The organism is Flavobacterium saccharophilum (assembly GCF_900142735.1).
Taxonomy (GTDB): domain Bacteria; phylum Bacteroidota; class Bacteroidia; order Flavobacteriales; family Flavobacteriaceae; genus Flavobacterium; species Flavobacterium saccharophilum.
Map to the genome: position 1 here is coordinate 1 of NZ_FRBY01000002.1, position 57671 is coordinate 57671.

55 protein-coding genes (1 of these 55 running past the window's edge) are annotated in these 57671 nt (G+C 32.4%); 26 read left to right on the top strand and 29 right to left on the bottom strand.

Annotated elements, in window-relative coordinates:
- The 3 genes from BUA98_RS22485 to BUA98_RS05395 all read left to right on the top strand — a co-directional run.
- A partial coding sequence (locus BUA98_RS22485; protein ID WP_208857974.1) for a hypothetical protein occupies positions 1-219 on the top strand: 219 nt, incomplete at its 5' end.
- A 425-nt stretch (positions 220-644) separates the two neighbouring features.
- A complete protein-coding gene (locus tag BUA98_RS05390; protein ID WP_072970619.1) occupies positions 645-1097 on the top strand; it encodes a DinB family protein in 453 nt (150 codons plus the stop codon).
- 25 nt (positions 1098-1122) lie between these two features.
- Positions 1123-1557: a nuclear transport factor 2 family protein gene (locus BUA98_RS05395; protein ID WP_072970620.1), complete on the top strand. Its 435-nt coding sequence runs from the start codon at positions 1123-1125 to the stop codon at positions 1555-1557.
- Positions 1558-1564: 7 nt separating this feature from the next.
- On the opposite strand, the gene BUA98_RS05400 is transcribed toward BUA98_RS05395, so the two are convergent.
- Complete coding sequence (locus BUA98_RS05400; RefSeq protein ID WP_072970621.1) at positions 1565-2209, bottom strand: endonuclease III domain-containing protein; 645 nt, start codon at positions 2207-2209, stop codon at positions 1565-1567.
- A 47-nt stretch (positions 2210-2256) separates the two neighbouring features.
- Positions 2257-3123 (bottom strand): alpha/beta hydrolase, encoded by an 867-nt coding sequence (locus tag BUA98_RS05405; RefSeq protein ID WP_072970622.1) that lies wholly within the window; start codon positions 3121-3123, stop codon positions 2257-2259.
- A gap of 100 nt (positions 3124-3223) precedes the next feature.
- Here BUA98_RS05405 and BUA98_RS05410 point away from each other — a divergent pair, with 100 nt between their 5' ends.
- From BUA98_RS05410 to BUA98_RS05435, 6 genes are all read left to right on the top strand, one after another.
- Positions 3224-4651 carry a glycogen synthase gene (locus BUA98_RS05410; protein WP_072970623.1) on the top strand — a complete coding sequence of 476 codons (1428 nt, stop codon included), beginning with the start codon at positions 3224-3226 and terminating at the stop codon, positions 4649-4651.
- Complete coding sequence (locus BUA98_RS05415) at positions 4641-5921, top strand: glucose-1-phosphate adenylyltransferase (RefSeq protein ID WP_072971741.1); 1281 nt, start codon at positions 4641-4643, stop codon at positions 5919-5921. The genes BUA98_RS05410 and BUA98_RS05415 overlap by 11 nt, the downstream gene beginning before the upstream one ends.
- 37 nt (positions 5922-5958) lie before the next feature.
- Complete coding sequence (glgB, locus tag BUA98_RS05420) at positions 5959-7863, top strand: 1,4-alpha-glucan branching protein GlgB (RefSeq protein ID WP_072970624.1); 1905 nt, start codon at positions 5959-5961, stop codon at positions 7861-7863.
- A 201-nt stretch (positions 7864-8064) separates the two neighbouring features.
- A complete protein-coding gene (locus tag BUA98_RS05425; RefSeq protein ID WP_072970625.1) occupies positions 8065-10464 on the top strand; it encodes a glycoside hydrolase family 31 protein in 2400 nt (799 codons plus the stop codon).
- 89 nt (positions 10465-10553) lie between these two features.
- The gene (locus tag BUA98_RS05430; protein ID WP_072970626.1) at positions 10554-11366 is read left to right on the top strand and encodes a M48 family metallopeptidase; all 813 of its coding nucleotides are present in this window, start codon (positions 10554-10556) and stop codon (positions 11364-11366) included.
- Between the two features lie 165 nt (positions 11367-11531).
- Positions 11532-12857, top strand: a complete 1326-nt coding sequence (locus BUA98_RS05435; protein ID WP_072970627.1) for an MFS transporter — start codon at positions 11532-11534, stop codon at positions 12855-12857.
- Positions 12858-12885: 28 nt separating this feature from the next.
- Here BUA98_RS05435 and BUA98_RS05440 read toward each other — a convergent pair whose 3' ends face one another.
- The 6 genes from BUA98_RS05440 to BUA98_RS05465 form a co-directional block, all read right to left on the bottom strand.
- Positions 12886-14733 (bottom strand): serine hydrolase domain-containing protein, encoded by a 1848-nt coding sequence (locus BUA98_RS05440; protein ID WP_072970628.1) that lies wholly within the window; start codon positions 14731-14733, stop codon positions 12886-12888.
- 41 nt (positions 14734-14774) lie between these two features.
- Positions 14775-15902, bottom strand: a complete 1128-nt coding sequence (locus tag BUA98_RS05445) for a serine hydrolase domain-containing protein (RefSeq protein ID WP_072970629.1) — start codon at positions 15900-15902, stop codon at positions 14775-14777.
- A gap of 61 nt (positions 15903-15963) precedes the next feature.
- The gene (locus tag BUA98_RS05450) at positions 15964-16695 is read right to left on the bottom strand and encodes a head GIN domain-containing protein (protein WP_072970630.1); all 732 of its coding nucleotides are present in this window, start codon (positions 16693-16695) and stop codon (positions 15964-15966) included.
- A 17-nt stretch (positions 16696-16712) separates the two neighbouring features.
- Entirely contained in the window at positions 16713-17774 is a 1062-nt protein-coding gene (locus BUA98_RS05455) for a DUF4097 family beta strand repeat-containing protein (RefSeq protein WP_072970631.1), read from the bottom strand.
- Positions 17758-18297 (bottom strand): anti-sigma factor, encoded by a 540-nt coding sequence (locus BUA98_RS05460; protein WP_072970632.1) that lies wholly within the window; start codon positions 18295-18297, stop codon positions 17758-17760. Before BUA98_RS05460 ends, BUA98_RS05455 begins: the two co-directional genes overlap by 17 nt.
- Before the next feature lie 89 nt (positions 18298-18386).
- On the bottom strand, positions 18387-18941 hold the full coding sequence (locus BUA98_RS05465; RefSeq protein ID WP_072970633.1) for an RNA polymerase sigma factor: 555 nt from the start codon (positions 18939-18941) through the stop codon (positions 18387-18389).
- 273 nt (positions 18942-19214) lie between these two features.
- Between BUA98_RS05465 and lon the strand changes: the two genes are divergently transcribed.
- The 9 genes from lon (at position 19215) to rpsA (ending at position 29391) form a co-directional block, all read left to right on the top strand.
- Entirely contained in the window at positions 19215-21668 is a 2454-nt protein-coding gene (gene lon, locus BUA98_RS05470) for an endopeptidase La (protein WP_072970634.1), read from the top strand.
- 263 nt (positions 21669-21931) lie between these two features.
- Positions 21932-22951 (top strand): type IX secretion system protein PorQ, encoded by a 1020-nt coding sequence (porQ, locus tag BUA98_RS05475; protein WP_072970635.1) that lies wholly within the window; start codon positions 21932-21934, stop codon positions 22949-22951.
- 8 nt (positions 22952-22959) lie between these two features.
- Positions 22960-23559: a murein L,D-transpeptidase catalytic domain-containing protein gene (locus tag BUA98_RS05480; protein ID WP_072970636.1), complete on the top strand. Its 600-nt coding sequence runs from the start codon at positions 22960-22962 to the stop codon at positions 23557-23559.
- 51 nt (positions 23560-23610) lie between these two features.
- Positions 23611-24213, top strand: a complete 603-nt coding sequence (locus BUA98_RS05485; RefSeq protein ID WP_072970637.1) for a murein L,D-transpeptidase catalytic domain-containing protein — start codon at positions 23611-23613, stop codon at positions 24211-24213.
- A gap of 45 nt (positions 24214-24258) precedes the next feature.
- The gene (gene cmk / locus BUA98_RS05490; protein WP_072970638.1) at positions 24259-24951 is read left to right on the top strand and encodes a (d)CMP kinase; all 693 of its coding nucleotides are present in this window, start codon (positions 24259-24261) and stop codon (positions 24949-24951) included.
- Between the two features lie 68 nt (positions 24952-25019).
- The gene (locus BUA98_RS05495; protein WP_072970639.1) at positions 25020-26396 is read left to right on the top strand and encodes a nucleoside permease; all 1377 of its coding nucleotides are present in this window, start codon (positions 25020-25022) and stop codon (positions 26394-26396) included.
- A gap of 124 nt (positions 26397-26520) precedes the next feature.
- Positions 26521-26853: a type II toxin-antitoxin system RelE/ParE family toxin gene (locus tag BUA98_RS05500; protein WP_072970640.1), complete on the top strand. Its 333-nt coding sequence runs from the start codon at positions 26521-26523 to the stop codon at positions 26851-26853.
- 10 nt (positions 26854-26863) lie between these two features.
- Complete coding sequence (locus BUA98_RS05505; RefSeq protein WP_072970641.1) at positions 26864-27193, top strand: helix-turn-helix domain-containing protein; 330 nt, start codon at positions 26864-26866, stop codon at positions 27191-27193.
- Positions 27194-27609: 416 nt separating this feature from the next.
- Positions 27610-29391 (top strand): 30S ribosomal protein S1, encoded by a 1782-nt coding sequence (rpsA, locus tag BUA98_RS05510; RefSeq protein ID WP_072970642.1) that lies wholly within the window; start codon positions 27610-27612, stop codon positions 29389-29391.
- 121 nt (positions 29392-29512) lie between these two features.
- Here rpsA and BUA98_RS05515 read toward each other — a convergent pair whose 3' ends face one another.
- Positions 29513-30043 (bottom strand): ExbD/TolR family protein, encoded by a 531-nt coding sequence (locus BUA98_RS05515; protein WP_072970643.1) that lies wholly within the window; start codon positions 30041-30043, stop codon positions 29513-29515.
- A 13-nt stretch (positions 30044-30056) separates the two neighbouring features.
- A complete protein-coding gene (locus BUA98_RS05520; protein ID WP_072970644.1) occupies positions 30057-30581 on the bottom strand; it encodes an ExbD/TolR family protein in 525 nt (174 codons plus the stop codon).
- 211 nt (positions 30582-30792) lie between these two features.
- On the opposite strand from BUA98_RS05520, the gene BUA98_RS05525 reads away from it, so the two are divergent.
- Positions 30793-31347 (top strand): fasciclin domain-containing protein, encoded by a 555-nt coding sequence (locus BUA98_RS05525; protein WP_072970645.1) that lies wholly within the window; start codon positions 30793-30795, stop codon positions 31345-31347.
- An 88-nt stretch (positions 31348-31435) separates the two neighbouring features.
- Here BUA98_RS05525 and BUA98_RS05530 read toward each other — a convergent pair whose 3' ends face one another.
- The 8 genes from BUA98_RS05530 to BUA98_RS05565 all read right to left on the bottom strand — a co-directional run bounded on the left by BUA98_RS05530 (position 31436) and on the right by BUA98_RS05565 (position 39632).
- On the bottom strand, positions 31436-32281 hold the full coding sequence (locus tag BUA98_RS05530; RefSeq protein WP_072970646.1) for an EamA family transporter: 846 nt from the start codon (positions 32279-32281) through the stop codon (positions 31436-31438).
- Positions 32282-32394: 113 nt separating this feature from the next.
- Entirely contained in the window at positions 32395-32535 is a 141-nt protein-coding gene (locus BUA98_RS05535; RefSeq protein WP_056191105.1) for a hypothetical protein, read from the bottom strand.
- 83 nt (positions 32536-32618) lie between these two features.
- Positions 32619-34064, bottom strand: a complete 1446-nt coding sequence (locus BUA98_RS05540) for a serine hydrolase domain-containing protein (protein ID WP_072970647.1) — start codon at positions 34062-34064, stop codon at positions 32619-32621.
- A 30-nt stretch (positions 34065-34094) separates the two neighbouring features.
- Positions 34095-35843 (bottom strand): M56 family metallopeptidase, encoded by a 1749-nt coding sequence (locus BUA98_RS05545; protein WP_072970648.1) that lies wholly within the window; start codon positions 35841-35843, stop codon positions 34095-34097.
- Between the two features lie 5 nt (positions 35844-35848).
- A complete protein-coding gene (locus BUA98_RS05550; protein ID WP_072970649.1) occupies positions 35849-36217 on the bottom strand; it encodes a BlaI/MecI/CopY family transcriptional regulator in 369 nt (122 codons plus the stop codon).
- 33 nt (positions 36218-36250) lie between these two features.
- Positions 36251-37870 (bottom strand): M56 family metallopeptidase, encoded by a 1620-nt coding sequence (locus BUA98_RS05555; protein ID WP_072970650.1) that lies wholly within the window; start codon positions 37868-37870, stop codon positions 36251-36253.
- Between the two features lie 11 nt (positions 37871-37881).
- The gene (locus BUA98_RS05560) at positions 37882-38250 is read right to left on the bottom strand and encodes a BlaI/MecI/CopY family transcriptional regulator (protein WP_072970651.1); all 369 of its coding nucleotides are present in this window, start codon (positions 38248-38250) and stop codon (positions 37882-37884) included.
- 164 nt (positions 38251-38414) lie between these two features.
- Entirely contained in the window at positions 38415-39632 is a 1218-nt protein-coding gene (locus BUA98_RS05565; RefSeq protein ID WP_072970652.1) for an MDR family MFS transporter, read from the bottom strand.
- A gap of 99 nt (positions 39633-39731) precedes the next feature.
- Here BUA98_RS05565 and BUA98_RS05570 point away from each other — a divergent pair, with 99 nt between their 5' ends.
- From BUA98_RS05570 to BUA98_RS05600, 7 genes are all read left to right on the top strand, one after another.
- Positions 39732-40331 (top strand): DUF1684 domain-containing protein, encoded by a 600-nt coding sequence (locus BUA98_RS05570; protein ID WP_072970653.1) that lies wholly within the window; start codon positions 39732-39734, stop codon positions 40329-40331.
- Entirely contained in the window at positions 40331-40981 is a 651-nt protein-coding gene (locus BUA98_RS05575; RefSeq protein ID WP_072970654.1) for a TatD family hydrolase, read from the top strand. Before BUA98_RS05570 ends, BUA98_RS05575 begins: the two co-directional genes overlap by 1 nt.
- A 136-nt stretch (positions 40982-41117) precedes the next feature.
- A complete protein-coding gene (locus BUA98_RS05580; RefSeq protein WP_072970655.1) occupies positions 41118-41834 on the top strand; it encodes a tRNA threonylcarbamoyladenosine dehydratase in 717 nt (238 codons plus the stop codon).
- 182 nt (positions 41835-42016) lie between these two features.
- A complete protein-coding gene (locus tag BUA98_RS05585) occupies positions 42017-42679 on the top strand; it encodes an HAD family hydrolase (protein WP_072970656.1) in 663 nt (220 codons plus the stop codon).
- Between the two features lie 70 nt (positions 42680-42749).
- Positions 42750-43592 (top strand): DUF2911 domain-containing protein, encoded by an 843-nt coding sequence (locus tag BUA98_RS05590; RefSeq protein WP_072970657.1) that lies wholly within the window; start codon positions 42750-42752, stop codon positions 43590-43592.
- 173 nt (positions 43593-43765) lie between these two features.
- The gene (locus BUA98_RS05595; protein WP_072970658.1) at positions 43766-44290 is read left to right on the top strand and encodes a TetR/AcrR family transcriptional regulator; all 525 of its coding nucleotides are present in this window, start codon (positions 43766-43768) and stop codon (positions 44288-44290) included.
- A 2-nt stretch (positions 44291-44292) separates the two neighbouring features.
- Entirely contained in the window at positions 44293-44703 is a 411-nt protein-coding gene (locus BUA98_RS05600) for a nuclear transport factor 2 family protein (RefSeq protein WP_072970659.1), read from the top strand.
- A 3-nt stretch (positions 44704-44706) separates the two neighbouring features.
- Here BUA98_RS05600 and BUA98_RS05605 read toward each other — a convergent pair whose 3' ends face one another.
- The 11 genes from BUA98_RS05605 to BUA98_RS05655 all read right to left on the bottom strand — a co-directional run.
- Positions 44707-45336 (bottom strand): MCP four helix bundle domain-containing protein, encoded by a 630-nt coding sequence (locus tag BUA98_RS05605; protein ID WP_072970660.1) that lies wholly within the window; start codon positions 45334-45336, stop codon positions 44707-44709.
- Positions 45337-45413: 77 nt separating this feature from the next.
- Entirely contained in the window at positions 45414-46022 is a 609-nt protein-coding gene (locus BUA98_RS05610) for a hypothetical protein (RefSeq protein ID WP_072970661.1), read from the bottom strand.
- Positions 46023-46222: 200 nt separating this feature from the next.
- A complete protein-coding gene (locus BUA98_RS22615) occupies positions 46223-46552 on the bottom strand; it encodes a DUF805 domain-containing protein (protein WP_072970662.1) in 330 nt (109 codons plus the stop codon).
- Between the two features lie 11 nt (positions 46553-46563).
- Entirely contained in the window at positions 46564-48288 is a 1725-nt protein-coding gene (locus BUA98_RS05620) for a sodium:solute symporter family protein (protein WP_072970663.1), read from the bottom strand.
- 123 nt (positions 48289-48411) lie between these two features.
- Complete coding sequence (locus BUA98_RS05625) at positions 48412-50943, bottom strand: PIG-L family deacetylase (RefSeq protein ID WP_072970664.1); 2532 nt, start codon at positions 50941-50943, stop codon at positions 48412-48414.
- A 201-nt stretch (positions 50944-51144) separates the two neighbouring features.
- Positions 51145-52773, bottom strand: a complete 1629-nt coding sequence (locus BUA98_RS05630; protein ID WP_072970665.1) for an LVIVD repeat-containing protein — start codon at positions 52771-52773, stop codon at positions 51145-51147.
- A 219-nt stretch (positions 52774-52992) separates the two neighbouring features.
- Positions 52993-53508 carry a hypothetical protein gene (locus BUA98_RS05635; RefSeq protein ID WP_072970666.1) on the bottom strand — a complete coding sequence of 172 codons (516 nt, stop codon included), beginning with the start codon at positions 53506-53508 and terminating at the stop codon, positions 52993-52995.
- A gap of 193 nt (positions 53509-53701) precedes the next feature.
- Entirely contained in the window at positions 53702-55534 is a 1833-nt protein-coding gene (locus BUA98_RS05640) for a BamA/TamA family outer membrane protein (protein ID WP_072970667.1), read from the bottom strand.
- A gap of 71 nt (positions 55535-55605) precedes the next feature.
- Positions 55606-56721: an AI-2E family transporter gene (locus BUA98_RS05645; protein ID WP_072970668.1), complete on the bottom strand. Its 1116-nt coding sequence runs from the start codon at positions 56719-56721 to the stop codon at positions 55606-55608.
- A 116-nt stretch (positions 56722-56837) separates the two neighbouring features.
- Positions 56838-57368, bottom strand: a complete 531-nt coding sequence (locus tag BUA98_RS05650) for a mechanosensitive ion channel family protein (RefSeq protein ID WP_072970669.1) — start codon at positions 57366-57368, stop codon at positions 56838-56840.
- Positions 57369-57379: 11 nt separating this feature from the next.
- Positions 57380-57671, bottom strand: the 3' end of a protein-coding gene (locus BUA98_RS05655; protein WP_072970670.1) for a Maf-like protein. 293 nt of this gene lie beyond the right edge of the window; 292 of the gene's 585 nt are visible here — the last part of the coding sequence; its start codon lies off the right edge, out of view; its stop codon occupies positions 57380-57382.

Below are 57671 nucleotides of genomic sequence, written 5' to 3' on the forward strand. Positions count from 1 at the left end.
AGATGGTACTGCAGTTATGTGGGAGAGTATGTCGTCGCCTTTCTTTTGAAAACCCTGTTTCTAGCGAAACAGGGTTTTTTGTTTTACAAAATAGGCAGTTATCTGGGCCCCCCGATAGCTATCGGGGGTCGTGGTCTTTCTTTTAAGAATCCTCATCATTTATTTGATGGGGATTTTTTGTTTTATTACACTTTTGTTTTTTTACCGCAAAGTACGTAAAGGCCTTTTTATCGAAGTGTTTACTGCTGTGTTATTAAGGTCGCAAAGGCTTTTCGTTGCGAACTTTGCGTAATCCCTTGCGATCTTTGCGGTTAAATAGCAGTTACTGTACCTGATTTCTTTTGAATGTGAAACTATGAGGCATTCTGAATTGGAATTTGGGATTTAAAAGTTGGATTTTTTTTTAAAAACTGTACTTCTTGTTTACCGTAAACTGCGTTAGGGATGGGAGCGGCATCCTTTTGCGACACCCGAAACTTCTTTTCAAACGAAAAACGTCTATCGCAAAAGATATAGCGGACAGCCCGGCCCGGAGGGAAACGCCCATGTATACACTTGAAAAACTTCTTTGCGGTATTCTGATCTTAAATTTTATATATTTGTCGTATTATTACGATTGCCTAAAACTTCAATAAATACAAAAAATGAAAAATGTTTTTAGTACAGCGGATTGTAATGAATTTAAAAACAGGATAAATCAGCTTACACCAGAATCTAAAGCACTTTGGGGTAAGATGAATGTTGCACAAATGCTGGCCCATTGTAATGTTGCCTACGAAATGGTTTACGAAGGTATTCATCCTAAACCAAACGCCTCACTAAGATTAATTTTGAAATTATTGGTAAAGAATTCGGTAGTAAACGAAAAGCCATATCCTAAGAATAACCATACTGCACCTCAATTTATTATTAAAGAAGAACGTAATTTTAATATTGAACGTGATAGATTAATTATTTATTTAAATAAAACACATGAATTAGGTGATGATCATTTTGAAGGAAAAGAATCGCTTTCTTTTGGGAAATTAAGTGCTATGGAGTGGAATAACATGTTTACAAAACACTTGAATCATCATTTAAATCAATTTGGTGTCTAATTTTTTTAATTTTAAATGGTTGATTATGAAGAATATTATTTTAGTGTTTTTGCTTTTTTTTGGATTATCTTCGAACGCACAGAAACACGAAGTTCAGAAGACGATAGAATACTTTTTTGAAGGATTCCATCAAAAAGATACGGTTAAAATAAAATCGGTTTGCGCTGACAATATGATTCTTCAGTCAATAAGTGAAAGTATGAGCAAGGGTAATAAATTATCTGATGAAACGGCAAAAGAATTTTATAAATCGATTGCTTCAATTCCGTCAAGCATGAAATTTAAAGAGAAAATTTTAAGCTATACTATTCAAATTGATGGCACAATGGCGCATGTTTGGGCACCTTACGAATTTTATCTGAATGATAAATTTAGTCATTCAGGTGTGAACACTTTTACTTTATTTAAAGAAAAAGATAAATGGAAAATTATTTATCTGATTGATACAAGAAGAAAATAATCTTTTATTATGCCACGTAAGTCGCATAATAAAGACAGATATCTGCCAAAACACATTCCTCACATTTTGGCTTTGGTCTGCAGGTTTCTCTTCCTAAAAAAGAAATTACCATTCCAATTTCGGACCAAATTGATTTAGACAGGACTTGCATAAGTTCTTTTTCGACCTTAGTTCCATCTTTGCTTTCTTTTATTATTCCAATTCTTGGAGCAACTCTAATAACATGAAGATCAGCTATAATTCCTTCTGCCGGTTGGTGAGTTTCTCTTAAAATTACATTCGCTGATTTTCTCCCAATTCCTTTTAGACTCGTTAATTCCTTCATATTTAAAGGGATGTTTTTGTCTTCTTTGACGGTTTTTGCAATCTCTAAAATCCATTGTGTTTTTGTTGGATAATTTCGAACTTTGCTTACATAAGGCATTAAAGTTTCAGAATCTGTCTGTGACAAACTTTTGAGCGTGGGAAATTTTTCAAACAGGGATGGGGCAATTTTATTGATATTGGCATCTGAATCTTGTGCAGATAAAATTACCATCACCATCAATTGATAGGTGTTTTGATATTCAAGAGGATGTTTCTTTCCTTTATATTTTTCTAAAATAGGTTGTAGTTTTACTCCCCAATCTGATGCTTCTCCAAATAAATTCATTTTCTATTTCTTTAGATTTAAACAAAAAGTATTTAACTATCATAAAATTAAGTACTTTTAATGAAACCGATGATTTTATTTATGACATTTTGATTCCCCAGAATTTTTCTGTGTCCCAAACCGTCGGTTAAAAATAGTAATCCGTTTTCTAAATTTTCATAAATGTGAATTCCAGCTTTTACAGAAACTTCGGGATCATCATTATCATGTAATACTAAAACTGGAATTTGTACTTTTTGAGCTGCTTTATAAGCTGAAAAATCATCCATTTTTACTTCGTATTTATCTTCAAAATGATTACGCAGCTTGACGCTCATTTCGGGTTTCAAACCTAATTTTGAAGTAAATTCATCCAGGATATCCTGAACAATATCACCACTTCCAATTATTATAGCTTTTTCTACTTTTAATCCATCTTTGATAGCATTTAGAACTGACATTCCTCCCAAAGAATGACCAATTGTAATTTCAAAAGGGCCAAATTGTTTTTCAATTTCCAGTATTGAATGAATGAATTCGGACATAATTGTTGTTTTTCCTTGTGACTTTCCATGCGCCGGAGCATCAAAACTAATAGTAGAATATCCAATTTTTAGCAAGGCATCTGCGATTTTAAATAATTGTGTACCTCGGCCTGACCAACCGTGGACTAACAAGATTTTACGTGCACTTGTTCCGTATTGATACGTGATTATATTTTTGTCAATCGCGGGAACACTGATTGTCTTTTTGATACTTTTATTATCCATCTCAAGTTCTCGTTTGGGAACTTTATGTTTTATTGGTGTTGTAAAAAGTTGTGCAGCATAGGTTGTCGCTAGTTTCGTAGATATAAAAGCACATAATTTAGCAGATAAAATTATAAGCTGCGGAATTTTTAATGATTTAGTAGGATTAGTTTCCTTTTTTGCCATATTAATAAATTTTTTATAAGGGCTAAATGTTGCTTATTTTTTCCTAAATTTAGGAAACATAAATGTAGTACAATAATATAGATGTTTATAAATTTCTAAAATGGAAATATTTCATATCAGTGCAGAGTGTTATCCAATGGCTAAAGTTGGCGGTTTGGCCGATGTTGTTGGCGCATTACCAAAATATCAGACAAATGCTGGTCATCAGGTTCGAGTTGTTGTTCCTTGTTATGATACTAAGTTTAAAAAGGAAAATGATTTTGAATGTGTTCATTGGGGAAATGTTAAGCTTGGGAATTTCGATTTTCCGTTTAGTGTTTTAAAGGAAGCTTCTAATAAACTAGGTTATGAATTATATCTGATCGAAATAAAAGAATTATTTGACAGGCCAAATGTGTATGGGTATGAAGATGATATCGAAAGATTTCTCTCTTTTCAGATTGCAACTTTAGATTGGATTACCGCTCGTCAAACCGTTCCAAACGTTATTAATTGTCACGATCATCATACTGGATTAATTCCGTTTTTGTTGAAGTATGGATATAAATATGAAACTTTACGAAGTATAAGAACAGTAATTACCATTCATAATGGTTTATATCAAGGCTGGTTTGGATTTGATAAGCTATATTATTTACCAGAGTTTGATTTGATTCATGTTGGATTTTTAGAATGGAATAATTCTATCAATTCATTGGCTGTCGGAGTAAAGTGTGCACACGCTGTTACCACTGTTTCTCCTAGTTATTTGAACGAAATAAATATTGCCGCAAATGGTTTGGAAGATTTATTTAAATCGGTTAGAAGTAAATCAAAAGGTATTTTAAATGGTATTGATTTTGAAGTTTGGGATCCTTCAAAAGATCAAATGATTGTCGAAAATTATTCAACTGCAACTTTTGAAATTGGAAAACAAAAAAATAGAGAAAAGTTGTGTGAGCAATTTGAATTAGATCCAACAAAACCGTTATTTAGTTTTATAGGACGTTTATTTGAGGAGAAAGGTGGCGATTTGTTACCTCAGGCATCCGCTTTAGCTTTATCTGAAAACTTTGAGAATATTAACATTCTTATTTTGGGTTCCGGAAATTCAGTAATTGAAGAGCAGTTGGTACACTTGCGAACGGAGTATAATGGAAATTACAATGTTTTTATTGGTTACAATGAGGAATTAGCTCATTTAATTTATGCTGGTTCAGATTATATTTTAATGCCTTCAAGGGTTGAACCTTGTGGGTTAAATCAGATGTACGCGCTACGGTATGGGACAGTTCCTATAGTGAGAAGAACTGGTGGCTTGCGAGATACTGTCATTGATTTTGGAGATAATGGAAACGGAATTTGCCACGATCAGGCTTCGGTTGGAGATATTTGTTATTCTATAAATCGTGCGGTAAAATTGTACGGTGACAAAATAAATTTCAATGAAATTATAAAAAAGGGAATGACAACAGATCATTCCTGGGAGAGAGTTTGCCAAGAATATATCGAAATATACAACCTAATAATTGAGAAAAATGAAATTTAAAAAGAAAAATGTAGTTGCTATTATTTTAGGAGGAGGACAAGGATCACGTTTGTTTCCGTTAACAGAAACGAGATCTAAACCAGCGGTTCCAATTGGTGGAAAATACCGATTAGTTGATATTCCTATTTCAAATTGTATTAATTCTGATATTTTTAAAATATTCGTTTTAACACAGTTTAATTCGGCATCATTAAACGCACATATAAAAAACACTTTCAATTTTAGTATTTTCAGTCAATCGTTTGTTGATATTTTGGCAGCAGAGCAAACTCCTGATAATCCAACGTGGTTTCAGGGAACGGCAGATGCTGTTCGACAATGTATGTCACATTTCTTAAAACATGAATTTGATCATGCTTTGATTTTATCTGGGGATCAATTGTACCAAATGGATTTTAACGAGATGTTAGAAGCTCATATTGCTGCAAATGCCGAAATTTCTATCGCAACTTTACCAGTAAACGCTAAAGATGCGCCAGAATTTGGAATCCTTAAAACTGATCATGAAAATAATATTCATGCTTTTATAGAAAAACCAGATGCTTCTCTTTTACCTGAATGGGAATCGGAAGTAAGTGAGCAAATGCAGGAAAAAGGAAAAAAATATTTAGCCTCAATGGGTATTTATATTTTTAACCGACAATTATTAGAAGACTTAATGGCCGATCCGCATACGAAAGATTTTGGAAAAGAAATCATTCCGCAGGCTGTTGGAAAACATAAAATTCTTAGCTATCAGTATGAAGGATATTGGACAGATATTGGAAATATCGAATCATTTTTCGAAGCTAATATTGGGTTAACAGCTGATATTCCGGAGTTTAATCTGTTTGATAATGACAATAAAATTTTTACCAGACCAAGGTTACTTCCACCATCAAAATTTAGAAATTCGACAATCAATCAATCCTTAATTTCTGAGGGATGTATTATCAATGCTCAAGAAATTAAGAGATCTGTAATTGGTATTCGTTCCCGTATTGGAGAAGGAACAGTTCTTGAAAACTGTTATGTGATGGGTAACGATTTTTATCAGGATTTAGATGAATTAAATCATGAAGCGAGCATCAATAAAATTCATGTTGGAATTGGTGAAAACTGTTTTATACAAAATGCCCTTATTGATAAAAATGTACGTATTGGAAACAATGTTCATATTAGCGGTGGAAAGCACTTAGATAATTTTACTAATGAATTATATAGTATTAAAGACGGTATTGTTGTTATTAAAAAAGGTGCCATTTTATCAGATAATTTCAGAATTGAATAAGAATATTTAAAATTAATTATTGCCTTAAAAACCAAATATGTCTAAAGTAATCACGCATTCTCTATTTACTGATTTTGATATTGATTTATTCAAAGCAGGCAAACACTTCAAATTATATGAAAAGTTAGGAGCGCATTTAGTTGAAGTTAACGGAGTAAAAGGTGTTTATTTTGCCGTTTGGGCTCCAACGGCCCAGTCCGTTTCTGTTGTAGGTGATTTTAATTATTGGAGAGGAAATGACCATCAATTACAAGTTCGCTGGGATTCTTCTGGAATTTGGGAAGGCTTTATCCCTGAGATTACAAAAGGTGCTTTATATAAGTACAAAATTCAATCCAATATAAATGGAATTGTAACTGAAAAAGCAGATCCATTTGCCTTATACTGTGAAAAGCCACCTCATACTGCTTCTGTTGTTTGGGATTTAGATTATAAATGGAAAGATGAAAACTGGATGCAATCGCGCCAAAACCATAATGGTTTAGATAAACCCTATTCTGTTTACGAAGTGCATCTGGGCTCATGGAAACGCGGTGAGCATAACAGATTTTTGACTTATTTAGAACTTGCAGATGATTTGGTTGCTTATGTTAAAGAAACAGGATTTACACACGTAGAATTTATGCCGATAATGGAGTATCCTTATGATCCCTCCTGGGGATATCAGCTGACAGGATATTTTGCGCCAACTTCTCGTTTTGGAAAACCTCAGGACTTTATGGTCTTAGTTGATAAACTGCATCAGGCCGGAATTGGGGTTATTCTGGATTGGGTTCCATCACATTTTCCTGATGACGCCCATGGTCTTGGTTTCTTTGACGGATCACATTTATATGAACATCCCGATCGTCGAAAAGGATATCATCCGGATTGGAAAAGTTTGGTTTTTAATTATGGAAGAAATGAAGTTCGTGCATTCTTAATTAGCAACGCGGTTTTTTGGCTACATCATTATCATGCAGACGGATTAAGAGTTGATGCTGTCGCTTCAATGCTTTACCTTGATTATTCCAGAGAAGAAGGTGAGTGGGAACCTAATATTTACGGAGGAAGAGAAAATCTGGATACTATAAGTTTTCTTAAAGAATTTAATGAAGTAATCTATGCTAATTTTTCTGGAGTTCAAACTATTGCTGAAGAAAGTACTTCGTTTCCGATGGTTTCGAGACCAACTTTTACAGGTGGTTTGGGTTTTGGAATGAAATGGATGATGGGCTGGATGCACGATACTTTGAAATATTTTCAAAAAGAAACAGTCTATAGAAAATACCATCAAAATGATTTGACTTTTTCGATGACATATGCTTTTACGGAAAATTTTATGCTTCCCTTTTCGCATGACGAAGTTGTGTACGGTAAAAAATCTATTGCCAATAAAATGCCTGGCGATGAATGGCAGAAATTTGCTAATTTAAGATTGTTGTACGGTTATATGTTTACACATCCCGGAACCAAATTATTATTTATGGGTTCTGAGTTCGGACAGAGTGATGAATGGAATTTTGAGAAAAGTTTAGATTGGCATTTACTTCAGTTTGATTATCATTCAGGCGTAAAAAGAATAATTACAGATTTGAATCAATTATATAAATCTCAGCCTGCATTATATGAAAAACAATTTACTGGTGAAGGTTTTGAATGGATTAATTATTCCGATCATCAAAATGCTGTTTTATCTTACATCCGAAAAGGAAATAATGCAAAAGAAAATTTAGTCATTGTCGGGAATTTTACACAAGTTGTTCGTGAAAATTATAGAATTGGGATTTCACAGAAAGGTAAATTAATTGAAATTTTTAATACTGATGAAGCTATTTATGGAGGAAGTGGCATTGGAAATTCGGGTAATTTAAAAATTGAATCTTCACCTTATGATGGCAGGGATTATTCTGTAGAATTAACGTTACCTCCGTTGAGTGTGACCGTTTATTCGTTTGCATAAAATTTCTGGATTAATTTTTAGAATATCATTTTGTCATTTTTTGATTCTAATATTACCAAATTGTTGATTTTTTGAGATGTAATTTGTTAGTCAGACAGAAAAAACGTTTTCGTGAATAAACCTCATATTCATAGGGCTTTATGTAGTTTTTTTGTATGTTTGAAATAGCGATATAGTTAGAATAATTAATTCAATAGCGATATGATTACAAATACATCATTAGAATATAAAGGCGATTTATATCCATCAAAAATTGTCTCGTACGAACATGAAGGCGATTCTATTTTTTTTCATACAGATAATAAAGTAATCTTAAAAGTCACTATTCTTAGAGACAGTTTAATTCGATTTCGTTTTACTACAAAAGGTTATTTCAGTAATGACTTTTCGTATGCAATTGATAAAACCCAACTTCACGGTTATAATTTTCTGGAACTTACTGAAGAAGAAACGTATTTTTTGATAAGAACAAGCAAAGTAAAATGCAAAATTCAAAAAGCAGATCTTCGTTTATCCATATATGATTTAAGCGATCTTTTGATTTTGGAAGATGAACTTGGATTTCATTGGGAAGAAAGCTATGAGTATGGTGGTAATATCGTAAAAATGAGCAAATCTTCTAAAGACGGAGAATGTTTTTACGGTCTTGGTGACAAAGCCACTCAGATGAACTTAAAAGGCAAAAGACTTGAGAATTTTGCTACAGATCAATACGCTTTTCAAAAAGAACAAGATCCATTATACAAAGTAGTTCCTTTTTATATTGGTTTACATAACAAACAATCGTACGGAATTTTCTTTGACAATACCTTTAGAACTTTCTTTGATTTTTGTCAGGAAAGACGAAATGTTGCCAGTTTTTGGGCTGAAGGAGGTGAAATGAACTATTATTTCATTTACGGCCCGCAAATGCAGGATGTCGTAACAACTTACACTGATTTAACCGGAAAACCAGAACTACCACCTTTATGGGTTTTGGGTTACCATCAATGTAAATGGAGTTATTATCCGGAAAGTAAAGTAAAAGAAATCACTTCGAAATTTAGAGAACTTAAAATTCCATGTGATGCTATTTATCTGGATATCGATTATATGGAAGGCTTTCGATGTTTTACCTGGAATAAAGAATATTTTCCAGATCCGAAAAAGATGGTGGCTGAATTAGCCGAAGATGGTTTTAAAACGGTTGTTATTATCGATCCCGGAATTAAAATTGATAAAGATTATTGGGTTTATCAGGAAGCTTTAGAAAAAGATTATTTCTGCAAAAGAGCTGATGGGCCTTATATGAAAGGAAAGGTTTGGCCAGGAGAATGTAATTTTCCAGATTATACAAATCCCGTAGTTAGAGAATGGTGGGCAGGGTTATTTAAAGAATTAATTTCGGATATTGGAGTAAAGGGAGTTTGGAACGATATGAACGAGCCGGCTGTAATGGAGGTTCCGAATAAAACTTTCCCAATGGATGTTCGTCACGTTTACGACGGAAATCCTTGTAGCCATAGAAAAGCACATAATATTTATGGTACGCAAATGGCAAGAGCGACCTATCATGGTGTTAAACGCTTTGCTTATCCTAAACGTCCTTTTGTTATTACCAGATCTGCTTACTCGGGTGCACAGCGTTATACATCGTCATGGACAGGTGATAATGTCGCAACCTGGGAGCATCTATGGATTGCCAATATTCAGGTTCAAAGAATGTGTATTTCAGGAATGGGCTTTACCGGTTCTGATATTGGTGGTTTTGCAGAACAGCCAACAGGCGAATTATATGCACGTTGGATTCAGTTAGGGGTTTTTCATCCTTTCTGCAGAACACATTCTTCCGGAGATCATGGTAATCAGGAACCGTGGGCTTTTGACGAAGAAGTGATCAATATTACCAGAAAGTTTGTGAGTCTTCGTTATCAATTATTGCCTTATTTATACACGATGTTCTGGCAGTATATTGAAGAAGGTATTCCGATGTTAAAACCATTGGTTTATTATGATCAGGAAGATATTCAAACGCATTATCGTAATGATGAATTCATCTTTGGAAATGAAATTCTAGTATGCCCAATTCTTGAACCTAATGCTGTAGGTAGACGTATGTATATACCAAGAGGTGAGTGGTATAACTACTGGACAAATGAGTTTTTAATTGGAGGTAGAGAATTGTGGGTTGATACTAAATTTGACGAAATTCCGGTCTTTGTAAAAGCAGGAGCTATTATTCCAAAATATCCGGTTCAGCAATATGTTGGTGAACTTGAGTTTGATGAATTAACGCTTGATTTATACTTTAAAATAGGTAAAGAACAATCTTTTGTATATGAAGATGCACAAGATGGATACGATTATAAAAAAGGGCGCTATAGCTATTTATCATTTCGAACAATTGGAAAAGAAAAAGAACTTATTATTCAGCTGCATAAAGAAGGAAAATACGATACGTCTTACAGCAAATATAGAATCAACTTAATTGGATTGCCGTTTAAAGTTACTGAGATCGAAATCGATAATGAGAAAGTAGACTTTGATAAAATCATTTTTGAATCAAGTCATGTTTTACTTGTTGATAAAGGTTTTAATGAACTTCATATTGTTGGTGAATAATAAAATTATGATAGGTTTTAATTTAATTATGTAAAAATTTCAAGTAATAATATTTGTATTTTTACTTAGTATTTTAAAATTTATAAATAATGAAAAAGTATTTACCTATAGGAATTTTCGCAGCACTATTAGTCTGTGCATGTGCCACAAATCCAATCACTGGAAAGCAAAATCTAAATTTTGTTTCAAATAGTGAATTGTTTCCGACATCATTTCAACAATATAATGCTTTTATAAAGGAAAACAAAGTTATAACAGGTACAGCTGACGCTAAAAGAGTTGACCTTGTTGGTAGTAAAATTAAAGCTGCAGCAGAAAAATATTTAGCCTATTTAGGACAAACGCAATATCTAAAAGATTATCGCTGGGAGTATAAACTAGTCGATAATAAAGAAGTAAATGCCTGGTGTTTACCTGGAGGGAAAATTGTGGTATATTCCGGAATTTTGCCAGTAACACAGAATGAATCAGGATTAGCAACGGTTATGGGACATGAAGTTTCTCATGCTTTGGCAAACCACGGAGCGCAAAGGATGTCTGCGGCACAATTACAACAAATTGGAGGTGTAGCTTTAGATGCGGCAACAAGCAATAAATCTGAATCTACCAGATCAATTTTTTCACAAGCCTACGGAATAGGTTCTGAAGTAGGAGTAATGCTTCCTTTTAGCAGAAGTAACGAAAGTGAGGCTGATAAAATTGGATTGACATTGATGGCGATCGCGGGTTATAATCCAGATGATGCTATTGCTTTTTGGAGTAGAATGTCAGCAAGTTCAGGTGGAGGAGGAACTCCCGAATTTATGAGTACTCACCCTTCTGATGCAACCAGAATTGCTAATTTAAAATCACTTATTCCACAGGCGAAAGAAATGGCCCTTAAAGTGGGAACAGTCAGATAATATAATACTTAAACAAAATACTAAAGCTATTCTTTCCAGGGTAGCTTTTTTTATATGTGTTACTTTTTGAAAAAGTTGTTAATTTAATAATGCAGGATTTGAACAAAATCTATTTAATTATGATAAAAAATAGATAAATTCGTAGCCATTAACAAAACCATTTCTATGAAAAACCTACAAAAAGGAGATAAAAAATTATTAAATGCCTGGGCATTTTATGATTGGGCAAATTCAGTTTATACGCTTACTATTGCCTCGGCAGTATTTCCTATATTTTATGAAGCCTTATTTCCAAAGGATAATCATTATATCGATGTTTTTGGGATGCATCTAAAAAATTCTGCTTTAATAAGTTTTACGACCGCAGGTGCCTTTTTAGTAGTTTCATTCATGTCGCCACTGTTATCAGGTATTGCAGATTATGTTGGGAATAAAAAGGTATTCATGAAATTTTTCTGTTATTTAGGAGCTCTGTCTTGTATGGGATTATATTGGTTTGATCTTGATAATATTTATATAGGATTGGCCTTTTATTTCTTAGGATTGATCGGGTATTGGGGAAGTTTGGTTTTCTATAATTCTTATCTGCCAGATATTGCTTTTGAAGAACAACAAGACAGAATTAGTGCAAAAGGATATTCGTTAGGCTATATTGGAAGTGTGATTTTATTGATCATTAATCTAGCCATGATTATGAAACCAAAACTTTTCGGAATTACCGGCACTGATGGCGAAGCTGCAATGAAAGCTATGCGTTATTCTTTTATTATGGTGGGAGTTTGGTGGATCTTATTCAGTCAATACACTTATTATTATTTACCGAAGGGAAGTAAGCAAAATGGGCAAAAATTAACAAATGATGTGGTTTTTAACGGTTTCAGAGAATTGAAAAAAGTTTGGGGCCTGTTACAGGATAATATTCCATTAAAAAGATATTTGGGTGGTTTTTTTGTTTCAAGTATGGCGGTACAAACCGTGATGCTTGTAGCTACCTATTTTGGGGCGCAGGAAATTCAATGGTCATCAAAAGAAGAAGGTACGATTGGTCTGATCATTTGCATTTTAATCATTCAATTAGTGGCAGTTGTTGGTGCAGTTTTAACTTCAAGAGCTTCTGCTAAATTTGGTAATATCCCAAGTTTGATTGTTATTAATATAATTTGGGCTGTTTTTTGTGCGTTGGCATTTTTTATTACTTTACCAATACATTTCTACGTTATGGCTACTGTAGCAGGATTTGTAATGGGTGGAATTCAGGCACTTTCACGTTCAACATACTCTAAATTATTACCAGAAACGGAAGACACCGCTTCTTTTTTCAGTTTTTATGACGTTGCAGAGAAAATCGGAATTGTAATAGGGATGTGCGTTTATGGAATTATAGATCAAATAACAGGAAGCCCACGCGCGGCAATTGTAATTTTGGGAATTTTCTTTGTTACAGCCATTTTTCTTTTAAGAAGAGTACATAAAAAAGAGATCGTTACTTAGTAAGGCATTTTAGGATACTCTATATAATTTATTTTATGTTAAGCCGGGCATTGATTTTTAAAATCATTTGTCTGGCATTTTCATTTTTGGGATTTAAATCTACTGACTTTTGATAATTTTGTTTTGCCAAGTCTAATTTTCCAATGGCTTCGTAAATTTCTCCTAAACTGTCATATGCATTTGCCGATTTCGATTCAGAACAATTAAGAGTAAAAATCTGAACAGAAAGACCTAATTGTTTTTTATTATAAAAATGATAGCCTAAACTATTCAGGTTTTCTTCAAAATTATAATCGGGATTTTTTAACTTCAATTTCTTAAATAGTATAATAGCAGCTTCAAAATTGTTTTCAGAGAAAATCTCGATTAATTCTGTTTGTGGCGTCTTAATCTGATTTAAGGTTAATTCGAGTTTTTTCGAAGTATAATTCGGACGGGAAATAGTTATTCCTTCCAGTTCATTTTTTTTGTTCAAATCAAATCGAATAAGATTTGGATAATTGTCAACCTTGAAAGTATTATTTCCAAAGTAATACATTTTACTTTTTTCAGAATTTGTAATGTCTTTTAAATATGATGAAATAAGATATAAAGTGCCATTTTCTTCAAAAATTTTACTAGGACCTAATCTATCATAACCATACAGAATTTCAGTATAATATCCGATAATTTTTTGTTTTAAAATTGGCGGAATTTGTTGTGTAGATGTTTTATCTATTGCCTTATTCCAACCTAATTTCTTGATTATTTCATTCTCAACGTAGCTCATTACTGGTAATCGGTTTGGTTTGTCACCATTTGCTAAAATCGCGATTCCATTTCCATTTTTCATTGTAGCCAATAAATCACCACCAGTTCCTGTATTGGAGCCATCGTGCGAAAACCATTCAAGATTTCCCAGTCCAATACTTCTTTGCCACCCATAACTCCAGCCTCTTGGACCATTCATCGTAACAATATCCGTTACCTTTTTAGCAACTGCATTTGAAATTACTCTGTTGTCCTTTCCTAATAATGCTTTTTGCATTTCAATGGCGATCAACGCCAGTTCAGTAGGAGTAGACCATAAACCAGATGGTGCAATCTGTGGTGTAATTGGAATTCCGGTTTTAATAATTTCACCTGTGCTGTTATGGACTTTTGCAATATTGGTCAAAAATCCTTTTTCATTAGGTTGGATCATTGTAGAATTTTGCAATTGTAAAGGGTCAAGCAAATTTTCTTTTACAATTTGTGCCAATGGCTTTTTAAAATGATCCTCGAGTGCACATTGAATAATGACATAACCACCGCCACTGTATTCCCAATTTGTTCCTGGTATAAAAAGGAATTCAAGAGGCTTTTTAGAACGAGGTAATAATTTTCCTTGTAAACTTTCTACAATTGTAGGAATGGAATCTCCTTCATAATAATCTTCAAAACCACCTTGACTAGTACCAGCTGTGTGAGACAAAAGTTGTTTCCATGTCACATTACTATCCTTTGTGAAATTACTTTTAGGAAGCTTCCATCTTTTAAGATACTTTTCAATTGGATCATCTAAATCAATTAAACCTTTTTCTTCCAGCATAGCACAAACAATTGCAGTTATTGGTTTTGAAATGGATGCAGTAGAAAATGCTGTATTTTGATCATTTTTTTCTTCAGAACCGGCAGCTTTTATACCCCATTGATTTGTCCATATTATTTTATAATTCTCAAATACGGCAACGCTCAATCCTTTTAAATTATATTGAGACATCATTTCTGCAGTAGCAGATTTTAAACCGTCTAACGCTGTAATTTTTGATGTAAATTTCTTTGAATCTTTTATGTTTTGAGCAAAAGATAAGGCACAAGAAAGAGCCAGAAGGAAAATTAGATTTATCCGTCTCATGTTTTTGATTTTAAAAAGTTGATTTTTTAAATAAGGCTTGTTTACTTTATTATAATGCCGGCAGACTTAAAATCATTCAATAAATTGTTTACTGCCAATTCCAGATAAGTTCCAGAATTTTTATCGCTTTGATTCATTAGAATAATAAAACCAAAATTAGATTCAGGATATATTTTTAAGATGTTTTGTGTACCGTTTGAGCCACCATCTTTTGTATAACTTATATTTCCGTTGTTGTCTGTTTGAATCTCCCAAAAATACCCCATATCAGGATTTGAAGCAATTTTTCGATGCGACTCTAAAACCATTTTGTTATTTCGATCTAATTCAAATTTGATAAATTTTGTCAAATCGCTAATAGTAGATTTAAGCATTTTTGATGCGCCCCAAAGATTACTTGATAAGGGAGTCATTAATAATCCACTTTCATTATAACCATTTGCGACTATATCATTATTGTTCAGTCTGATTTTTGTTGAGTTCATCTTCAGTTTATCAAAAATTACCTGATTCAATTGATCTTCATAGGCTTTGTTATAAACGTTTTCTAAAATATACGCACATAATTCTGGACCCAACGCTCCATATTTGAAGGTCGTTCCTGGTAATGTGTCAACTTTTACTTTTTTAAGAGCATTAAAAAAATCACTTTTAGTATAAGATTTATCGAGTCTGTTTTTATGAACTAAAAAACTATCAGGACTATATTTTTGACGAATTTCTTTGGTATCTGGAAAAGGAGTTAAAATTCCACTTCTGTGGGTCAGCAAATCCCTAATCCGTATTGAATTTCCGTTGTATTCTAAATTAGAAAAAGGTTCTTTTAAGTATTTTCTAATATCGTCATCAAGTTTGATTTTTCCTTCCAAGACGGCATTAGCTACCAAAGTTCCGGTAAACACTTTTGTGACAGAAGCGATTTCAAATAAGGTATTATCATTCGCTTTATTACCTTTTCCTTTGTCAATTTCGCCATAGTGCTTCGTATGAGATTTACCATTATTAATAATGGCTATAGAAACAGAGTAGGCTTTTGAATCTTTTAGCAAGAGATTCGCATTTTTATCCATTATTGAGAAAAGTTCATTTTCCGATAATGCATTTTGTTTTTGCTGGCTGAAGATTGAAATAGTAAAGCTCAATAATAGAAGAAGGGAAACTCTGTTCATTTTTTGATTTTGATTAGATGATTTTTTTGAGATTCTTTTATTTTTGAGCTTCTACTTAAACTTATGCTTTTGAAATATTCCCGGAACCAGAAACTTTTACATCTCTTTTTTCAGGATTTCCAGTGTATTTTATATCACCTGATCCAGAAACTCTCGCTGTTAAACTTTCACTGCAGTTCACTTTACTATCTCCAGACCCGGAAACATTAACGTCAACCTTTTTTGACTTTAGTTCTGCAGCATCTATATCACCAGAACCAGAAAGTTTTGTTGTAAAGCTATCTGCTGAACCTTTCAAATGTACATTTCCAGAACCACTTAAATTAAGTTCTAAAGTATTAGAATCAATTGCCAGGTTAAAGTTTCCTGAACCAGAAAGCCTTGCTAAGAATTTATCGTTTTTGATCGCGTCTTTTGATTGAATATCTCCAGAGCCAGACAAACTTAGTTCAGAGATTTTCTCAAACGGTACTGTTACCTGAACCTTTTTACCCATACTGGAACGGATATTAGTGTTTTTCTTAACCTGAATTTTAAGTGTGTTTTCTTCTACTTCAACAACGATAACATTCAAAATGTTTTCTTCACCTTTAATTGTGATTTTACCTTCTTTCCCGGCAACTAAATCAACATCAAAAGATCCGGAAACTTTTATAGCATCATAATCAGCTGTATTTCTTGTTTGGGTTACTACTTTCCCATTTCCATCAACTTTGTTACTTGAAGATTGTGCATTTGCAACAAAACATACTAAAAATGCACCACAAACTACTAATTGTATTAATTTTTTCATTGTTTTAAATTTTAAGATTATTGTTTCTTGATTAGTGTTACGTTTCCGTAATTAGAATTTATTAATATTTTATTTTGACCTTTTTTCTTATTGAAACCACTGATTCTTTTGGAAGTATTTTTGCTCTCAGTTACCGAAATATCTAAAGAGTTGTCATTCTTTATATTCCCGTATTTAGTATTAATATCAAAATCAAAAGCATAATTTGTGTCGTACCCCAAATAAACATCAGTATAACCAGAATTGATATTTACATTATTTGCTTTACTTGTTATAGTTGAAACATTTATTTTACTGTAATTAGCATCAACATTTATACTGTTTGAGATTTCAGCAATAGAAATAGTAAGGTAGTTTCCAGATCCTGAAAAAGAATTTAATTTCTGAAATTTTAAGGTTCCGTAATTACAGTCATATTTGATATTTTGTCCATCAGAAACAATCAAGTCAGTATAATTAGTATCCAGATTTAAATTACCAGAATCATTGATTTTTAAACCTGAATAACGGGCTTCAATTGTTCCGTTTTTAATATAATCAATTGTAGAGTTTTGACAATATTCGATCTGAAACCTATTATTTGTGTTGTTTAATTTTCCAACTGTAACTTTTCCATATTTACATGTAATATCTGAAGCACCTTCTAAAGTAAGAATGTTAATGTTCCCATATTTATTCATCAGTTTTACAGTTCCGTTTTTTGGAATTTTGATAACATAATTAATTTCAAAACTATTATTACTCCCTTTGCTTTTTATGGAAGAACTACCCAGTTTAGTAATAGCGGTAACCATTGATTTCAAAGCAGTAATATCTACATCAATACCGTTTAGTCTTTCATTTACCCAGTTTTCATTAGGCCCTGTAACTTTAATTGTGATATCTAAATCAATTTTATCTTCATCCCAGGTTGATACTGAAATGTTTCCGTATTTATTATCAATATCAATTCCTGCGTTCGGGTTTACGATATAGGTTTTTTTGATGCTTTTTTGTTTTGAAATAAAGGTGTCATCATTTGAGAATCCCATAAAAGGAATTAAAATGAATAGAATTAATAACTTATAATGTTTTTTCATCTGTGGTGTTTTTTAGATTTTCGTTTTCTTCAATTCTTTTTAAGACAGTCTGCAAAAATGATATTCTGGTTTGCAGATTGCTAATCATGGCGTAAATTATTTGTTTGTTTTCGCCATTCTTTTGTAATTCATTAATGATTTTTTGATAATCGGCATCAAAAACTTTCATCTGTTTTAATGCGTCATTTATAATTTGTTCGTTTTCCGGCGAACTCTTTTCTTTTAGTTTTACAAGTTCATTATCGATTAAAATGCTAAAAATGGAATCTGTTCGTTGTGTTTCCTTAGAGGCAAATTTGAATTCTTTCGGCTTTTCATTCTTGTAAAACAATGACACTCCCAACATTAATACGATCGATGCGGCAATAGCGGTTACGAACCAGTAATTTTTTCTTTTTGGCTGTTTTTTATTATTTAATTTATTGAGGAAATCTAATTGATGATCAGAATTCATTTCCTGAACATCCCATTGATTCTCGAATTTTTCAAATAATTGATCTAAACTGTCATTTTCCTTTTTCATATATCCAAATTTTTATTTTTTAGAGGTGATATGTGGTATCGCTTTTTTTATTTGTTTTTGTAGCCACAAAATTGTTTTAAGTGGCGATTTCATAATTCCTCTAATTTTTTTCGTAAACTTTCTTTTGCTCTGCTCAATGTTGTCCTGCAATTGGCATAACTAATATTCAAAATTTCGCAAATCTCTTCCTGATCGTAACCTTCAATATAAAAGAGTGTCAATACCATTCGATAATTATCTTTTAGGCCTGAAATGGTATCTAAAACCTGTTTTACTTTAAGTGAATTCAAATCAATATTCTCAGAAAAGAAACTGTCATTTTCTTCGATCTTATAAAGTGTTTTGCTTAGATCTTCGACCTGGAAAGCATTATTCTTTTTGTAAAAATCAATACTATAATTAACAATAATCTTTTTTAGCCAGGCGCCAAAAGCGACTTCCTGCTTGTAATCGTTTATTTTTGTAAAAGCTTTCAAGAAACCTTCCTGCATGACGTCTTGTGCAAAATGTTCGTCTTTTACAATCCTGTAAGCTACGTTGTACATAGCTTTACTGTAACGATTGTAAATTTCGAATTGTGCCTTCTGATTATTGTTTTTACAAAGCGCGATTAATTCTTCGATATTTTGATTGGTTATACTCAAGTAATGGTTGCTAGTTTTTTATAAGGACTTTAGTTTTTTTGATATGTTACACTTTTCATAAAATTAATTTTATTTTTTTTGAAATAATTAGATTTGCCATTTAAAATTGAATTTCAAAACTGACTCTTTTGCATTTGGCATAATGATTGTCTATTTTTACCGCCTATGTTGTAAATGAAACACTTATTATAGTTTTATTAAAAACGAGAGTATTTGAGACTAAATTTACAACCTGGATGCAACTTTTAATGACAAAACGACTTATATACTATTATGTCAAATCATAAAATACTTACTATTGACAATCTGTCACTTCAAGAATTCGATTCAGAAGCAGAATTAATTCCATTATTAACTCCAGAAGACGAAGAGGAAATGAATAACGAAGAGCTTCCGCTCTCGTTACCTATTTTGCCTTTACGTAACACTGTTTTATTTCCGGGAGTTGTTATTCCAATTTCTGCCGGACGAGATAAATCTATTAAACTGATAAATGATGCCAATGCAGGTGGAAAGATTATTGGTGTAGTTTCTCAGATTAATGAAGAAGACGAAGATCCGTCTAAAGATGATATTCATAAAATTGGAACTGTAGCCAGAATTCTGCGTGTTTTAAAAATGCCTGATGGAAATGTGACGGTTATTTTACAAGGAAAAAAACGTTTTGAAATTGATGAAGTAGTTTCAGAAGAGCCTTATATTACGGCAACTATTAAAGAAGTTTCAGAAGAACGCCCTGATGAAAATGATACTGAATTTAGTGCTATTCTGGATTCTGTAAAAGAATTGGCCATTCAAATTATAAAGGAAAGTCCCAATATTCCTTCTGAAGCTACTTTTGCGATTAAAAACATTGAAAGTCAATCGTTTTTAATCAATTTTGTTTCTTCTAACATGAATTTATCGGTAAAAGAGAAACAAGGCTTATTATCAATAAATGGATTAAAAGAACGCGCTTTGGAGACTTTGCGTTATATGAATGTTGAACTTCAAAAATTAGAATTGAAGAATGACATTCAGTCAAAAGTTCGTTTTGACTTAGATCAGCAGCAACGTGAATATTTCTTGCACCAGCAAATGAAAACCATTCAGGAAGAATTGGGAGGTGTTTCGCAGGAAGAAGAAATGGACGAAATGGGGCAAAAGGCGAAAACCAAAAAATGGGACGAAAAAACGCAGAAACATTTCGAAAAAGAATTATCTAAAATGCGCAGAATGAATCCACAATCACCAGATTTTGGAATTCAGCGTAACTATTTAGAGTTGTTTTTAGAATTACCTTGGGGCGAATATTCTAAAGATAAATTCGATTTGAAATTTGCTCAAAAAGTTTTAGATAAAGATCATTTTGGACTTGAAGAAGTTAAGAAAAGAATGATTGAGCACTTAGCGGTATTAAAACTTCGTAACGATATGAAATCGCCAATTATTTGTTTGACAGGACCTCCGGGAGTTGGTAAAACATCTATTGGTCGTTCGGTAGCTGAAGCCCTTGGTCGTGAATATGTACGTATTTCTTTAGGAGGATTACGTGACGAAGCCGAAATTCGTGGACACAGAAAAACCTATATTGGTGCAATGCCAGGGCGAATTATTCAAAGTTTAAAGAAAGCCGGAACTTCAAATCCTGTTTTTATTTTGGATGAAATTGATAAGTTGTCAAGCGGAAACAGTGGTGATCCATCTTCAGCTTTATTAGAAGTTTTAGATCCGGAACAAAACAATGCTTTTTATGATAACTTCCTTGAAATGGGATACGACTTATCTAAAGTAATGTTTATTGCTACCTCAAACAATATGTCAGCCATTCAGCCAGCATTGCGTGACAGAATGGAAGTGATTAAAATGTCAGGTTATACAATTGAAGAAAAAGTAGAGATTGCAAAAAGACACCTTTTTCCAAAACAATTAGAAGCACACGGATTAACATCTAAAGATTTAACTATTGGTAAAAAACAATTAGAGAAAATCGTTGAAGGTTATACACGTGAATCTGGTGTTCGTAATTTGGAAACTAAAATTGCTCAGGTAATTCGTAATGCAGCAAAGGCAGTTGCGATGGAAGAGGAGTACAATAAAAAAGTTACAGATGAAGATGTTGTAACTGTTTTGGGTGTGCCAAGATTAGAGCGCGATAAATATGAGAATAATGATGTTGCCGGAGTTGTTACAGGTTTAGCCTGGACAAGTGTGGGTGGTGATATTTTATTTATTGAATCATTAATTTCTGAAGGAAAAGGGTCGTTGAGTATTACAGGGAATTTAGGAACTGTAATGAAAGAATCTGCTACTATTGCATTGGAATATATTAAAGCCAATGCCAAAAAGTTAGGTTTAAATACAGAGTTGTTCCAAAAATACAATATTCACTTACACGTTCCTGAAGGAGCAACACCAAAAGACGGACCAAGTGCCGGTATTGCGATGCTGACTTCTTTAGTTTCTTTATTGACTCAGAAAAAAGTAAAGAAAAACCTGGCAATGACTGGTGAAATAACACTTCGTGGAAAAGTTTTACCTGTTGGCGGAATTAAAGAGAAAATCCTTGCAGCCAAAAGAGCTGGTATTAAAGAGATTATTTTATGTCACGAAAACAAAAGTGATATTGATGAAATCAAAGCTGAATATTTAGAAGGCCTAACTTTTCATTATGTGAAAGAAATGAGCGAAGTTCTAGCTTTAGCATTGACAGATCAAAATGTGAAAAATGCAAAAACTTTAAGATAAATTTTAAAGCAAAATTCCAATATTTTAAATTCCAAATTCCAAACTTTATTAAAGATTGGGATTTGGTTTTTTTTTATTTTTAATTCAATTGGAATTTGGAATTTGACTTTTGGGATTTCTTTTCAATTCGAATTTGGGATTTTTTTTTATGATTTTAACTAAATTGAAATTTGAAATTTATTTAAGGTTTAATTTTATTTTTGCTGTTATATAATTTTATATTTGTATTTGCGTTATTCCCATATAGGAATCGCCCCAAAAGCATGTTAAAACGATTTGTTTTACTTTTTTTTATCTTGATTTGTTCGGTTTCCTACGGGCAAATTGGAGGGCGGTACACTTATCAGTTTCTTAATCTAACCTCGTCACCAAGGCAGGCAGCGTTAGGAGGTGAGAACATAACAATTTATGATGAAGACGTTAATCAGGCGATGGCAAACCCTGCAGCTTTAAATGGAGATATGGACAATCATTTAGCAATGAATTATGGTAGTTATTATGGAGAAGCTTCTTATGGAACTGCATCATATGCTTATACCTATGATCGACACGTTCAAACTTTTTATGCAGGTGTAAGTTATGTTAATTACGGAACGTTTGAAGGTTATGACGAAAATGGCCAGTCTACATCAGATTTCTCAGGAAGCGAAGGTGCACTTTCTCTGGGTTACGCCTATAATATTCCCTTTACAGATGTTCATATTGGAGCCAATGCAAAGTTAATAACTTCTACTTTAGAAAGTTATAATTCTGTTGGTGGAGCAATTGATGTGGGAATTATGTATCAAATTCAAAAAAATAATGTAAATTTGGCCTTAGTATTTCGAAATATAGGTACACAGTTTACTACTTATTCAGGAATACAGGAGAATTTACCATTTGAAATTATTGCCGGAGTATCGCAAGAATTAGAACATGTTCCGCTTCGTTGGCATTTTTCCTTAGAAAATTTGCAACAATGGAATATCTCTTTTTCGAATCCTGTTAGGGGAGAAACCAATATTGATGGTACAACAAGTGAGGAAAAAGTTTCCTTTGTAAATAATGCTTTGCGACATGCTGTGTTTGGTGTTGAGCTTTTCCCAGGACGAGCAGTCAATTTGCGATTAGGTTACAATTTTAGAAGGGCAGAAGAATTGAGAATAGATGAACAACGCAATTTCTCAGGGATTTCTTTAGGTTTCGGTTTGAAAATGAATCGTTTAAAATTTAATTATTCATATTCACGATACACATTGGCGGCAAACACGAGTCTTTTTGGGTTAATTTTAAATTTTCAATAGGTAATTTTATGAAGCTATTTTATCTAATTCTATTTTTTACAGCAGGTCTTTTTAATACCTCAAATCTTAATTTTAAAGATGAATCCCTTAGCGAAGTTGAAATCGAAAGAATCAACTATCACGTAAATACAGTAAGAGAAATGGTTTATGCCGGTCCTCAGTACAATACTAAAATTGCTTTTTTAGTAGATATGAGAATCAAATCCGGAAAAAACAGATTCTTTGTTTATGATTTGGTAAATAACAAAATTTTAGATCAGGGACTTGTAGCCCATGGCTCAGGCTCTGAAACCGGAATTAGAGGAGAACTTAAATTCAGTAATACCCCAAATTCTAATTGCACATCATTAGGCAGATATTCAATCGAAAAATGTTACAAAGGAATATTCGGAAAAGCCTACCGCCTAAACGGATTAGATCAAACAAATAATAATGCTTTGAAAAGAGCTATAGTACTACATCATTATTCTGCGGTACCACTTGATGAGCAAGATTACTATATTTCGAACAGCCATGGTTGCCCGATGGTTAATGAAGAATTCTTTAAAAGAATTGAAAAAATAGTTGATAATTCTAAATCGAAAATTATTCTGGATATCTATTATTAAACAGACACTTCCATTTAGTTTTAATATTTATAATTTAATAACAAGTATCATATGAAGAAGATCTTAATCGTTTTTCTTATGATACTTTTTGTTTTTATAGGTTATAAGATCTTTTTTAAGGAAAGTAAACTTTCTTCATGCGCTACACCAACTATTGAGCTTACGTATATAAATGAGGTCAAACGTTTAGTAGAAGGTAATAAAAAGTACAATAATAGAATTGCATTTTTTATCGATATGAAAATACCGTCAGGCAAGAATCGGTTCTTCGTATATGATCTGAAAAAGAATAAAATTATCGATAAAGGTCTGGTTGCCCATGGTTCCGGCTCCGAAACCAACATCAGAGGGAAATTGAAATTTAGTAACGTTCCAAATTCGCTGACTACTTCATTGGGTAAATATTATATTGGAAAGTCTTATTACGGAAAGTTTGGGAAAGCCTATAAATTATACGGATTAGATAAAACCAATAGCAATGCTTTTTATCGCGATATTGTTTTTCATTACTATTTTAATGTTCCATATCAAGAGCAAAAAGGATATATTTGCAACAGCTTTGGTTGCCCCATGGTCAATAAAAAATATTTTGAAAGAACTGCCAAAATAATTGATGGTTCTGAATCGAAAATAGTCATGAGTATTTATTACTAGTGGAAGAACTGAAATATTTAAAATTAAATTTAAAATAATAAAAAATTGAAAAAAATAACGATTGCAATCGACGGTTTCTCGTCAACAGGAAAAAGCACTTTAGCAAAACAGTTAGCAAAAGAGTTGGAATATGTTTATGTAGATACCGGAGCAATGTATCGTGCGGTAGCTTTGTTTGCAATACAGAATAATTTTATTGGGTCTGATTCTTTTGATAAAAACGCACTTATCGAAGCATTGCCAAAAATTCAATTAGAATTTAAATTTAACGCTGATTTAGGTTTTGCCGAAATGTATCTAAATGGTGAAAACGTAGAGAAACAAATCAGAACTATTGAAGTTTCAAATTATGTGAGCAAAGTTGCCGAAGTATCTGAAGTACGTTCTAAATTAGTAGAACAGCAACAGGAAATGGGTGAAAACAAAGCGATTGTAATGGATGGAAGAGATATAGGAACTGTCGTTTTTCCGGATGCAGAATTGAAAATTTTCATGACCGCCAGTGCCGAAACCCGTGCCCAAAGACGTTTTGACGAACTACAACAAAAAGGTGATAATGTGTCTTATGAAGATGTTTTAAAGAATGTCGTAGAAAGAGACTATATAGATACTCACCGCGAAGATTCTCCTTTAATCATTGCCGATGATGCTATTGAAATAGATAATTCTTACTTAACCAGAGAAGAACAATTTACAGTTGTTTTAGAATTGATAAATGACGTTGTTAAAACGGCTTAATTTTTTGCAGATATCATTTTTAATGGTAGTTTTACCGCTTCATTTTATTTAAAAGACAATTTCATCATATGGGAATTAAAAACAGATTGATCGTAATGAGTTTTCTTCAGTTTTTTGTTTGGGGAGCGTGGCTTATTACTATTGGAAATTATTGGTTTGGAACTAAAAATTGGGAAGGAACCCAGTTTGGTCTTGTTTTTGGAACCATGGGAATTGCTTCTTTGTTCATGCCTACCTTAACAGGAATTATTGCAGACCGTTGGGTAAATGCTGAAAAATTATATGGGTTTTTACATATTGCTTATGCGGTAGTTTTGTTTGGAATTGCACAGGTTACAACACCAGATACTTTTATTGCCATAATGCTTATTGCCATGTGTTGTTATATGCCAACAATTGCGTTAAGTAACTCCATTTCTTATACTTCACTAAAGTTAAATGATAAAAATATTGTAAAAGACTTTCCTCCAATTCGTGTTTGGGGAACAATAGGTTTTATTGTTGCGATGTGGATTACAAATTTAAGTGGAAGTAAAGCGACCGAATATCAGTTTTATATTGCTGGAGTAGGCGCTTTGATTCTTGGTGTTTATGCTTTTACATTACCAAAATGTGAACCACAGCGTTTAACTAAAGAAGATGCTTCGTTAACAGAAACTTTGGGTTTAGAAGCTTTTAAATTATTTGGAAACTATAAAATGGCTTTGTTTTTTGTATTCTCTATGTTTTTAGGAGGCGCTTTACAATTGACAAATGCTTATGGAGATGTGTTCTTAGATGAATTCAAGCATTTTCCAAAATACGCTGATTCTTTCGTAATCAAATATTCGACAATCATTATGTCGATCTCTCAGGTTTCTGAAACTTTGTTTATTTTGGCAATTCCGTTTTTCTTAAGACGTTTCGGAATCAAACAAGTAATGCTGATTTCTATGCTGGCTTGGGTATTGCGTTTCGGATTGTTTGCTTTTGGAGATCCAGTAGGTGGTTTATGGATGATTATTTTGTCTTGCATTGTTTACGGAATGGCATTTGATTTCTTTAATATTTCAGGTTCATTGTTCGTAGAAAGCAATACTGATTCTAAAATACGTTCATCAGCACAAGGATTGTTTATGATGATGACGAATGGAGTAGGAGCAGTTTTAGGAAGTTTGACTTCAGGCTGGGCAATTGATAGATTTTTCACAAAATCTTTTAGTAATACAATTGAGTTGTCTGGATTTTTGCAAACCGAAACTACAAATCCTAAAATGTTAGAATTTGTAAAAAGTCAGGAAAATTCAGTTTCTCCGGAAGGAATTTTTAGCAATCCAATTTTAATGAAAGACTGGCATACGATCTGGTTGTCATTTGCGGCTTATGCTTTGGTTATTGCAATTGCTTTTGCTATTTTATTTAAACATAAACATGATCCAAAGGAATTGGAGAATTTGAGTCACTAGAAGAGTTTTTCAAGACCTTTAGTTTTGAAAAAGTAGAATAAAGAATTTTTAACTAATATAAAAAATACCACAAAAGTTTCTAAATTTAGAAACTTTTGTGGTATTTTTGTTATATCTAATTTGAATGAAATATTTTGAAACAAGATTTTTAAAAGAAGCGGATGAATTTGTGTCAAGGCTTGACAAGAAAGCTATCGCAAAACTATTGTATAATATTGATTTAGCAGAAAAGAGTCACGATCCTAGATTGTTTAAAAAACTTAAAGATGATATTTGGGAGTTTAGACTGAGATTTGGTGGCGTTCAAATTAGATTGCTTGCATTTTGGGATAAAACTGATAATAAGCAAACTTTCGTTTTTGCAACTCACGGTTTTTTTAAGAAGGTAGATAAAGTTCCTTTTGATGAGATTGAAAGAGCAAAGAAAATAAGAATTGATTATTTTGAAAATAAATAAATGTAAGATTATGAAAAAAAAGGAAGTAATTACGTCGTACTCTCTTTCTGAAATGAAAGATCGATATATTGGTGAAATTGGTACATCAGAAAGAGATCAATATGAATATGAGCTTAGTATGGATATTTTAGGAAGAATGATTAAAACTGCCAGAAAAGAAAGAAATCTTACTCAGGAACAATTAGGGGAATTAATAGGAGTTAAAAAAGCTCAAATATCTAAATTGGAAAGCAGTACAAATAGTGCCACAATAGATACAATTATTAAAGTTTTTAAAGCCTTAAAAGCTGAAATTAGTTTTAATGTGAAAATTGAAAATCAGAATTTACAGGTTTCTTAAATCTTTGTCAAAGTTTAAAAGTTTGACAAAGATAGTTGCGCATAGTAAACCCGACAGGTTTTTAAAATCTGTCGGGTTTGTTTTTAATCGAAAGCAAAAGGTCTTAAAACTACTAATCGTTCTTGTCTAGCCCCGATAGAAGTGGAAATCCTTTTATGTCCGCCGCGGCGGACATAAAAGATTGGAACGGATAGCGGGACTGAACGTCTTAAAAAACCTAAAATCTTCTGCTCCTGAACAATTGGCTGATAATCATTTAGAATTGTTTTGCTATTACAAATATTTGTATTAATTTTGCAAACCTTTTGGCAAAGAAGAGTTTCCTTTAGGTATCAACTATTTATGTAAAACAACTTCTGTTTTTTCTACTGCTTTATGAAACTCGAGGAAAACAGAATACAAATTTTTATCAGAGCATGTCTGAACAATTAAAATCACAAGAAGAGTTTTTAGCAAATTTTAACTGGCATAACTTCCAAGAAGGAATTGATGCAGTAGATGAGAAAAACTTACAAGAATTCGAAGAACTAGTTTCAAAAACTTTCATCGCTACAGATCAAGAAGAAGTAGTTGAAGGTGTAGTTGTTAGAATTACAGATAGAGACGTTATCGTTGATATCAACGCAAAATCGGAAGGTGTTATTTCTTTAAACGAATTCCGTTACAATCCAGCTTTAAAAGTAGGTGACAAAGTAGAAGTATTAATCGACATCCGTGAGGACAAAACAGGTCAATTAGTATTATCTCACAGAAAAGCACGTACTATTAAATCATGGGATAGAGTTATTTCTGCAAATGAAACAGGAGAAATCGTTAATGGTTTTGTAAAATGCAGAACTAAAGGTGGTATGATCGTTGACGTTTTCGGAATTGAAGCTTTCTTACCTGGTTCTCAAATTGACGTTAAGCCAATTAGAGACTACGATGTATATGTAAACAAAATGATGGAATTCAAAGTGGTAAAAATTAACCACGAATTCAAAAACGTTGTTGTATCTCATAAAGCGCTTATCGAAGCTGATATCGAAGTACAGAAAAAAGAAATCATCGGTCAATTACAAAAAGGACAAGTATTAGAAGGTGTTGTTAAAAACATTACTTCTTATGGTGTGTTCATTGACTTAGGTGGTGTTGACGGATTAATTCACATTACTGACCTTTCTTGGAGTAGAATCAACCACCCAAGTGAAGTTCTTGAATTAGACCAAAAATTAAACGTTGTAATCCTTGATTTCGATGATGAGAAAACAAGAATTCAATTAGGATTGAAACAATTAAACGCTCACCCATGGGATGCTTTAGATGCTAATTTAACTATTGGTGATAAAGTAAAAGGTAAAGTAGTTGTAATCGCTGATTACGGTGCATTTATTGAAGTTGCTGAAGGTGTTGAAGGTTTAATCCACGTTTCTGAAATGTCATGGTCAACTCATTTACGTTCTGCTCAGGATTTCGTAAAAGTTGGAGATGTTGTTGAAGCTGTTATCTTAACTTTAGATAGAGATGACCGTAAAATGTCATTAGGTATCAAACAATTGACTCAAGATCCATGGACTGACATTACTTCTAAATACCCAGTAGGTTCTAAACATACAGGTATCGTTAGAAACTTTACAAACTTTGGTATTTTCGTAGAATTAGAAGAAGGAATTGATGGATTAATTTACATCTCTGACTTATCTTGGACTAAGAAAATCAAACACCCATCTGAATTTGTAAATGTTGGTGAGAAACTTGATGTAGTTGTATTAGAATTAGATGTTGAAGGACGTAAATTATCTTTAGGTCACAAACAAACTACTGCTAATCCTTGGGATCAATACGAAGATTCTTTCGCTGTAGGAACTATCCACAATGGTGAAATTTCTGAAATCGTTGACAAAGGAGCTACTGTAGAATTCGGAGATGATATCGTTGCTTTCATTCCTACTCGTCACCTTGAAAAAGAAGACGGAAAGAAATTGAAAAAAGGTGATACTGCTGATTTCAAAGTAATCGAATTCAACAAAGAATTCAAAAGAGTAGTTGCTTCTCATACTGCTATCTTCCGTGAAGAAGAAGAGAAAAATGTGAAAGCTGCAACTGAAAATACTTCATCTAACTCTTCTAACACAAATGCACCAGCTGCAACTTTAGGAGATAACAATGATGTATTAGCTGCATTAAAAGCTAAAATGGAAAAAACTGAGAAAAAATAATTCTTAGTTTCCTCTAAATAGAAAGTCCCACAGTAATGTGGGACTTTTTTTTATGTTATTTTGTTTCAGGTTTAAAGTTTCAAGTTTCAGGTTTGTCTGTTTTCAAAAGATTTTTTTTTGGTTAATTTGCAGCTAATAATTTAGATTCTTCGGAAGTGTAATAGTCAACAATCGCGTAGGAGTTTATTCCTGTTATTTTCATTTCATCAACAATGTCTACCAAATTACCATAACTTGAATTTTTACTTGGTTTAATAATAACTGTAACTCCAATTTGTGGTCTTCCAAAGCTTGCTGAATATTCATGAACTTTTTTATCAATGAATAATAATTCTTTTCGGATTCCGTTTTTACCATATTGTACCTGCTTAGGTTCTTGGATTGGAGCATATAATAATCCCATATATGTAATCATTTTATTATTATCATCCAGTAAGACAGTTAGAATGCGATTTTCATCTGGTTTGTTACATCCACGTTCAGGACCACAACTTCCACGGTATCCATATTCATATTCCATCATTTTCGGCTTTGCCAACTCAATTGTTACCATAAAAAATATAATCAACAAAAAAGAAACGCTGACCATTGCAGTTAAATCGACTCTTGTGCTTAATTTTTTACTTCTTACTTTTTTAGGAAGGTTTCCCATGGTTTGAAATGTTTTATTTAGAAGCTAATAATTTTGATTCTTCTGGAGTAAATTCAGGCACTATTGCATAAGTACCAATATTTGCAATTGCCATTTCATCTAAAATATTGACCAAATTTTTATAATTTGATTTTTTGCTTGGTTTTATAATTACAATTATACTTTCGCGTCTTCCAATTTTTGCCGAAACTTCAAGCATCTTTTTATTTATTTTTTGCAATTCTCTTCGGATTCCATTTTCTCCATATTGAAGATTCTTTGGAGGAATTATGGGAGAACTTAAAAGTCCCTTGTAAAATATTAATTTATCGTTTTCACCCAACATTATAGTTATCGACCTATTTTCTCCTTCACCTTCAGGGCAAGAGGTAGTTCCTTTACCATTATCAGGCAAACTTAAATTCATAACTTTTGGTTTTGCTAATTCAATTGTAACCATAAAAAAGATAATCAGCAAAAAAGAAACACTGACCATTGCAGTTAAATCAACTCTTGTGCTTAACTTTTTACTTCTAACTTTTTTAGGTAGATTTTCCATAGCGAATCAATTTGGTTACTAAAGTTAACAATAAAAGTAATACAATAAGATTATGGATTTAAAAAACATTTAAAAATAAATTCACGAATTAATATGTTGTTTTACAGGAGGTTTTCAAGTTTTGTTAGTTGTTTTAATTCTCTTTTGCTTTTTTCATAAAACCAAAATTAAAACTATCCCGTAAATGAGCTTATAACTTAAAACATTCATTATGAAAACTAGAAAATTTTTAGCCGTAGCAATCTTAACACTTGGATTTGCATTTACATCTTTCGCACAAAAAACAGTAATGGTTGGTGGAGCTGCAATGTATCCTAACAAAAATATTGTTGAAAATGCTGTAAACTCGAAAGATCACACTACATTGGTCGCTGCTGTAAAAGCTGCAGGTTTAGTTGAAACATTGCAAAGTAAAGGACCATTCACCGTTTTTGCCCCAACAAATGCTGCATTCGATAAATTACCTGCTGGAACTGTCGAAACATTATTAAAACCAGAGAACATTAAAACGTTACAAACGATCTTAACCTATCATGTTGTTGCTGGAAAAATGAATTCTTCGGACATTGCTAAAGCAATTAAATTGGGTAAAGGAAAAGCAACTCTTAAAACTGTTAGCGGTGGAACTTTAACTGCCTGGATGGATGGAAAAGACCTTTATATTAGCGACGAAAGCGGTAATAAATCTAAAGTTACCATTGCAGATGTGAATCAGTCAAATGGTGTAATTCACGTGGTTGATACTGTGTTATTACCAAAAATGTAATATTTATTCAAATTCCAATATTTAAAAATTCCAAATCCCAAACTTTAAAAGTGGAATTTGGAATTTTTAATTTTGAGATTTTATAGCTTTATCTTTTAGCTGTTAGAGTCGATCCGGCAGAGGCAATAACTACACAGACTACGGCTAAAATTTCATAGAAACTTAAACTTTCCTGCAAGAATATAAAAGCGCAAATTGCTGCAGCTGCAGGTTCTAAGCTCATTAAAATGCTAAAAGTACGTGGAGGAAGCTGACCTAAAGCTTTCATCTCTAAAGTAAACGGAATTGCACTAGACAATAGGGCAAGTGCGACTCCCATACCTAAAAACTTGGGAGTAAGATTAGCCAGTCCGTTTTCTAGAAGTCCAAACGGTAGAATTAAAATAGCGGCAAATAGCATTCCGGTAGAGACGGCCTGACCGCCATTCATAATTTTCGAAATTTTTCCACCCAAAACAATATAGGCTGCCCAAAGTGCGCCTGCTAAAAGAGCAAAAATAACGCCAAGCAAATCGATTCTGTCATTGGACCATGGAGCTATTAGAATAATACCCATTGCGGCCAGTAAAACCCAACAGTAATCAATCAGTCTTTTAGATCCGATTATAGCAACTAATAAAGGACCAATAAATTCTAAAGTTACAGCCAGTCCAATTGGGATCCTTTCGATAGCCAAATAAAAAATTAAATTCATCGCACCCAAAGCTAAACCATACGGAACAACGATTTTCCATTGACTAGTTGTGATCTGTTTTAAATTTGGTCGGTAGGCTAAAAGTAAAATTATAGCCGAAATTCCAATTCGTATAGAAGCTGTTCCTGCTGCACCAATTGCGGGAAAAAGTGTTTTTGCAATAGCGGCACCACATTGTACACTTATGATTGATAATAATACTGCAGGGACAGGAGGAAGGTTGAATTCTTTATTTTTCATGCGAAATTAAAATGGACTGCAAAACTACGAAATAAGTTTCGAAGGATACATTTCAATCTAGTTCAAATAGGAAAAATGTGTTACAAAGAAGCAACTAAAAAGTAAGATGTATTTTATTCTAAAGCACGTTTCGTTACATAGGCACGATAACCAATAATAGCCATCTGCCATTTTTTTGCTTTAGAAATATCTAATCCTTGTTTGGTAAAACTTGGCAAAAGGATTTTATTTATTTTCGCTAAAATTTTAAACATAGTAGGTTTTGTTTTTTTCAAAGATATAAAAAAAGACTTTGCAGTAGCGCAAAGTCTTTTTATAGGATTATAACAGTGTGTTTTTATGATTTTTTAGAAAGCTGTATTTTTATTTTTTCAAGCATTTCTTTTGCATTTGCATTATCAGGAGATAACTCTAGCGATTTTTCATAGTTTTTCCTGGCTATTTCTAATTGATTATCATTAAAATAACTTTCGGCTAAACTATCAAAAGCACCTCCGGATTTCGGGTTCTCCTTTACATTCAATTGAAAAACTTTAATAGCATCATTAAGTCGGCTATAACTCATTAATGTATAACCAATAGCATTTAATCGATATTCAAAATTCCAATCGGGATGATTCTTTTTGATATTCAAATAATTTTGCTCTGCTAATGAGATTTCGAGTTTTAAAAAATCCTGATTAATTTTTTCTCCAGCTAAAAGATAATCATCCTCTAGACTTTTATCTACAATTGCAGCAACATGATTTATAACCTGACTCTGAACATATAAATTAGAATATTTATGACCATTGGATAAAAAGATAATAGTTAAATCATTATTGATAAATTTTCTAAAAGCAGTTTCATTACCTCCTGTGAAACCATAGGAAGGAATTTTGTTTACAGGAACAATTTCCCAACCGTATGCAAAACGATCTGTATTATTAGCAAAAGGAAAGGATTGCCACATCGAATATTTAGTTTCTTTTTTGAGATAAACATTTTTGTCCAGATTTTCATTCCATTTAATAAATTCATCTAATGTAATATTTAGACCATTAGCTGAATGTGAATCTGGGCCGCTGTTATAATTGTTTTTCTCGTATTTTTTATTTTTGATATTATAATTATAGCGAACCGCACCTTGCGGAGTGATTTGTCTAAAATTAGATAAAAAGAAAACATCTGATTTGGCTTCTGGAAATTGATTTTTTAAGATATACTCTTCAAAAGTTTTACCCGTAATTTTTTCAATGATTTTAGCTAAAAACAAATAGTTAGTTTGATTGTAACGGTATTGATTGCCAATCGCAAATTGCATTGTTTTTTTTGCTAGCAAAGAAATTTTTTCAGCATAAGGTAATGAAAATGGAATATCTTCAAACTGAACAACATCTGGAAGACCAGAGGAATGTGTTAGTAAATTTTTGATTTTTATTTCCTGCCATTCTTTTGGCAGGTTATCTAAGTATTTAGAAATAGGGTCTTCTAAAGATAACTTTCCCGTTTCTATGAGTTGAAAAACACCAACACCTGTGATTAATTTGGTTGTCGAGAAAATTTTAAAAGCAGTGTTTTTATCCACTGCTTTATTTTCTTCTAAGTTGGCTTTTCCAAAATAGTTCTCATAAATTACTTTTCCGTCTTTTATAACCGCCAAGGCCACACCCGGAATTTCGTTTATTTCAATTACATTTTTAATGTAATGATCAATTTCGTCTTTTGTAGATTTACTTTCTTTGTTTTGACTAAAAGAAAGATTGAAAACGAATAGAAGAGCGACACAAAGAGATTTTTTCATTTATGAATTTTAAAAGTGAATGCTTAAAAATTAAGATTTTTTGCTTTCTTTCTCCATTTTCTTCATTTCTTTTTCATAAGCTTTCATGTCTTTTTCGTAAGCTTTCATGTTTTTCTCATATTCTTTCATGTCTCTTCCAACTGTTTCTTCTATGTACTTTCCGTATTTTTCCATCTCAACGTTGAATTTTTCCATAGCAATTTCATACTTTTCCATATCCTTACCGTACATCGCTTCATGCTTAGACATGATTTCATCAACTTGTTCTGTGTAAGCAGAAAGAGTTGGTTCAAAAGCTTCCATTTTTTTCTCAAACTCAGCCATATCTTTTTCGAAATTAGCCATGGCTACTTTATCTCTTGGATTTGCAGGAGGGGCTGGTGCTTTAGGCATTTTAGACATGTCTATAGTTGGTAACTTTGGCATTGATCCGCCAGGAAAAGCGGGTGCAGCTGGAGGTGCAATAGTACTTATTCTTGGAGGAGCCGGTGGAGCAGGAGGCGCAACATGCATATCATTAACATCAGGGCCATTTACTTCATCAACATCTGCAACGCGATCCTGAAGCATCATGGAGTCGTTTGGTTCACCATCTGTAACAACGCCAATTTTTTTGACATTATCGTCGTCAGTTGATACTACAAGACCAAAGCTCTTTATTGCTTCGTCACCATCTATCTCAATGGTCTGAACCTCATGGTTTCCTTTTTTAATGTTCATTTTGATGGCTGTCAATTCTTTATCTGTGTTTCTTTTTACATTCGATATAGCAACATCAAAATCGTGTTTTTGCTTTATTTTTTCAGAGATTACTTTTAATTCCTGATCTGTTGTTGTTTTTTCGATTTTGTAGACATCATCTGATGTAGCTGTAGTAACTTCCTGAGTTTCTTTTTTCTCTTGTGCTATGATTTCTATTTGAAATAAAAATACAAATGCGGCAAGTGCTGGAATTATGGTACAATACTTCCAATAATTTGTTTTTTTTGATTGATTTTTGTTTAACATGACAATTCGTTTTTTGATTAATGATTGATAAAAATGATTGGTGATGGCAACACAAGTTTCATGTGTTGTTATTTTTAAAAGCGTGTATTGATAAGCTTTTTTATCTGATATTTTTTTGGCAGCTTCATAATCAGCGATGAACTCAAGATTTTGAAGAATTGCTTTTTTGTACAACCAAATAATTGGATTGAACCAAAACAGTACACAAAATATTCTTGAAATAATCACATCTACGGTATGATTTTGATCGCTGTGCACTTTTTCATGTTCTAAAATACTTTCTAACTCTGATGCGCTATACAGTGATGAGTTGTATACGATATAATCAAAATAAGAAAAGGGTGCAATGTTTTCCTCAATATCAATGAATTTAAAATCAGCTTCCTGCTGTATTTCTCTGCCTTTTAAAACGGAGTTTAAACTGTAAAAATCAGTTGCAAACTTTATTATAAGGGCTAAAAATCCGATTCCATAAATAGCAATTGCAATATAATTCCAATTGATTTCAAAAGATTCTTCAGGAATGGTATTCATAATATTATGAGGTACATAACTGGTAGAATAGTTCATAGTAGGCATTGGAATAGGATCGACCCATACAATTTTGGTATAAACTACAAAAGGTAAAACTACTGAAGTGATAAGACCGGCTAATAGAAACCATCTGTTGCTATTGAAAAAAGTTTCTTTACGAAGTAAAAAAAAGTAAGCGCAGTAAAATAATACTAATAATCCGCTTGATTTGGCGATAAAAGTGAAAAGAGCTTCCATAATGCTTATTTGTCTTCGTTTGGTTTTTCGATCATAGCTAAGATTTCACGCAATTCAGCCGCAGAGATTTTTTCTTCTTTGGCAAAGAATGAAACCATACTTTTATAAGAGCTGTTGAAATAATTGTCAATTGCAGTACTCATGAACCTTTTTCTGTAATCTTCAATACTTACAATTGGGAAATATTGATGTGTATTTCCAAAAGCATTGTGATTTACATATCCTTTTTCTTCCAAATTTCGAACGATAGTCGAAAGCGTATTATAATGCGGCTGATCCTCTGTTATTTCTGCCTGAATCTCTTTTACAAAAGCTTTTTTCAGCTTCCATAAAATATGCATTATTTCTTCTTCTTTATTGGTTAGTTTTAACATGGTTTTGGTTAGTTTTTAATTTCAAATTGAAAATTATTTTTTAGTTTCAATTTCAATAACACTGTTTTTATCCTCTTCACCATCTTTAGCTGATGTTTTTGAGCTTTTATAAATATGGATTGTTTTAACGTTTTCAGAATCCAAATCTCTTATTTTTCCATCATATACAACTTCTCCATCCACAATAACTAACTGTTTTGATTGTGTATTGATATTATCTCCGTTTGATACTAAACTGATGTTTGTTTGGATTTTTGGCTCAGGAGTTATGTTTCTATTGTAACCAACTTTAACATTCGTTCTTACATTTGTATTTACAGTAGTATCTGTATTATTTGCATTAGTGCTTGTACTAATGCTTGTATTAGTATTATGATTAGTTTTAACATCACAATTAGTGTTAGAATTTACAACTTTTTTTACTTCGACTTTACGTTCTTTATCGATAATTTGTACTTCACCGATTTGATTATCTGTTTTTAAACCTATTTTTTTAGATCCGTCTTTTTCAGTTTCAATTACAATTTCACAATCTTTAATTGCTTCACTTCCTTTAACTCTGTAAGATTGTGATTGTTCAGAACCTCTTTTAAGATCAAATCTAATGGCTGTTAACTCATTTTTTGAATTTCGTTCAACAGCAGAAATTTTTGCATCAACATCGTGATTTAGCTTCATTTTTTTAGCCATTTCTTTTAATTGTTGATCAGTTGTTGTTTTACTGATTTTGTAAACATCAATAGAACCGTATTTTTTGCTAAGTTCTTTTGTTGCAACTTCTCTTTTTTCTTTTGCAATTACTTCAACCTGAAATAAAAGTACAAAAGCGGCTAGTGCTGGAACTACCACGTAGAGTTTCCAGGAGCTCCTTTTTTTTGATTGATTTTTGTTTAACATGACAATTCGTTTTTTGATTAATGATTGATAAAAATGATTGGTGATTGATAGACAACTTTCATGAGTTGTAATTTTTAAAAGCGTGTATTGATAGGCTTTTTTGTCTGATATTTTCTGAGCGGCTGCTGCATCTGCAATAAATTCAAGATTTTGAGTTATTGCTTTTTTATACAGCCATATTACCGGATTAAACCAAAATATTATAGAGAAAGCTCTCGCGATCAAAACATCCATAGTATGATTTTGATCACTGTGCACTTTTTCATGCTCCAAAATGCTTTCTAATTCAGAAGGCGTGTACATTGATGAGTTGTACACTATATATTCAAAATACGAAAATGGAGCAATGTTTTCGTTTATGTCAACAAATTTAAAATCAGCTTGTTGTTTAATTTGTTTTCCTTTTATAATTGCGTTTAAACTATAAAAATCAAAAGCAAATTTTATAAGTAAAGCTAAAACACCAATACTGTAGATCGCTATTATCACTAAATTCCAGTTAATTTCGAAAGCATTTTTTTCTATTGGCGCAGAATATAACGATGCATAATTTACGTTTGAAAGTGGAGTTGGATTAACCCAAATCACTTTAGTATAAACTATCAAGGGAAGTATTGCAGAAGTAATTAAACCGGTCAATAAAAACCACCTGTTACTATTGAAAAAAGTTTCTTTGCGTAACAAGAAATAATAAGCGCAATAAAATAAAATAACTAAGCCTGCTGATTTTGCGATATAAATAAAAAGTACTTCCATAAACAATATTTTTATTTGTCTTCTTTTGGAGTTTCTATCATGGCCAGGATTTCTCGTAATTCAGCTGCAGAGATTTTTTCTTCTTTGGCAAAAAACGAAACCATATTTTTATAAGAACTATTGAAATAATTATCAATAGCCGTTTTCATGTACTTTTTACTATAGGCTTCTAAAGTAATTATTGGATAATATTGGTGTGTATTTCCAAACGCATTATGTCCTACAAAACCCTTTTCTTCAAGATTACGAACAATAGTCGAAAGTGTATTGTAATGCGGTTGCTCTTCCGTTATCTCAGCCTGAACCTCTTTTACAAAAGCTTTTTTAAGCCTCCATAAAATGTGCATGATTTCTTCTTCTTTGTTGGTTAACTTTTGCATGTTTTCTAATTTTAATTCAAACCTACAACTATTTTTTTAGTTACGCAACTATAAAAATAGTTATTTAACTAAAAATTAAGTTTGATTTAATTTAAAAACATAGAAAAACGATTCAAATTTAAAAGTAATAAATTGAATTTGAGTAATTTATGAGTTAAAATTGTTTAGTGTTTTTTTTCTAGGAACAAAGCTTTTTTAATCCAGAAACAACAAAGAGTAGCCACAACTCCAATAGAAGCCATGAAAAACCAGTTAATTTGGTAACCTAATCGAGTGATAATTTCGAAACCAACTTTTGAGCTAATAATATGAGCCAAACTAAAACTCATAGTATACAATGCCATATAACGACCTTCCTGACCGCGTGGTGCCCGGCTTAATGCGAAAGCATTAGAAAATGGAAAGGTTAAAATCTCACCAATCGAAATGCAAATCATACTAATGACCAGAATTCCGGCCCAAACATTTATCAGAAGCAAAAAGAAACTGGAAGCCATAACAAAGGACCCCAGAATAATGATTTTAATTTTAGGGAAGCCTTTACGCTCCATAAATCCAACAGTTGGCATTTCTAAGGCAAAAATCAAGAGCCCGTTTAAAGTCATTAACAATCCTGTTTGGAATTCACTTAAACCAAACTTTTCATTATGATATAAAGGAAGCGTTGTGAAAAGCTGGAAGAAGATCATTGCTGTTACAAAACTCACAAATAAGAAAACCCAAAAGATTCGATCATGAAAAACTGATTTTTTATCTGAGGCACTTTCCACTTTATCATCGTGATCCACTTTTTTCTTTTCTTTTACTAATAAAGCAAAAATTGAAATCGATATAATACAAGAAGCACCGTCAACCCAGAACAACCCTGAATATCCAATTCCCATAATAATCAATCCGCCCAAAGCTGGTCCGGCCGCGAAACCAAGATTTACAGCTAAACGTACTAAAGTCAAAGCACGAGTTCTGTTTTCAGGTTTTGCATATGCACCTAATGAAACAAACATTGCGGGTCTAAACATATCAGCAATGACCATTAAAAGGAACATCGCAACACACAATCCCCAGAATGTTGTTATATACTGCACGAAGAAAAGAGAAACACCACTGGTAAATAAACTGAAAATCATGATTTTGTAAAACCCGATTTTATCCGAAAGTTTTCCTCCTAACCATGATCCCAACATCGATCCCAAACCAAATGCAACCATAATCCAACCAACCTGATTATAAGAAAAGTGAAGGTCTTCTTTTAAGTATTTTGATAAAAAAGGAAGCACCATTGTACCGGCACGATTAATAAAAGTGACCAATGTAAGTATCCAAATTTCTCTTGAAAATCCCCTAAAATTATTGATGTAATGATTGGCTGCAGTTTTGAGCATTATAAAAATATGTTATTTGCAACAAAGTTAGGAAACTTTGTCACGTATCGCGGTTGCTGCTTTGTTACTTTTAAACTATTTTTGTTCAAAATTTCCAAGATGAAAAAAATAGCATTTCTTACTTTATTATTAACTTTTAGTTTTGGCTTTAGCCAAAAGAAATTTGATAAAAAAGAAACAGAGAAATTTCAGAAGACCATAAATTCAGAATATGCTGATCCTAAGACGAGTCCGTTAATGGAAGAAGATCTAAAAGTTTTTAAAACTTTAGATTTTTATCCTATCAACGCCAAGTATTTTGTCAATGCAAAATTTGTAAAGGCGAAAAATGAAAAGGTTTTCGAAATGAAAACTACCGGAACAAGAACTCCAAAATATATAAAATATGGAACTTTATACTTTACTATTGAAAGTAAAGCATTGCAATTAAATGTATATAGAAGTATCGATCTTTCGAAAACAGATGAATATAAAGATCATTTGTTTCTCCCTTTTTCAGATTTAACTTCAGGAAAGGAAAGTTATATAGGAGGAAGATATATTGATTTAAAAATTCCAAAGGGAAATACTATTGCAGTCGATTTTAATCAGGCTTACAATCCGTATTGTGCTTATAATCACAAATATTCTTGTCCGCTGGTTCCTTTAGAGAACGACCTGAATATCGCAATTAAAGCAGGAGTTAAGACTTTTCACTAATGGAATTCTTTAATTTTCATACACACCAATTTACAAATCAACCCAATATTTTGGAATTGGTCAATCAGTATCCAAATGAATTTGATATTTCGATTCCGTTTTATTCAATAGGAATTCATCCGTGGTATATTGTTCAGGATAGAATTGAAGCTGATTTGAAAATTATTGAAGAAAAATTACAAACAGAAAATTGTTTGGCATTAGGAGAATGCGGTTTAGATAAACGAATTGAAATTCCGCTAGAACAACAAATTATAGTTTTTGAAAAACAATTGGCTTTAGCTGAAAAACATAAGAAACCTGTAGTTATTCATTGTGTTGCGGCTTTTCAGGAAGTGATTGAAATCAAGAAAAAATTGAAAATCTCCGTTCCGATGATTATTCACGGATTTTCGAAAAATAGTCAAGTTGCTAATCAGCTTATTGCAGCAGGATTTTATATTTCATTCGGAAAGTATTTATTGAGAAATCCAGAATTAAAAACGGTTTTCCAACAAATTCCAAATGATAGATTTCTTTTGGAAACCGATACGATTGAAGAAGGTATTCAGCAGGTTTATGATTTAGCAGCTGAGTATAAAAACTTAGATTTGAATAATTTACAAGGGATTATTTCAAGTAATTTTGAAAGAATATTTCAGAGAAAATAGAGTATAGAAAATAGAATATAGAGTCAAGAATTGAGAATTAAGATTTTAGAGTGAAACCTGAAACTTGAAACCTGAAACTGGACTTTAGTCGAATTGGCGAAGCAAACAAAAGAAAACAAAATAAACAAAAGATTTTATGGCAGAGTGGACAGAAAGAGCCGAGCTTTTATTTACAAAAGAAGGATTAGAAAATTTAAAAAACTCCAACGTTTTGGTAGTTGGCTTAGGAGGAGTGGGATCATTTGCAGCTGAGTTCTTGGCAAGAGCAGGAGTTGGGAGTATGACAATTGTTGATGGAGATGTTGTTGATATTACTAATATTAATCGTCAATTACCAGCATTGCATTCAACAGTTGGACAACCAAAAATTACTATTGTTGGCGATCGTTTGATGGATATTAATCCAGAATTGAAACTAACGCGAGTTCAGGAATTTTTATCTCCGGAAAGAGCTTTTGAAATCGTTTCTCCTGAATTTGATTACGTTTTGGACTGTATAGACAGTATTACACCAAAACTGAATTTGATTATTGCGGCAAAACGTAAAAGAGTAAAAATATTAAGCAGCATGGGTGCTGGTGGAAAAATGTTAGCTTCAAAAGTAAAAGTGACCGATATTTCTAAAACAATAAACTGTTACTTTTCTAAGACCATCCGTAAACGTCTAAAAGCAGAAAAAATTAACAAATTAAAAGTGGTATTTTCTTCTGAAATTCAGGATGAAAAGAGCTTAAAATTAACCGACGGAAAAAACTTCAAAAAATCTTTCTACGGAACAAACAGTTATATGCCAGGATTATTTGGCCTTCACGCTGCAGAAACGGTGATTCGTCATTTGCTTAAAAAAGAGTAGAAAAATTGTTTCAGGTTTCACGTTTTCTTTGTTTCAGGTTCTGGATCGAGTAAAATTTTGTCAAATTTATCAAAACATGAGAACTTGAAACTTTGAACCTCTAAAAAGGCGCACTGCTGTGCGCCTCTACAGAAAAAACCTTTGAACCTTTGTTCCTCAGAACCTTTGAACCTTAAAAAAAGATGATAAAAACAGTAATTTTTGATATGGATGGTGTTATCGTAGACACTGAACCTGTACACCGTTATGCCTACTACAAACAATTTTCAGAGTTAAATATTGAAGTATCTGAGGAAATGTATACTTCTTTTACCGGATTTTCGACCCGAAATACATTTCAGAGTTTAAAAGGATTTTTTCCGACTATTGAGCACGAAGTTGAAGATTTAATTCAGAGAAAGAGAAATATTTTTAATGATGCTTTTGATACTAAGGAAGATTTGTACTTATTAGAAGGTGTTGAAGATTTGATTAAAGATTTATACACAAGTGGAATCCAGTTGATTTTGGCTTCCTCTGCATCAAAAGTTACAATTGAACGGGTTTTTACAAGATTTAATTTACACCAATATTTTACTCATATTGTAAGTGGGGAAGATTTTCCGCAATCGAAACCAAACCCTGCTATTTTTTTACACGCAGCTTCTTTGTCAATTGTGCCTAAAGAGAATTGTATTATAATTGAAGACAGTACAAATGGTGTAAAAGCAGCAAAAGCAGCAGGAATTTATTGTGTAGGGTATAATAGCCAGCATTCTAATTTACAAAATTTATCAGATGCAGATTTAATTATCAATCATTTCAATGAATTGAATGCTGAAAAAATATCACAACTAGACGCTTGAATTAAGTTAAATTTAACATTTGTTCCCTAATTGAATTTGTAAATTTGAACAAAACAAATGAAACCTAATAATGAAAAAAATACTTATTGCATTAGCTATTATTTTAGCCCCATTTGCTACAGAAGCACAAATAAAAACACCACAGGCGAGTCCTAAAGCTTATATCAAACAAACAGTTGGTTTAACAGATGTTGAAGTTACTTATTCAAGACCTGGAGCTAGAGGTAGAGCTGTATTCGGAAATTTAGTTCCGTTTGGTAAATTATGGAGAACGGGAGCTAATGAAAACACCATCATTAATTTTAGTGATGATGTTGTTATTGATGGTAAAACATTAAAGAAAGGAAAATATGCAATCTATACGATTCCTAAAATCGAAAGCTGGGAAGTAATTTTTTATCTTTCAACAGACAACTGGGGATTACCTGAAAACTGGAGTGATGCTTATGTTGCCTTGAGAACTACAGTTAAGGAAAATGCATTACCAACTCCGGTTGAAAGTTTTACAATTGGAATCAATGGTTTAGATCCGAACTTTGCTTATTTAGAAATGGCTTGGGAAAATTCTCATGTAGCATTAAAATTCGAAGTTCCAACAGCAAAAACAGCTACAGCAAGTATCGATAAAGTTTTGGCTGGGCCATCTTCAAATGATTACTTTGCTGCAGCGCAATATTTATTCCAATCAAATGGAAATATTGAAACTGCAAAAACATACGTTGATAAATCTTTAGATATGAGTGCTGAAAAACCATACTATATCCTAAGATTGAAATCATTGATTCAGGCCAAACAAGGTGATAAAAAAGGTGCTGTTGAAACGGCAAAAGCTTCATTAGCTGCTGCTGAAACTGCTAATAATCAGGATTACGTAAAAATGAATAAAGATAGTATTGCAGAGTGGAGCAGATAAGCTTTAAACTTTAAAATTACAATCCCAAATTCTCGGGATAAAAATCCAAATTCCAATTCTTGTAAAAGTTTTGGAATTTGGATTTTTTTTTGTTCATCTTTTAAATATATAGACAGACTTGTCTGTTCATTCAAAAAAAAATTATACATTTGTCCTATATAAATTTAATTAGGATGTCACCTAAAGAAAGAATTTTAGAGAAAACAGCTGTATTGTTTCATCAGCAAGGTTACAGTGCAACTGGTATTAATCAAATTATCGAAGAAGCTAAAGTAGCAAAAGCCAGTTTTTATCAGCACTTTAAATCAAAAGAAGATTTATGTGTTGCTTTTTTAAACGAACGCCATTCTTACTGGTTTGACCAATTGGAAGAATTTACAGCTGGTGAAAAAGAGACTAAAATAAAATTAGTAGCTTCTTTTGATTTTTTAATCTTTATGAATGAAAAGGAAAATTTCAGAGGCTGTAGTTTTTTAAACATACTTTCAGAAATTCCTTCGGATAATGTTAAGATTCTAAATGTGCTTCAGAATCACAAGCATGATTTAAGAGTTTATTTTCAGAATATTATTAAGGATAAACTGTTATCCGATCATGTTTACTTATTATTTGAGAGTTGTATAATAGAAAGCCAGTTATTCAAATCAAACCAATTTATTGAACAGTCAAAAAAAATTATTCAAATTTTAAGTTCGTAAAAATGGAACAAAAATTACCATTGCCACCTTTCACTTTAGAAACGGCAAAAGAAAAAATTCAGTTGGCAGAAGACGCGTGGAACAGCCAGGATCCGGAACGTGTTTCGAAAGCTTACACCGTTGATAGCGAATGGCGAAACCGTGATCAATTTGTAAATGGAAGGGAAGAGATTGTTCTCTTTTTAACGCAGAAATGGAAAAAAGAAACCAATTATAAGCTGAAAAAAGAATATTGGGCACATACTGAAAATCGCATTGCAGTTCGTTTCGAGTATGAATATCAAGATCTTAATGGAAACTGGTTTAGAGCCTACGGAAATGAAAATTGGGAATTTGATTCGAATGGTTTAATGCAAAAAAGATTTGCCAGCATAAATGATCTTGCAATTAAGGAAGAAGATAGAAAACTGTAGTAATTAATTCATACTTGGCGGTTCTGGAATTTTGATATTTCTTTTGATTTTTTTCACGATCAAAAGATAGAACGTAATGCCACCTAAAATAATCAACAATGCAATCTGTAGTTGTCCAAGATTATTATTATCGTTATACATCTTATTTGCACTGGCTAGTTTAGCTTTACCTTCTTTTATCTGAATTTGAGATAATGATTCGAGAGTTTTAAGAGCTTCTCCGCTGGAATAAGCGATTTTACTCCAGTTTTTATTTTCAACCTGATTGTTAATTTCTTTACAGGAAGCTAAAAAAGCATCAAAATGCTCTTTTTCTTTATTGGTTAAAACTGTTTTAGCATACAAATCATCAATGCTGTGAACGATTTTTAAAGTGTGAATGATCTCATCTTTCTTAATATTATCACTCAAATCTAGTTTTTCGGCTTCGCTCTTTATAAAATGAAGTTCTTTAGCATATTGAAAAATATAATGCGAAACTATCAAACGGTCGTTGTAAATAGCATTGATGTTTTCGTTTACATTTTTGGAGTTTTGTAACGTATTGAAATTGCTTAATAATATTATCAACATCACAATCAGTAATATGAAAGCTGCTTTTGTTTTATTGTTGTATTTCTTTAGATCTCTCATCGTGATGCGAATTTTAGGTCAGAATATGTTCAGAAAATGCTGTTGTAATGCTAAAAAGGAAAAAGTAAATCCAGTGCTTATTGTGACAGGAAGCCTCCTTTTATATTTTTTTCAATACTTTTTACGGCTGCAATCGGTACAATTTTCATGTTTTTGCTTCCCTTTATAGTATAAAAATAATACATACTGTTTGAGCCAATAAGATAAATTTGCTCCGATTCACCAGTGTTATAACTCACTCGATAATCATATTTAGCTTTATTGTTTTTAATATTTTTTAAAGTAAAATAACCTGAACCAATACCCGTTCCCATAAATAAAGACAATAATACTATGGCAAAAATCTTGAAAGAAATTAAATTGTAATAATTCTTTGCTTCCTGTTGTGATAATTCTGTTGTAGATTTTAGTTCAAACGTTTTCTGTACCGTTTTATTTCCACGATGTTTTAGCAACAGTTTTGGTAAATAAAAATGAAACGAAAAAAGTACAATAATAAGTATTAAAGTTATGGGGTTTGAAGTAAACTCAGCAATTGGACTAATTAGGATGTCCATAATAGTAGAGTATTTCAAAATATTTATACCGAATTGATAATAGAAAAAACTCTCTTTTAATATTCCTAATATTATAAGATAGAGATATCCTAACGGAAGTAATGTTTGAATGTCTTCTGAAAATTTCATTTGAAAATCTTTGTTTAAGATTAATTTTGAGACATACTAAAATAGTGCTTTTTAATTACAAATTGCGGAGAATTATTTATTTAGAAAATAGATTGTTGAATTATTGATTTGTTTTTAGTTGTTTTCATCGGAAAACCAAATAGAATTAATCTTTATAATTATACCGTAAACATTTTCAGTTCTATTGATTTAGATGTTGCTTAATATTTCTTTTTTGCAAACAACAAGAAAATAGTAAAAGCTATATTCAGTATTGGAATAAAATTAAAAACGACAAACGTAGGGTTGGCATTCAAATCTCTCAATCTTCTTGTGGTTGCGGCTTGCATCGGAACAAATGTCATTAAAATTATAAGACAAGTATAAAATATATTAAGAATTTTTTCATTGTCTAAATTAATATTGCGATGTAAATCTAACGCTATCCAAGACATAAAAATAGTGCCTGAACAATAAATTGCGTATTCAACTCTGCCTGATTTTTGGGAAAATGATGAGTAGAGAAATAATATATTTTTTAAATGCTTCACATATTGATCGTTTACTCCAAAACTACATTCTCAACGTCCGGTTTTCCTTTAAAAAACAAAAACTGCATCACTAACGCTAACACTATTGTCAATATAGCTCCAATAAAATTCAACCATAAATAACCTAACTTTTCTTGGGTATAAATCATGAAATAATAAATGATAAAAATGGTGATTTGGCTGATAATCGCACTATAAAACATTGGCTTTGCCTGAACACGACGAAGATAGAACCCGACCAAAAAGATTCCCAGAACCGTTCCGTAAAAAATAGATCCAATGATGTTTACCAGCTGAATTAAATTCTCAAATAAAGTTCCAACGCAGGCAAAAAGTATTGCCACAACTCCCCAAAACAAAGTAAAGAATTTGGTTGCATTCAAATAATGTTTTTCAGATTTCTCGGTTTTCAGATTTCGTTTGTAAATGTCAATTGCGGTTGTAGAAGCCAATGCATTTAATCCCGAAGCCGTTGATGACATTGCTGCTGAAAGAATTACGGCTAACAATAAACCAATTAAACCTTTTGGCAAATAATGCAAGATGAAATGAAAAAACACATAATCTTTATCGTTGGTTTCGCTATTGCTGTCGGCTTTGGAAATGATTTCTTTGGCACGGTCGCGAAGGTCTTTTTCTTTGTTGGATAAAGCCACTAACTCTTTACGTAAAATAGGATTATCATAATCTTGATTCAGCTGATCAATGTACAATAAATTGACAACTTTTTTATCTTCTGAAAGTGTAATCAGTTTTTTCTCTAAAGCGTGGTATTCTTCTTTATAAGCTGATTTTTCAATTACAATTTTATTATTTGGATTAAAATTTAACGGAACTGGATTGAACTGAAAAAATACAAAAACCATCACTCCGGTTAACAAAATAAAGAACTGCATAGGTACTTTTAAAAGTCCGTTCATAATCAATCCCATCTGACTTTCACGAACCGATTTTCCTGATAAATAACGTCCAACCTGAGACTGATCCGTTCCAAAATAGGCAAGGGCCAGGAAAAAACCTCCGGTGATTCCACTCCAAAAAGTATATTTTTCTTCCGGATCAAAAGAGAAATCAACAATATTCATTTTGTCATTGGCACCTGCAATATGCATCGCACTGGTAAAAGTCATATCGTTGGGTAAGTAATGTAGAATCAGGAAAAAGGTTATAAACATTCCCGACATAATCACAAACATTTGCTGTTTCTGCGTGACGTTGACGGCTTTCGTTCCTCCTGAAAAAGTATAAATGATAACTAAAACACCAATCATGATGTTCATCAAAGTTAAATTCCATCCTAAAAGTGCAGACAAAATAATGGCTGGCGCATAAATAGTCAATCCGGTACCTAAACCTCTTTGCACTAAAAACAGAATTGCTGCCAGTGAACGCGTTTTAACATCAAATCGTTTCTCCAAAAACTCGTAAGCGGTATAAACTTTATTTTTATGGTATAATGGAATAAAAGTCACGCAAATCACAATCATGGCAATTGGTAATCCAAAATAGAATTGTACAAAACCCATTCCGTCATGATAGGCCTGACCTGGAGTGGATAGAAATGTAATCGCGCTGGCCTGAGTGGCCATCACTGAAAGTCCAACAGTATACCAAGGTGTTTCGTTGTTTCCTAAAATAAAATCTTCAACGTTTTTACTTCCTTTAGTTTTCCACGAACCGTATCCAACAATGAATAAAAGAGTAACAATAAGTACGATCCAATCAAATAGTTGCATAGGTTATGAGTATAATTGCATGATTAAGAAAAAAATCAGGATGTAAATGGCGTTGGCTACCAAAACGTAGCTGTAGCTTTTTTTCCATTTTTTTTGTTTTTTGGCTTCCATTTTTTGCGATTTTTATTTCTTTAATTCTTGTTTAGGGGCTTCAATAGGTTGTTTTAGTGAAATGATATTCGAAAGCAATCTGTAAGCTCCGGCAACACCTTCGGGTAATTCTCTAAAAAAGCTTAAACCAGTGTAAATATAATACCCTTTTCCGTATGGTGCGACTAATAAAGCACCGTCTTTAGCAGATTCTCCTTTATCGTGAGAAGAAATAATAGGAGTGAAGGCAGCGTCATATTGGTCTGGATAATACAAACCTTGCTCTTGTGTCCAGCCTTTAAAATCGTTTTCACTGATTTTATTTGGTGTATTTAAAACTGGATGATTGGGTGCTAAGAAAGTTACTTTGGCATTCTCTTCGGTTACACGATCGTTCGAAACCTTTAAAGAATATGGCGCAATCTGATCTGTTACCATTTTTCCAGAAGTATTATACTGTACAATCATGTTTTTTCCTCCTTTTACAAAATCAAATAGTACTTTTTGTTTGTTAGCCAGCGCATTTACCGTATTATAAGCGCGAACTCCAGTAATAACGGTGCTAAAAGAATCTAGTCTTTGAGGTGTAATTTCTTCTGGTTTCAAAATGGTTACTTTGTATCCCATTTGAGCTAGACTTTCTGGTACTTCATCACCGGCACCCATAATATAAGCAATAGCATCACCTGAAGTTTTTAAATCAATTCGGATGCATTTTGATTCAGCTGGTTTCAAAACCATCTGTTTGGTAATATGACTATAATCAATAATAGTTTCGTCTTTATCAAAACGTTTATTATCTACAGTTGCAATTGCTTTTGCGACCGTTTCTTCCTGATTTACAGGAGGAGTAACTTCAAAATAAAACGTTTGTTCACTTCCTTTTTTAGTTAAAGAAAACGGAATTTGTTTTGGAGAAACCACCCAGCTTTTTGGCAAGTCTAATTCTAAATTTCCTGTAATAGCATCTTTTCCGGCACGTACTTTTACCGGAATCATTTTACTTTTGGTATCCTTAAATATCAAGACTTTTTCTGAGATTGAAGTGGTGACTTCTGGTACAATATCAAGGAAATTATACATTTCTCCTTTTACGCCGTCATTATATTTATAAACAACAATACGCTCAAACGGAATTTCAACGTTATTTATTTTTACATTGAAAACCACTCTTACTTCTCTGATAATATCCGGAATCCCAATGTTTTTCTGATTGGAAACGGTGTACATTCCAACACTAGCTTTTTCTTTAAGCCAGTAAGGTTGTGTGTATTCTAAATTTTCAGGAAGCTGAATTTGAAGGATACTTTTCTGATCGTTATTATTTTTTAAAACGCTGTTTAGTATTGTTGTTTTGTTATCTGGTAAAGAAGTAACGCTTGTCAATTGCATTTCAACCGAACATCTGTTAATGGCTTCAAGGCTCAGTTTTATTATACTTCCTGGTGTTGCTTCCTGTTCACTGGCAACAGCTTCCAGATATAAACCGGAACATGAGGCTATTATGTTTTTTATTGCTGCCGCTTTTAGAGGTTTCCAATGATCGTCATCTAAATCCTGAATCATTGTATATGCTTTTACGAGGTCCGGAATACTTGCTGAAGGATTAGTGAAATCGTATTTTGAAATTATTTTAGAAATTAATTCACCAACTGGCTTTCCATTTTTAACGCGGTTCCATGAAGTATCGATTCCATCAAATAAATTATCTCTTTCTGTTGGAGATTCGCCATTAATGAGTTCCAGATACTCCGTTTCTTCGCCACGCGCTCCCGTACTTCCAAAACCTTGTGACTGATGACGACTGCGGCTTAAAGCAGCAATTTCCTGATTTGATTTTCCAATTCCGGTGTAATAAACTCCTGTTTCTAATCTGGTAAATTTTGATTTATTGGCTGCGTCAAATTTTTCCTGGCTCCCATAAAACCACCATGATGGATTAAAAAACTGGCGTTTAACCTGCCATGGTTTTACATACTGTAACTGTTCAGGATATATTTTAGGATCATTTGTCAATTTAAAACTCTCCACACTCAACATGGCTGATGATGTATGGTGTCCGTGCGTAGTTCCCGGTGAACGGTGGTCAAACCTATTTATGATTACATCAGGTTGAAATTTTCTAATCGTCCAGACAACATCTGCCAGAACTTTATCTTTATCCCAGATTTGCAAAGTTTCATCCGGATTTTTTGAAAAACCAAAGTCGTTTGCACGAGAAAAAAACTGTTCTCCGCCATCAATCTTTCGGGCTTCTATTAATTCCTGTGTTCTGATAACACCAAGTAATTCACGCAATTGCGGGCCAATTAAATTCTGACCTCCATCTCCACGAGTCAATGACAAATAGCCCGTTCTGGCGTTCATCTCATTTGCCATATAGGAAATTAACCTTGTGTTTTCGTCATCAGGATGAGCGGCAACATATAAAACAGAACCTAAAAAATTAAGTTTCTTTATTTGATTGTAAATCTCAACAGAACTTGGTTTTTGTGGTTGTTGTGCAAATGAAATCGAAATTCCTGTTAAAAAAAAGAAGAGAATTTGTAACTGAATTTTTCGCATAGCGTATTGTGGTGTTTTTGAAAGAGGTTCAAAAATAGTAATTAAATTGTTGAACCGTATTTAAATGAAATGTTAATGTTTAGTTATTGACTTTCTTTCAACAAAATTTATTCCAAAAAAAAGCTGCTAGATAAAATCTAACAGCTCTTAAGAGAATTGACCTAAAAACTTAAATCATATAGTATTTCTTAGGATAACAAATTATTTCAATTTGTTTTCTGTGTCTTTATAGTTTCCAGTAATGGTTACACCACTATTTTTTGTAACTTTTCCGTAAATAGTAATTGATGAATCGTTTCCGATAAAATTAATTTTAGCACCGCTATTTAATCTTAAATCTCCCCAAATTACTACAGAACCTTCAATTTGCAATGTCGCATTACTATTTATGATCAACTCGGTTGGGTTTTGTTGTTGGTATTTCCCCTGAGCCAAAGTTCCTCTCATATTAAAAGTTCCTCCGCTATTTAAAATCAAAGTATTTTGAATACTTATTGATCCACAATGTGTCAATATTCCACCAGAGTTGACAATCACCGAACTAATAGCTGTTGATCCTGAATATGATTTTACTTCATTTGAATTTAAAATTAAATTCTGACCTTGATTGTAAGTGCCATAATTAGAGCAATTTGCAAATGTTGTGTTAGGTTTTTCCATTTTAATGATTTTCAAACCACCTTTTCCACTTGCAACATAAATATAATTACCGCTTGATTTTACGTAGTTTGAAGAACCTGTAATTCCAACAGTTCCTACTAAACTAAGTTGAGATCCTGATTGGTAAACATTTAAACCTGCTGCTCCGTTTGCAACAAAAGCGTAACCATCGTTTACAGAAACTGCGTTTGTAACATTGTCTTCACCAGCGGTTGTTAAACCAATAGTTTGTAATTTAGATCCACTGTTGATATCGTAAACACCTAAGCCATTATATCCTTCAGAAACCAATAATTTTGTACCATCAAAATCCATTGTTCTTTTTGCACCGCTAACATCTGTAGATGTAGTAAAACTTTTTTGCAATGCTAAACTAGATTCGTTGTAAATATTTACACCTTTAGTACCGCTTAAGGTAACAATTTTGTCACCACTTACAGCTACAGAACGCAAATCTGCCAATTGAGCTTTCCCTGCAATTGCTTTAGATGAGCTGCTGATTTTATATAAATTTCCGGCATCTCCGGTTACAGCAAAATAGGATGATGAATTTGCAGCAACATCAGTTGTAACTTTACCTTCAAGGTTGTTGATAGTATATTTATCTGTAAGCAGACCTGAACTCAATTGCATATTGATTACAATTGACGGATTTGTTAAAGTAGCGTCTTTGTCAATATCTGTTGCTCCGGCAATTATCAAATTTCCGTTAGAATAGGTAAGAGATGTAATATCGGTATTAGCAATTAATGCCGATGTAATTAATTTAGGTTTATAAGGATCTGAAACGTCAATTACATCAATCGCACCAGAGTAAACATCACCGCGCATAGTGTAAGCAACATAAGCATAGTTTCCGTTTACAGCAACATGATTAGCCTGCAAAGTTCGTCCGTTACTATCTGTTGGAGGATTTATTTCGGCGATTTGTACTAAAGGCAAATCAGTAGTAGCCTGAGTACTCTTTAATAATTTTGATGTTGAAGCATTTGTAATTGTAATTACTCCCGAATTTGTTAGATCAAGTCTTTTGTTTAATGAGGTAACATCAGAGTTGATTTCGATATTATTTTCTTTTGCCTGATTATCATTAGAAGTGTCATCATTATTATCACAAAATGTAAAAAGTGACATGGCTAAAAACGAAAATAAATAAACATTCTTTTTCATAATTTCAATTTTGGTTTAAAATATTTTGCAAAGATACGTCATAATTGTAGTATTATTGGGTGATTTTTAAGGATATTTTAACTTAACATATTGTTTTTCATGTGTTTATACGAAATATTTAATATATTAACACTTTATCGATATACTATGTATGCATAAAAAAAGAGTATCAAATTTTTGATACTCTTTTGTATTGAAAATTAGCTATTTACTAATTTGTTATCTTCTTCCATGTCCGTGATTATCATGTTTGTCATGTTTATCATGGTGATCATCGTGATCATGACGATCGTGTTTATTATAATGTTTGTAGTCTCTGTGATTATCGTGACGATCATTGTAACCATAAACCGGTCTTGGTTTATAAGGTCTTTGAGGTGCACCGTGGTATCCTTTGTAATATCTTGTTCTATGACGATCAAAGTACACATAAGGAGTTCTACCGTGATAATCATTCAAAACTACTTTATAACCTCCATATAAGTCATAGTTTCTATATTGTCTTGGTAAGTAAGTTGTTCTCATCCATCTGCCTCCACCAAAATAAATAAATTGTGAAGCTCTTACATCATAATAAGCTTCGATGTCCGGTAGATAATAATATTCCATTTCTGCATATCCTGATGGACCCCATGCTGGAGGTGTACCAATATTAACATTAATTGAGACTTGGGCTTGCGTGGCATTTGCAACCAAAAGGAATAATCCGGCGATTGCTATTTTTATTGTTTTCATTTTTTTTAAGATTTAATGTTACTCTTGTATAGGGATATTCATATACTGTGCCAAAAATAAAAACTAAATGTATTTGATCGGATAAAATGTGCATTTCAACGATTGTTAAAATGTTAATAGTTTTGTAAATAATTGATTTATAAATTGTTTCGAAAAGTTTAAAAATGAAATAAAATTTAAAAAAAAATCATTTCTATTTGTAATCCACAACTCGGGGCTTTCCGAGTTCAAAACTTTGCAAACCATAATCAGTGGTTTCAAAAGTATTGGTTTTGAAAACATTATCTCCATCATTTGGAATAGTAGGGTAGTATGACAATGACAATTGAAATGAACTAAAAACTAAATAGTCATTACTAATTAATAGGCCAAGAGTCACTTTCTGATAGGCTTTATTTCTTCCCATCGCATTATTTGGACTTCCTAAAACAGCTATTGAATAATTAAAAAACGGATTCATACGGAATCCCCAAAGTGCATAAGGAGAATAGGTTTGCGTCTGAAGTGACAAAACCATTTTATCTGTTCCGTATATAGCGCTGTTAAAGCCGGCTAAACCATTTTGTTCGTTTATGTTTAATTGATCGCCTATAATGTCTTCACGATTTACTCCAATAACTATTCTCGGATTAACAAATTGTCTCAGTTTCCATTTTCCTATACTATATAGTTTTGTGAAATAATTGCTTTCAATTGCAAAAGCCGTTTCATAGGTTTTGGACTGATGAAAAAAAGTACCTGCTTCGAAATTAGTACTGAAAAAGCCCCACCTATAATAGTTTCCAAAAGAAAATTGTCCGCCTATATACGGTCGCCACATGGTATTTTTGTATTGATAACCAAGCGTGATTCCATAAATTCGGCCAATAGGAACATCTTCAGTTTGCCCGTTTCTAAAGATGTAACTGTCTTTGATAAACTTTCTGGTATTGAATCCAATTCCGGATAAAATTAGTTTTTCATCTGAGTAAAAATTCGTTGGATCATACAAATCTGAAGGACTTTCACTAAAGTTTACGTTTAGAAAACGTGCTGAAACTATCAAATTGGTTATACCGGCATTCTCTGTCTCAAATACTTTAGTTGCTTTTCCTGCCCAAAAATCCTGAAAATTATATTTGAAAGGCTGATATTGATAGCTCATATCAGGAGCCTGCAAAGTATCTTTTCTGAAATTTTGTCCAACATAGACTCCACCGGCCCATTTGGTTAACGGAGAGTAGAAGAGACGCTCAAGATTTATTGTTTTCGAATAATTATTATCCAGATCAATATTATAGTGGAATGTCGCTCCGATGTAAGTGTTTTTAATATTAGGAACAGTGTACGTAACATCATTTCCATTTCGACCATCATCAAAACGATTTGTAAAACGGTATTCCAGCTGTTGACCAGAACCAAAAAAATCTTTCTCTTTAAATCCAACCGAAACCTGATTACTAGAAATTGAAAATTTAGGAATAGTACTCCAGGAATCTAAAACACGAATAGTAACATCAACAGAGTCTGATGCTGCGCCAACAAGATCATGTGTTACGCGAACTGCAGTTACATATTTCTGAGCACGAATTAAACGTTCGGATTCCTGCACTTTATAACTGTCGTATACGGAGTTCCGTCTAAATAGTAATAAATTGGTAATAGCAATTCTTTTTGTTTTTAAATGAAGTCTGTTTCCCGTTCTTTCTCCCCAATTTTTAGGCACCTGAGTTGTATCTGTAAGAGAATGCCCAAACGGATCTAAAGTAATAATATTTATTTTTCTAATGATTTTTCCATTATAATCGGCAGAATCATGAGGGATAATAAGATCTTCTTTTTTTCGGGGCTTTTTACTTCTAAACAAAAGTTTGTGCATTGTTTGCGTAAACTTATTCTTCTTGGAGTAATTTCTAATTTTCGTATAGATCTCTGTACTATCTTTTTTGGCCTTACTGTCTTCTTTTTTAGTATTATCTTGGGCTTGAGTAATTTGCGTACAAAAGCAGATTAAGATAAGAAACACTATTTTATTAATTGGAGACATTCAGGTATTTTTTTGCTATACTATAAAGTGATTTTTGTATGAATATAAGTAAAATAAGAGTAATAACCTTACTATTGGTTTACTTTGGCTTCAATTTTAGCTTTTCTAATTCGCCAGGTAAATTTTCTGGGCATATGATTTCCCATCAGATACCCCCAAGGTTCTAAAGATTCAATTCGTTCAAAAATAATTTTCAGAATGGCTAATAACGGAATTGCCAAAAACATACCTGAAATTCCAGCTGCAGAACCTCCAATAATAATTCCCATAATCGATACAAAAGCATTGATTTCTACTTTTGAATTTATTATTAATGGCACCAGTAGATTATTATCAATTAATTGTACCACAACATTTACAAGTAAAATACTTAAAATCATTGAAGTTTCTGGCGTTCCGGTTAGAGAAGCTAAAAGCGTTATGACGCCGGCAATTGTTATTCCAATATAAGGTATCAGATTTAAGATTCCGGTTATTAAGCCCAGCAGAATAAAATACTTCACGCCAACAATCCACAGACCCAAACCTGTTAGAATAGAAACGACAACCATCTCTAGTAATAAACTAACAATGTAATTGTTTATTGACACTTTAATTTGTGATAAGATATCTTTTAGTGCCGCATGGTTTTCCTTGTCGATTAGTTTGGCTAAAAATAGAATAAAATGATCTTTATAAAGGAGAAATAAAAAGGTGTAAATAGGAATGATGGTGCAATCTAATAGAAGATCTGTAATAGATAATATTGCTGAACCAACGGTACCGGCACCGCTATTTTTAACGGAATCTTTTGTTACGGTGTCCAGGTATTTTTTTTGTTCGCCAATGCTTATATGAAAATTATCTTTTACAAATTTATGTACCTCAGTAATAAAATAATTGGTGTTTTTCTTAATCGCTTCAAAGTCATTGGCAATATCTTTTACCTGGTACGATATAAAAACTAATATTCCGACAATAAATGCGGCAAACATAAGTACACATAGTATTGCTGCCAGATGCCGTGGAAACTTAAATCTAACATTTAATAATGTAAAAACAGGAAGTAGTAAAACGGCGAATAAAAAGGCCATTAGTACAGGTGTAATGATGTCTTTTCCTAAGCAGAATATTACAGCAAAACAAATTAAACTTACAAGTATAAGGGAAAGTTTTGCATAAAAAGGCAATTTGATTGAACGAATCATTTTGGTGTCAAAAATTAGGTTTAGAAATCAATAAGATCTAAGCAAAATTCTTATTTTTTTAAATAAATACCGTTCTACGTTTTCTTATTAACGTTACAAAATTCCCATTCAAAAGTTTAATCAAAAAACTCTTTATCCTCGTAATGCGTTGGCATTATAGAGATACCTTTTTGTAATAATAAATTATTGGGAAAAATGATTCTTTCTCCTTCTTTAGTTCTTAAATTAACATGAAAAGCACTAATATCTTCAATTTCAGCTTCAATTGGAAAATCTTTATCGTGAATTTTGATAGTGTCACCTATTCTGAAGGGGAATGAAAAGAATAAAATCATTCCGGAAGTAATATTACTCAGAATAGACCACTGCGCAAACATGGCAACGCCAATAACAGTTGCAATTGAAGAAACGGTTATAAATATATCTTTCGTCTCAACACCCCAAATCACAATCAAACTTATGGTTACCAAAATATTCATCAAAATATGAATATATTTGATCACTAAATTAGTCCTATGTTCTAAAAGCTGGCTGCTGTGGGCATAGCGACGAATTAATTTAGCAATAATCACTCTTAATGCCACCAAAGTAACTAAGAGAATTATTGTAGTTAATATTTCCTGACTATATTCTTTAAAAGAAAACATACTTTACTATTTTACACTAAAGTACTCAAATATTCATAAACTTTTGCTGTTGGCAAGCCCATAACATTGGTATAAGAACCTTCAACTTTTGCAACTGCCATAAAACCAAACCATTCCTGAATACCGTAAGCACCGGCTTTGTCATAAGGTTTATAGTTTTCTATATAATATAAAATAGCTTCATCTGATAAATCATTAAAAGTTACTTTGGTTATATCATGTAATAGAGTAGAAGTAGTATTTGTTTTAAAACAAACTGATGTAATCACTTCATGAGTAGTATTCGACATCGATTTGATCATT

Excerpts from the sequence above, each read along its gene's own strand:
- BUA98_RS05390 (WP_072970619.1), top strand. The coding sequence starts at position 645 with ATGAAAAATGTTTTTAGTACAGCGGATTGTAATGAATTTAAAAACAGG.
- BUA98_RS05395 (WP_072970620.1), top strand. The coding sequence starts at position 1,123 with ATGAAGAATATTATTTTAGTGTTTTTGCTTTTTTTTGGATTATCTTCG.
- BUA98_RS05400 (WP_072970621.1), bottom strand. The coding sequence starts at position 2,209 with ATGAATTTATTTGGAGAAGCATCAGATTGGGGAGTAAAACTACAACCT.
- BUA98_RS05405 (WP_072970622.1), bottom strand. The coding sequence starts at position 3,123 with ATGGCAAAAAAGGAAACTAATCCTACTAAATCATTAAAAATTCCGCAG.
- BUA98_RS05410 (WP_072970623.1), top strand. The coding sequence starts at position 3,224 with ATGGAAATATTTCATATCAGTGCAGAGTGTTATCCAATGGCTAAAGTT.
- BUA98_RS05415 (WP_072971741.1), top strand. The coding sequence starts at position 4,641 with ATGAAATTTAAAAAGAAAAATGTAGTTGCTATTATTTTAGGAGGAGGA.
- glgB (WP_072970624.1), top strand. The coding sequence starts at position 5,959 with ATGTCTAAAGTAATCACGCATTCTCTATTTACTGATTTTGATATTGAT.
- BUA98_RS05425 (WP_072970625.1), top strand. The coding sequence starts at position 8,065 with ATGATTACAAATACATCATTAGAATATAAAGGCGATTTATATCCATCA.
- BUA98_RS05430 (WP_072970626.1), top strand. The coding sequence starts at position 10,554 with ATGAAAAAGTATTTACCTATAGGAATTTTCGCAGCACTATTAGTCTGT.
- BUA98_RS05435 (WP_072970627.1), top strand. The coding sequence starts at position 11,532 with ATGAAAAACCTACAAAAAGGAGATAAAAAATTATTAAATGCCTGGGCA.
- BUA98_RS05440 (WP_072970628.1), bottom strand. The coding sequence starts at position 14,733 with ATGAGACGGATAAATCTAATTTTCCTTCTGGCTCTTTCTTGTGCCTTA.
- BUA98_RS05445 (WP_072970629.1), bottom strand. The coding sequence starts at position 15,902 with ATGAACAGAGTTTCCCTTCTTCTATTATTGAGCTTTACTATTTCAATC.
- BUA98_RS05450 (WP_072970630.1), bottom strand. The coding sequence starts at position 16,695 with ATGAAAAAATTAATACAATTAGTAGTTTGTGGTGCATTTTTAGTATGT.
- BUA98_RS05455 (WP_072970631.1), bottom strand. The coding sequence starts at position 17,774 with ATGAAAAAACATTATAAGTTATTAATTCTATTCATTTTAATTCCTTTT.
- BUA98_RS05460 (WP_072970632.1), bottom strand. The coding sequence starts at position 18,297 with ATGAAAAAGGAAAATGACAGTTTAGATCAATTATTTGAAAAATTCGAG.
- lon (WP_072970634.1), top strand. The coding sequence starts at position 19,215 with ATGTCAAATCATAAAATACTTACTATTGACAATCTGTCACTTCAAGAA.
- porQ (WP_072970635.1), top strand. The coding sequence starts at position 21,932 with ATGTTAAAACGATTTGTTTTACTTTTTTTTATCTTGATTTGTTCGGTT.
- BUA98_RS05480 (WP_072970636.1), top strand. The coding sequence starts at position 22,960 with ATGAAGCTATTTTATCTAATTCTATTTTTTACAGCAGGTCTTTTTAAT.
- BUA98_RS05485 (WP_072970637.1), top strand. The coding sequence starts at position 23,611 with ATGAAGAAGATCTTAATCGTTTTTCTTATGATACTTTTTGTTTTTATA.
- BUA98_RS05495 (WP_072970639.1), top strand. The coding sequence starts at position 25,020 with ATGGGAATTAAAAACAGATTGATCGTAATGAGTTTTCTTCAGTTTTTT.
- BUA98_RS05500 (WP_072970640.1), top strand. The coding sequence starts at position 26,521 with ATGAAATATTTTGAAACAAGATTTTTAAAAGAAGCGGATGAATTTGTG.
- BUA98_RS05505 (WP_072970641.1), top strand. The coding sequence starts at position 26,864 with ATGAAAAAAAAGGAAGTAATTACGTCGTACTCTCTTTCTGAAATGAAA.
- rpsA (WP_072970642.1), top strand. The coding sequence starts at position 27,610 with ATGTCTGAACAATTAAAATCACAAGAAGAGTTTTTAGCAAATTTTAAC.
- BUA98_RS05515 (WP_072970643.1), bottom strand. The coding sequence starts at position 30,043 with ATGGGAAACCTTCCTAAAAAAGTAAGAAGTAAAAAATTAAGCACAAGA.
- BUA98_RS05520 (WP_072970644.1), bottom strand. The coding sequence starts at position 30,581 with ATGGAAAATCTACCTAAAAAAGTTAGAAGTAAAAAGTTAAGCACAAGA.
- BUA98_RS05525 (WP_072970645.1), top strand. The coding sequence starts at position 30,793 with ATGAAAACTAGAAAATTTTTAGCCGTAGCAATCTTAACACTTGGATTT.
- BUA98_RS05530 (WP_072970646.1), bottom strand. The coding sequence starts at position 32,281 with ATGAAAAATAAAGAATTCAACCTTCCTCCTGTCCCTGCAGTATTATTA.
- BUA98_RS05535 (WP_056191105.1), bottom strand. The coding sequence starts at position 32,535 with ATGTTTAAAATTTTAGCGAAAATAAATAAAATCCTTTTGCCAAGTTTT.
- BUA98_RS05540 (WP_072970647.1), bottom strand. The coding sequence starts at position 34,064 with ATGAAAAAATCTCTTTGTGTCGCTCTTCTATTCGTTTTCAATCTTTCT.
- BUA98_RS05545 (WP_072970648.1), bottom strand. The coding sequence starts at position 35,843 with ATGGAAGCTCTTTTCACTTTTATCGCCAAATCAAGCGGATTATTAGTA.
- BUA98_RS05550 (WP_072970649.1), bottom strand. The coding sequence starts at position 36,217 with ATGTTAAAACTAACCAATAAAGAAGAAGAAATAATGCATATTTTATGG.
- BUA98_RS05555 (WP_072970650.1), bottom strand. The coding sequence starts at position 37,870 with ATGGAAGTACTTTTTATTTATATCGCAAAATCAGCAGGCTTAGTTATT.
- BUA98_RS05560 (WP_072970651.1), bottom strand. The coding sequence starts at position 38,250 with ATGCAAAAGTTAACCAACAAAGAAGAAGAAATCATGCACATTTTATGG.
- BUA98_RS05565 (WP_072970652.1), bottom strand. The coding sequence starts at position 39,632 with ATGCTCAAAACTGCAGCCAATCATTACATCAATAATTTTAGGGGATTT.
- BUA98_RS05570 (WP_072970653.1), top strand. The coding sequence starts at position 39,732 with ATGAAAAAAATAGCATTTCTTACTTTATTATTAACTTTTAGTTTTGGC.
- BUA98_RS05575 (WP_072970654.1), top strand. The coding sequence starts at position 40,331 with ATGGAATTCTTTAATTTTCATACACACCAATTTACAAATCAACCCAAT.
- BUA98_RS05580 (WP_072970655.1), top strand. The coding sequence starts at position 41,118 with ATGGCAGAGTGGACAGAAAGAGCCGAGCTTTTATTTACAAAAGAAGGA.
- BUA98_RS05585 (WP_072970656.1), top strand. The coding sequence starts at position 42,017 with ATGATAAAAACAGTAATTTTTGATATGGATGGTGTTATCGTAGACACT.
- BUA98_RS05590 (WP_072970657.1), top strand. The coding sequence starts at position 42,750 with ATGAAAAAAATACTTATTGCATTAGCTATTATTTTAGCCCCATTTGCT.
- BUA98_RS05595 (WP_072970658.1), top strand. The coding sequence starts at position 43,766 with ATGTCACCTAAAGAAAGAATTTTAGAGAAAACAGCTGTATTGTTTCAT.
- BUA98_RS05600 (WP_072970659.1), top strand. The coding sequence starts at position 44,293 with ATGGAACAAAAATTACCATTGCCACCTTTCACTTTAGAAACGGCAAAA.
- BUA98_RS05605 (WP_072970660.1), bottom strand. The coding sequence starts at position 45,336 with ATGAGAGATCTAAAGAAATACAACAATAAAACAAAAGCAGCTTTCATA.
- BUA98_RS05610 (WP_072970661.1), bottom strand. The coding sequence starts at position 46,022 with ATGAAATTTTCAGAAGACATTCAAACATTACTTCCGTTAGGATATCTC.
- BUA98_RS05620 (WP_072970663.1), bottom strand. The coding sequence starts at position 48,288 with ATGCAACTATTTGATTGGATCGTACTTATTGTTACTCTTTTATTCATT.
- BUA98_RS05625 (WP_072970664.1), bottom strand. The coding sequence starts at position 50,943 with ATGCGAAAAATTCAGTTACAAATTCTCTTCTTTTTTTTAACAGGAATT.
- BUA98_RS05630 (WP_072970665.1), bottom strand. The coding sequence starts at position 52,773 with ATGAAAAAGAATGTTTATTTATTTTCGTTTTTAGCCATGTCACTTTTT.
- BUA98_RS05635 (WP_072970666.1), bottom strand. The coding sequence starts at position 53,508 with ATGAAAACAATAAAAATAGCAATCGCCGGATTATTCCTTTTGGTTGCA.
- BUA98_RS05640 (WP_072970667.1), bottom strand. The coding sequence starts at position 55,534 with ATGTCTCCAATTAATAAAATAGTGTTTCTTATCTTAATCTGCTTTTGT.
- BUA98_RS05645 (WP_072970668.1), bottom strand. The coding sequence starts at position 56,721 with ATGATTCGTTCAATCAAATTGCCTTTTTATGCAAAACTTTCCCTTATA.
- BUA98_RS05650 (WP_072970669.1), bottom strand. The coding sequence starts at position 57,368 with ATGTTTTCTTTTAAAGAATATAGTCAGGAAATATTAACTACAATAATT.